General features: G+C 43.1%; 49 protein-coding genes and 1 pseudogene (1 of these 50 running past the window's edge). 25 read left to right on the forward strand and 25 right to left on the reverse strand.

Features of this window, described 5'->3' with window-relative positions:
* A pseudogene (locus WS40_RS01195) lies at positions 1-338 on the forward strand (hypothetical protein); the annotation flags it as partial.
* A gap of 54 nt (positions 339-392) precedes the next feature.
* The gene (locus WS40_RS11230) at positions 393-1,565 is read left to right on the forward strand and encodes a hypothetical protein (protein WP_276689222.1); all 1,173 of its coding nucleotides are present in this window, start codon (positions 393-395) and stop codon (positions 1,563-1,565) included.
* 164 nt (positions 1,566-1,729) lie between these two features.
* Here WS40_RS11230 and guaA read toward each other — a convergent pair whose 3' ends face one another.
* The gene (guaA, locus tag WS40_RS01205) at positions 1,730-3,265 is read right to left on the reverse strand and encodes a glutamine-hydrolyzing GMP synthase (RefSeq protein WP_046439518.1); all 1,536 of its coding nucleotides are present in this window, start codon (positions 3,263-3,265) and stop codon (positions 1,730-1,732) included.
* A gap of 236 nt (positions 3,266-3,501) precedes the next feature.
* Between guaA and WS40_RS01210 the strand changes: the two genes are divergently transcribed.
* Positions 3,502-5,565 (forward strand): LTA synthase family protein, encoded by a 2,064-nt coding sequence (locus WS40_RS01210; RefSeq protein WP_046439520.1) that lies wholly within the window; start codon positions 3,502-3,504, stop codon positions 5,563-5,565.
* A 194-nt stretch (positions 5,566-5,759) separates the two neighbouring features.
* Here the strand turns inward: WS40_RS01210 and WS40_RS01215 are convergent, their stop codons facing one another.
* The 3 genes from WS40_RS01215 to murC all read right to left on the reverse strand — a co-directional run bounded on the left by WS40_RS01215 (position 5,760) and on the right by murC (position 8,646).
* A complete protein-coding gene (locus WS40_RS01215; RefSeq protein WP_046439522.1) occupies positions 5,760-6,467 on the reverse strand; it encodes a zinc ribbon domain-containing protein in 708 nt (235 codons plus the stop codon).
* A 136-nt stretch (positions 6,468-6,603) separates the two neighbouring features.
* On the reverse strand, positions 6,604-7,191 hold the full coding sequence (gene lexA / locus WS40_RS01220; protein ID WP_022287046.1) for a transcriptional repressor LexA: 588 nt from the start codon (positions 7,189-7,191) through the stop codon (positions 6,604-6,606).
* 45 nt (positions 7,192-7,236) lie between these two features.
* Entirely contained in the window at positions 7,237-8,646 is a 1,410-nt protein-coding gene (gene murC, locus WS40_RS01225) for a UDP-N-acetylmuramate--L-alanine ligase (RefSeq protein WP_046439524.1), read from the reverse strand.
* 159 nt (positions 8,647-8,805) lie between these two features.
* Here murC and spoVG point away from each other — a divergent pair, with 159 nt between their 5' ends.
* Complete coding sequence (spoVG, locus tag WS40_RS01230) at positions 8,806-9,093, forward strand: septation regulator SpoVG (protein ID WP_038672724.1); 288 nt, start codon at positions 8,806-8,808, stop codon at positions 9,091-9,093.
* Between the two features lie 146 nt (positions 9,094-9,239).
* Here spoVG and WS40_RS01235 read toward each other — a convergent pair whose 3' ends face one another.
* Positions 9,240-10,310: a GDSL-type esterase/lipase family protein gene (locus WS40_RS01235; protein ID WP_046439526.1), complete on the reverse strand. Its 1,071-nt coding sequence runs from the start codon at positions 10,308-10,310 to the stop codon at positions 9,240-9,242.
* A gap of 150 nt (positions 10,311-10,460) precedes the next feature.
* On the opposite strand from WS40_RS01235, the gene yabP reads away from it, so the two are divergent.
* The 6 genes from yabP (at position 10,461) to WS40_RS01265 (ending at position 13,432) form a co-directional block, all read left to right on the forward strand.
* Positions 10,461-10,733 carry a sporulation protein YabP gene (yabP, locus tag WS40_RS01240; RefSeq protein WP_046439528.1) on the forward strand — a complete coding sequence of 91 codons (273 nt, stop codon included), beginning with the start codon at positions 10,461-10,463 and terminating at the stop codon, positions 10,731-10,733.
* Positions 10,734-10,903: 170 nt separating this feature from the next.
* Complete coding sequence (gene yabQ / locus WS40_RS01245; protein WP_046439530.1) at positions 10,904-11,353, forward strand: spore cortex biosynthesis protein YabQ; 450 nt, start codon at positions 10,904-10,906, stop codon at positions 11,351-11,353.
* Positions 11,354-11,466: 113 nt separating this feature from the next.
* A complete protein-coding gene (locus WS40_RS11235; protein ID WP_325208351.1) occupies positions 11,467-11,826 on the forward strand; it encodes an FtsB family cell division protein in 360 nt (119 codons plus the stop codon).
* A 66-nt stretch (positions 11,827-11,892) separates the two neighbouring features.
* Positions 11,893-12,447 carry a S1 RNA-binding domain-containing protein gene (locus tag WS40_RS01255; RefSeq protein ID WP_022287145.1) on the forward strand — a complete coding sequence of 185 codons (555 nt, stop codon included), beginning with the start codon at positions 11,893-11,895 and terminating at the stop codon, positions 12,445-12,447.
* Positions 12,448-12,479: 32 nt separating this feature from the next.
* Positions 12,480-12,743 carry a DUF4321 domain-containing protein gene (locus tag WS40_RS01260; RefSeq protein WP_022287146.1) on the forward strand — a complete coding sequence of 88 codons (264 nt, stop codon included), beginning with the start codon at positions 12,480-12,482 and terminating at the stop codon, positions 12,741-12,743.
* A gap of 17 nt (positions 12,744-12,760) precedes the next feature.
* Positions 12,761-13,432, forward strand: coding sequence for a hypothetical protein (locus tag WS40_RS01265; protein WP_046439532.1), 672 nt, complete (start codon positions 12,761-12,763; stop codon positions 13,430-13,432).
* A gap of 166 nt (positions 13,433-13,598) precedes the next feature.
* Here the strand turns inward: WS40_RS01265 and WS40_RS01270 are convergent, their stop codons facing one another.
* The 6 genes from WS40_RS01270 to WS40_RS01295 all read right to left on the reverse strand — a co-directional run bounded on the left by WS40_RS01270 (position 13,599) and on the right by WS40_RS01295 (position 22,729).
* Positions 13,599-15,365, reverse strand: coding sequence for a dynamin family protein (locus WS40_RS01270; protein WP_046439534.1), 1,767 nt, complete (start codon positions 15,363-15,365; stop codon positions 13,599-13,601).
* Positions 15,358-16,347 carry a M48 family metalloprotease gene (locus tag WS40_RS01275; protein WP_022287149.1) on the reverse strand — a complete coding sequence of 330 codons (990 nt, stop codon included), beginning with the start codon at positions 16,345-16,347 and terminating at the stop codon, positions 15,358-15,360. The genes WS40_RS01270 and WS40_RS01275 overlap by 8 nt, the downstream gene beginning before the upstream one ends.
* Positions 16,348-16,391: 44 nt before the next feature.
* Positions 16,392-18,443, reverse strand: coding sequence for a dynamin family protein (locus tag WS40_RS01280; protein WP_038673497.1), 2,052 nt, complete (start codon positions 18,441-18,443; stop codon positions 16,392-16,394).
* 386 nt (positions 18,444-18,829) lie between these two features.
* A complete protein-coding gene (araD, locus tag WS40_RS01285; RefSeq protein ID WP_022287150.1) occupies positions 18,830-19,519 on the reverse strand; it encodes an L-ribulose-5-phosphate 4-epimerase in 690 nt (229 codons plus the stop codon).
* A gap of 144 nt (positions 19,520-19,663) precedes the next feature.
* On the reverse strand, positions 19,664-21,238 hold the full coding sequence (locus WS40_RS01290; protein ID WP_046439538.1) for a xylulokinase: 1,575 nt from the start codon (positions 21,236-21,238) through the stop codon (positions 19,664-19,666).
* 21 nt (positions 21,239-21,259) lie between these two features.
* Complete coding sequence (locus tag WS40_RS01295; RefSeq protein WP_046439540.1) at positions 21,260-22,729, reverse strand: alpha-N-arabinofuranosidase; 1,470 nt, start codon at positions 22,727-22,729, stop codon at positions 21,260-21,262.
* A gap of 122 nt (positions 22,730-22,851) precedes the next feature.
* On the opposite strand from WS40_RS01295, the gene WS40_RS01300 reads away from it, so the two are divergent.
* Positions 22,852-23,637: a helix-turn-helix domain-containing protein gene (locus WS40_RS01300; protein ID WP_046439542.1), complete on the forward strand. Its 786-nt coding sequence runs from the start codon at positions 22,852-22,854 to the stop codon at positions 23,635-23,637.
* Between the two features lie 96 nt (positions 23,638-23,733).
* Here WS40_RS01300 and WS40_RS01305 read toward each other — a convergent pair whose 3' ends face one another.
* The 9 genes from WS40_RS01305 to dusB form a co-directional block, all read right to left on the reverse strand.
* Positions 23,734-24,729: a diacylglycerol/lipid kinase family protein gene (locus WS40_RS01305; RefSeq protein WP_046439544.1), complete on the reverse strand. Its 996-nt coding sequence runs from the start codon at positions 24,727-24,729 to the stop codon at positions 23,734-23,736.
* Positions 24,730-25,041: 312 nt separating this feature from the next.
* Positions 25,042-27,597 carry a DNA polymerase I gene (gene polA, locus WS40_RS01310; RefSeq protein ID WP_046439547.1) on the reverse strand — a complete coding sequence of 852 codons (2,556 nt, stop codon included), beginning with the start codon at positions 27,595-27,597 and terminating at the stop codon, positions 25,042-25,044.
* Complete coding sequence (locus tag WS40_RS01315) at positions 27,594-28,238, reverse strand: transposase (protein WP_148303600.1); 645 nt, start codon at positions 28,236-28,238, stop codon at positions 27,594-27,596. The genes polA and WS40_RS01315 overlap by 4 nt, the downstream gene beginning before the upstream one ends.
* On the reverse strand, positions 28,159-29,175 hold the full coding sequence (tsaD, locus tag WS40_RS01320) for a tRNA (adenosine(37)-N6)-threonylcarbamoyltransferase complex transferase subunit TsaD (RefSeq protein WP_046439551.1): 1,017 nt from the start codon (positions 29,173-29,175) through the stop codon (positions 28,159-28,161). The genes WS40_RS01315 and tsaD overlap by 80 nt, the downstream gene beginning before the upstream one ends.
* Positions 29,176-29,334: 159 nt before the next feature.
* Positions 29,335-30,048 (reverse strand): tRNA1(Val) (adenine(37)-N6)-methyltransferase, encoded by a 714-nt coding sequence (locus WS40_RS01325; protein WP_046439553.1) that lies wholly within the window; start codon positions 30,046-30,048, stop codon positions 29,335-29,337.
* On the reverse strand, positions 30,038-30,499 hold the full coding sequence (rimI, locus tag WS40_RS01330; RefSeq protein WP_256319752.1) for a ribosomal protein S18-alanine N-acetyltransferase: 462 nt from the start codon (positions 30,497-30,499) through the stop codon (positions 30,038-30,040). The genes WS40_RS01325 and rimI overlap by 11 nt, the downstream gene beginning before the upstream one ends.
* Before the next feature lies 1 nt (position 30,500).
* The gene (locus tag WS40_RS01335; protein ID WP_325208352.1) at positions 30,501-31,124 is read right to left on the reverse strand and encodes a class I SAM-dependent methyltransferase; all 624 of its coding nucleotides are present in this window, start codon (positions 31,122-31,124) and stop codon (positions 30,501-30,503) included.
* Positions 31,125-31,233: 109 nt separating this feature from the next.
* Positions 31,234-32,058 (reverse strand): 16S rRNA (cytidine(1402)-2'-O)-methyltransferase, encoded by an 825-nt coding sequence (rsmI, locus tag WS40_RS01340; RefSeq protein ID WP_046439555.1) that lies wholly within the window; start codon positions 32,056-32,058, stop codon positions 31,234-31,236.
* A 3-nt stretch (positions 32,059-32,061) separates the two neighbouring features.
* Positions 32,062-33,042: a tRNA dihydrouridine synthase DusB gene (gene dusB / locus WS40_RS01345; RefSeq protein WP_046439557.1), complete on the reverse strand. Its 981-nt coding sequence runs from the start codon at positions 33,040-33,042 to the stop codon at positions 32,062-32,064.
* 202 nt (positions 33,043-33,244) lie between these two features.
* Here dusB and WS40_RS01350 point away from each other — a divergent pair, with 202 nt between their 5' ends.
* From WS40_RS01350 to WS40_RS01385, 8 genes are all read left to right on the forward strand, one after another.
* Complete coding sequence (locus tag WS40_RS01350) at positions 33,245-34,630, forward strand: glycine--tRNA ligase (protein ID WP_046439559.1); 1,386 nt, start codon at positions 33,245-33,247, stop codon at positions 34,628-34,630.
* 143 nt (positions 34,631-34,773) lie between these two features.
* Entirely contained in the window at positions 34,774-35,562 is a 789-nt protein-coding gene (locus tag WS40_RS01355; protein WP_325208356.1) for a TatD family hydrolase, read from the forward strand.
* A 9-nt stretch (positions 35,563-35,571) separates the two neighbouring features.
* A complete protein-coding gene (locus WS40_RS01360; RefSeq protein WP_046439563.1) occupies positions 35,572-36,531 on the forward strand; it encodes a glycosyltransferase family 2 protein in 960 nt (319 codons plus the stop codon).
* Between the two features lie 6 nt (positions 36,532-36,537).
* Positions 36,538-37,095 (forward strand): SseB family protein, encoded by a 558-nt coding sequence (locus WS40_RS01365; RefSeq protein WP_046439565.1) that lies wholly within the window; start codon positions 36,538-36,540, stop codon positions 37,093-37,095.
* Positions 37,096-37,360: 265 nt separating this feature from the next.
* A complete protein-coding gene (locus tag WS40_RS01370) occupies positions 37,361-38,083 on the forward strand; it encodes a hypothetical protein (RefSeq protein ID WP_046439567.1) in 723 nt (240 codons plus the stop codon).
* A gap of 77 nt (positions 38,084-38,160) precedes the next feature.
* Positions 38,161-39,087 carry a DMT family transporter gene (locus tag WS40_RS01375; protein ID WP_046439569.1) on the forward strand — a complete coding sequence of 309 codons (927 nt, stop codon included), beginning with the start codon at positions 38,161-38,163 and terminating at the stop codon, positions 39,085-39,087.
* A gap of 247 nt (positions 39,088-39,334) precedes the next feature.
* Positions 39,335-41,776: a YfhO family protein gene (locus WS40_RS01380; RefSeq protein WP_325208353.1), complete on the forward strand. Its 2,442-nt coding sequence runs from the start codon at positions 39,335-39,337 to the stop codon at positions 41,774-41,776.
* A gap of 21 nt (positions 41,777-41,797) precedes the next feature.
* A complete protein-coding gene (locus WS40_RS01385) occupies positions 41,798-42,337 on the forward strand; it encodes an NUDIX domain-containing protein (protein ID WP_022287170.1) in 540 nt (179 codons plus the stop codon).
* Positions 42,338-42,497: 160 nt separating this feature from the next.
* Here WS40_RS01385 and nifJ read toward each other — a convergent pair whose 3' ends face one another.
* From nifJ to WS40_RS01400, 3 genes are all read right to left on the reverse strand, one after another.
* Positions 42,498-46,067 (reverse strand): pyruvate:ferredoxin (flavodoxin) oxidoreductase, encoded by a 3,570-nt coding sequence (gene nifJ / locus WS40_RS01390; protein ID WP_046439572.1) that lies wholly within the window; start codon positions 46,065-46,067, stop codon positions 42,498-42,500.
* A gap of 340 nt (positions 46,068-46,407) precedes the next feature.
* Positions 46,408-47,322: a ParB/RepB/Spo0J family partition protein gene (locus WS40_RS01395; RefSeq protein ID WP_046439574.1), complete on the reverse strand. Its 915-nt coding sequence runs from the start codon at positions 47,320-47,322 to the stop codon at positions 46,408-46,410.
* 46 nt (positions 47,323-47,368) lie between these two features.
* A complete protein-coding gene (locus tag WS40_RS01400; protein WP_046439576.1) occupies positions 47,369-48,160 on the reverse strand; it encodes a ParA family protein in 792 nt (263 codons plus the stop codon).
* Positions 48,161-48,445: 285 nt separating this feature from the next.
* On the opposite strand from WS40_RS01400, the gene WS40_RS01405 reads away from it, so the two are divergent.
* A complete protein-coding gene (locus WS40_RS01405; protein ID WP_022287174.1) occupies positions 48,446-49,312 on the forward strand; it encodes a ParB/RepB/Spo0J family partition protein in 867 nt (288 codons plus the stop codon).
* Between the two features lie 57 nt (positions 49,313-49,369).
* On the opposite strand, the gene WS40_RS11240 is transcribed toward WS40_RS01405, so the two are convergent.
* Together WS40_RS11240 and WS40_RS01415 are read right to left on the reverse strand one after the other, a co-directional pair.
* Complete coding sequence (locus WS40_RS11240; protein WP_022287175.1) at positions 49,370-50,719, reverse strand: CAP domain-containing protein; 1,350 nt, start codon at positions 50,717-50,719, stop codon at positions 49,370-49,372.
* A gap of 81 nt (positions 50,720-50,800) precedes the next feature.
* Positions 50,801-51,730, reverse strand: a complete 930-nt coding sequence (locus tag WS40_RS01415) for an NAD-dependent epimerase/dehydratase family protein (RefSeq protein WP_038672779.1) — start codon at positions 51,728-51,730, stop codon at positions 50,801-50,803.
* 225 nt (positions 51,731-51,955) lie between these two features.
* On the opposite strand from WS40_RS01415, the gene WS40_RS01420 reads away from it, so the two are divergent.
* The 5 genes in view from WS40_RS01420 to mnmG are tightly spaced (at most 36 nt apart) and all read left to right on the forward strand, a layout consistent with a single transcriptional unit that may run on beyond the window.
* The gene (locus WS40_RS01420; RefSeq protein ID WP_046439579.1) at positions 51,956-53,332 is read left to right on the forward strand and encodes an acyltransferase; all 1,377 of its coding nucleotides are present in this window, start codon (positions 51,956-51,958) and stop codon (positions 53,330-53,332) included.
* A 16-nt stretch (positions 53,333-53,348) separates the two neighbouring features.
* Positions 53,349-54,122 carry a hypothetical protein gene (locus tag WS40_RS01425; RefSeq protein ID WP_046439581.1) on the forward strand — a complete coding sequence of 258 codons (774 nt, stop codon included), beginning with the start codon at positions 53,349-53,351 and terminating at the stop codon, positions 54,120-54,122.
* Positions 54,115-55,068, forward strand: a complete 954-nt coding sequence (locus WS40_RS01430; RefSeq protein WP_046439582.1) for a TIGR01212 family radical SAM protein — start codon at positions 54,115-54,117, stop codon at positions 55,066-55,068. The genes WS40_RS01425 and WS40_RS01430 overlap by 8 nt, the downstream gene beginning before the upstream one ends.
* Before the next feature lie 12 nt (positions 55,069-55,080).
* Positions 55,081-56,451: a tRNA uridine-5-carboxymethylaminomethyl(34) synthesis GTPase MnmE gene (gene mnmE / locus WS40_RS01435; protein WP_046439584.1), complete on the forward strand. Its 1,371-nt coding sequence runs from the start codon at positions 55,081-55,083 to the stop codon at positions 56,449-56,451.
* 36 nt (positions 56,452-56,487) lie between these two features.
* Positions 56,488-57,671 carry the 5' portion of a tRNA uridine-5-carboxymethylaminomethyl(34) synthesis enzyme MnmG gene (gene mnmG, locus WS40_RS01440; protein ID WP_325208354.1) on the forward strand. It continues 700 nt past the right edge of the window, so 1,184 of the gene's 1,884 nt are visible here — the first part of the coding sequence; the start codon lies at positions 56,488-56,490; its stop codon lies off the right edge, out of view.

Raw genomic sequence — 57,671 nt, forward strand, 5'->3', positions numbered from 1 at the left:
ACTGCGCCACGGTAATACTCAGGCTGTCCTTTCTGCATTCCGCAGCCAAGAACGTCCCGAACATTGACAGCTACACCGGACTTATGCACACACTCTTTGCTTTAGAGGACTTATACGGCTTCAAGATTGACCGTCTGGACGGTGAAATCTGTATCCGCATCAACAGACAGAACGGCTCGACTTTTGCGAAGATGACAGGTCTGCTCAAACCCTGGGAGGAAATGGCTCAGAAGTACCGCAATGGGGAGATCAGCCGCGAGGAGTACGACCAGTGGAGATACAGGTATCCGAGGGCGGAAGCGGAGCGGAATGACGAAGAATTACGCAAGCTGAAATAATAAACATGATGAGATAGGAAATGCATAATTTTGTTATATTATTATGGAGGCATTATGACTCGTATTATATTTTATTCCTGGCAAAATGATTTGGAAGGTAAAACTCATAGATATTTTATTGAGAAATGTATAAAGAAAGCACTAAATCGCCTAGAAAAAGATGCTTCTATATATGTTGGTTATGACCGCGACACAAAAGGAAAGAATGGCAGTCCTGATATTACTACAACTATTTTTGACAAAATAGACAAAAGCGTTTTGTTCATTTGTGATATTAGTATAGTTAATTCAGACTATACCGGTCGAAAAACTCCAAATCCTAATGTATTGATTGAATTAGGTTATGCAGCAAGTAAAATTGGTTGGGACAGGATTATTTGTCTTTTTGATATAAATACTGGAATTATAGAAGAATTGCCGTTTGACTTACGGCAAAAAAGAATCACAGCATTTAATCCCTGTGAAGGAAACGAAGCAGACAGAATTAGTAAAATAATAGAAGAGAATATCAAGGATTTGTATGTTAAAGGGCAATTGTTCAATCCGCTAAACGATTATATAAAAGGGAAAATAGATCGTTCCATTTTAGCTATAGCAAAGCAAATGGCAAATTTGGTTTTTGGAACCATAAGTATGAGTTCTGGATTAGCACAAGTTCAAAATTTGTTGAACTGTTCTATTAAAGAGATAGAATTCCATGTTTGTGGTATACAATTTCCTGGATTTATTGCACTAAATGACTTTTGTGTAGAAGCTACAAATCTACAAAATATTTTGAAAGATTTATTTTCATCCGCATATTTTCCTAAAGAATGGAGTTTTACTGTATTAGAACTGCTTGATTGGATTAGAGGCTATGGTTATTTTATTTCTAAGCGAAACAAAGAATATCCATATGAAATAGTATCTTCTTCTAAATATGACAACCTTGAAGCTATAGATGCTCATTCATTAAATCCTAATAATTTAGAAAACTCATTTATTATTATAGAAACTATAGATAAAAATGGAAAAAGATATGTTGATACTGATGGCGGTAAAGTAATTAATACTACTCATTATCCAACAGATAACGCTCCATCATTATGCTATTGCTATTGTTTAAAGAAAAACGCTATTAATGCATTTGCAAGTAAAATCCAAAAGCTTATAACCATATGCAATAATTGGCTTGACTTAACAAATGGAGAATTTATATTAGATCCAGATTATTATGAAATAACATAAAAAAGAGCTATCCGATTCTTAAATTGAATCAGATAGCTCTTATCTTTTCAGACAATTATTATATCACTGTTGCCGATGATAGAAAAATGTTGCCAAAACGTTGCCATTCAGCTTAACTATGCCACGAAAAGCACGGTATTACGCCGTTTCAGCAAGTGTTTGCATTATTCCCACTCCACCGTTCCCGGTGGCTTTGAGGTTATATCGTAAACTACTCTGTTTACATGGTCTACTTCGTTTGTTATCCTGTTGGATATTCTTGCGAGAACATCATATGGTATCTTTGCCCAATCGGCTGTCATGAAGTCGTCTGTTGTTACGGCTCTGATAGCTATAAGGTGGTCATAGGTTCTGTGGTCGCCCATTACGCCTACTGTCTGGACGTTCGGGAGAACTGCAAAGAACTGGCTCAGGCTGCTCTCAATTCCGCTTTTCTTGATCTCGTCACGGAAAACGGCGTCTGCTTCCTGCAACACCTTTATCTTATCCTCTGTTATCTCACCGATTATTCTTACGCCAAGTCCTGGACCTGGGAACGGCTGACGCCATACAAGTTCCTTTGGTATGCCGAGCTTTTCGCCGACTTTTCTTACCTCGTCTTTGAAGAGGTCGCCAAGCGGCTCTATAACGCCGTCAAAGTTGATGTCCTCAGGCATTTTCACCTGATTGTGGTGAGTTTTTATTGTGGCAGCGTCGCCCTTTCCGCTTTCGATTCGGTCAGGGTAGATAGTACCCTGTGCGAAAAATCCGCCGTCTGCCTCTTCTCTTATCTTATCCCAGAATACCTTATAGAACTCTGTTCCGATAGTCTTTCTCTTTTCCTCTGGATCTGTTATGCCCTTGAGCTTTTCAAGGAACTGCTTCTGACAGTTTACTCTTACAAATCTCATATCGAAAAGTCTTGTGAAAGTTTCCTCAACAAAGTCGCCCTCGTCTTTTCTCATAAGGCCCTGATCTACGAACACGCAGGTGAGCTGTTTGCCCACTGCACGGCTGATAAGTCCTGCGGCAACTGATGAGTCAACTCCGCCTGAAAGTCCCAAAACTACTTTCTTATCGCCTATCTGCTCTTTAAGCTTTGCAACTGTGTTCTCGATAAAGTTATCCATTACCCAATCGCCTTTACAGCCGCAGACCTCGTAAAGGAAGTTTTTCAAAATGACGTTACCATACTCACTGTGAGTTACCTCAGGGTGGAACTGAACGGCATATATCTTCTTCTCTGCATTCTCCATTGACGCACATGGGCAATCATCTGAATGGGAAGTGATAACAAAGCCCTCAGGTGCTTCGCTGACATAGTCGGTATGGCTCATCCATACGATATTCTTATCAGGAACGTCCTTGAAAAGCTTGCTCTCTGCGGAGACTGTTATCTCTATCTTGCCGTACTCGCTCTTTTTACAGCTTTCTACCTTTCCACCGCTCATCCATGAAATAAGCTGACAGCCGTAGCAGATGCCGAGAACTGGTATGCCAAGGTCAAGTATAGCCTTGTCATAATGCGGGGAAGTCATATCATAAACGGAGTTTGGTCCGCCTGTGAAGATTATGCCCTTATAGCCTGCTGCTTTTATTTCTTCGATCGGAGTTTCAAAGCTTTTTATCTCTGCATAAACGTGGTGATCTCTCACACGTCTTGCAATAAGCTGATTGTACTGTCCGCCAAAGTCAAGCACCAGTATCTTCTCATGTGACATATATTTACCTCTTTTCCTTATGTTTTTTGAAATACATAAATATTATAACACGTTGCCGTCCCTTTTTCAAGAGCAATTTACACACTCTTTGAAGCATGGGGTAAATTAATTGTGAACACCTGACATCAAGCAGTAAAATATTCGTTGATTTTAGCTGTTGTAATTTGCTGATAGCTATGCTATAATGAATAGGTATTGTAAAATGCGTGTAAATCAACAGAAAAGAGTATATTGTAATGAAAGAACAACAAAACATTCAAACACAGCAGGCAAAGGAGAAAAAAGGCTTGCTGAAAAAAATAGGAGCATGGTTTGCGTCACCTGACGGAATGCAAACATTACGATTTATAAGTGCTGTAGTGGCAGTTATAGCGGTAGGAGTCATTTGTGCTTTGTTGGGCATATACATGGACAAAGACAACTTCCTGCCGAAAGAACGAAATTATGCGCTTATAGGGGCTTGCGCTGTTGAGCTGGCACTGATATTTATTATTGCGAAATTTTTCTCAATTCAAAAGAAGCTGAAAAAGAGCGAAACAAAAGGCTACATCGACCCTTTCACGGCGGCTTTTATGCTTGGACTAAATTCTTATTTTCTTCCGGACTTTGTAATGGGGTCATATTTTCCAAAGAGCAATGTGCTTTACATTCTCCTTGGAATATTGCTCTGCTGGCTTTTATATCTTATAGGTGCGGTGATATTCCCGAAGCCACACGCCTGGTTTTGCGGAGTGAACGTCATATTTGCCATATATGCTTTGGCACAGTATTATGTCACCGAGTTCAGGGGGAATCCTGTTCAGTTTGCCGACCTTGCCAACATAAAGTCAGTCAGTGAGATAAACGGAATGTACTCACTGTTTTTAGACAGCAAAGTGATGTTTGTGCTTTGTGATCTTATTCTTATTTTCGCTGTAACGGTGACGACAAAAGTAAGGAAGATAAAAATACGCAGCAGGATAATATCGGGTGTGGCTGTTATCGCAGGGTGTTTCGTATTCGTATATGGTGGCAGGTTTGCCTATGACCTTGGTATAAAGAACAGATACATCAGGCTGAACTTTTCAGGTGCGGAAAATGCAGACACATACAGGTGCGTAGGCTATGACCTTATGTTCTGCTTCGACGGAATGTTTGACCGTGTGACGAAGCCTGATGGCTACTCCACTCAAAAGGCTGAGGATATCATAACTCAGTATGAGGTACAAAAGGCTGACAAAAAGCCTACTATCATTGCTATCATGAACGAATCCTTTGCAGACTTTGAGCATATCGCTCAGTTCAAGACTAACAAAGACTATCTGCCTAACTATCACAAATTGCAGGAAGAAAGCATAAGCGGATATGTTTCCGTTTCGGCATATGGCGGTTATTCCTGCAACTCTGAGTATGAATTTCTTACTGGCAACACTCTTGGCTTTTTGCCGTCGGGAAGTGCGGTATTCACCCAATATCTCAACGACAAACAAAACGGTCTTGTAAGCTGGCTAAACGAGCTTGGCTACACAACGCAGGCAATCTCGCCTTGCTCTGAGGGACTATGGGATATAGGCAACGCCTATGAACAGCTTCAATTCAAAGACAGGATATACAATTGTCAGGACAGAATGAGCGATATCCAATATTTCAACGGAAATATCACAGATGAAACCATTTTCAGATATATTGAAGAGCAATATGAAAGACACGCAGGCTCGCCTTATTTTGTATGGACAGCGACCATGCAGAACCATGCGCCGTATGATCATCCGGAGGGTGTTATTCATGAGATAACCTTTGAGGACTACAACGACCCTGCGGCACAGGAATATCTAAATCTTATCTATCAGTCTGACAAGGCGTTGGGAGAGCTTATAAACTATTTCCGACACAAGCAGGAAGAGGTCATAATCGTAATGTTCGGCGACCATTATCCGCATATCATAGACTTCACGGAATATCTCTATGGCAAGGACGTGGCTTTACTTTCAACGGAGGATTACTCAAGACTTCGACAGACTCCTTTCCTTATTTGGAGCAACAAGGGCGTTGAAGCGGAGAAGATAGACGATATAAGCCTTAACTATCTTTCAAACGAGGTCATGGAAGCGGCTGGACTCCCAAAGTCGAGATATCAGCAGGAGCTTGACAAGATACGCTGTGACATTCCGATAATAAGCTCTTACGGCTACAAAACGGCTGACGGAGAATGGTATTCTATAAATGATGTGGCTGACAAATACAAGGACACGCTGAACGAATATGAAACTGTGCAGTATTACAGAATGTTTGATAAAAAGCGTGACAATAGTATAAATTAGGCTGTAAAAAAACACAAACAACAAAAAAAGTGGGACGTCGCATTTCTGCAATGCAGAAATTGCGCCGATCCCCTACAAAGCAATAAACGGACGAAGCTTTTTTACTTCGTCCGTTTCGTTTTATAATGCGTGTCAAAATGCGGGCGAACACTGTTCGCCACTACAAATGACTACATAATTATGCGCTTATTTTTTTATCCTGTGACCTTTTTCTCGAACATGAACATTCCCATGACATCGTTCATTATGCTGTCAGAAGCGACCTTCTTGCTGTTCTTTGTCATTTGCCTTACGACAGTCTGACCGTCATTCTTGCCGAATATCATAACATAATCGTCGCCACTTTCGGAAGTTCCCTCATAGGACACCTGATTTCTAAAGATGTTATATTTCCACTTGCCGTCTTTGAAATATGCGTCAACGGCTTCACCGTAATTTTCGCTTGCTAATTTCATTTCGGTATCAAAATCGTATGTGGAATGTCTTACGCTGAATATTCTCACAAAGGCAATCGCAAAATATATCACCAATATTACCACTGCGATCTTAAGCAAGGTCTTTAGTATCTTTTTGCCCTTACCATAATTCTCTTTGCCGCTGCTTGAATGTTCAGTTGGGGTGCGCCTATAGTCTGCCGCACTCATTTCTCTGTTTCGCTCTGTCTCTCTTACACGCTTTACCCTGCGAGCTTCCTGCTCTCGGCGCATTCTTTCCTCTGCTTCGGCTCTTTTCGGGTGTTCATAAACACGCTTCGGTATGCCCTGTATCCTTGAACGGTCTATAAACTCCTGCTCGCCACGTCTTTGGGTCGATGAGGCGATAGGTACCATTTTTCCGCAGTTGGTGCATATCTTAGCTCCGTCCTCCAGCTTAGAACCGCAGAATGTACAATGTCTGCTCATTATTACCAATCCTTTACACACTTAGAACTGTTTTGTTTGTCGAAGTTTTTTCTATATCTATGTTGGACTATCCGCCCGTTTTCTTTAATGACACGGGCGAACGCTGTTCGCCCCTACAAATCTTCTTTATCTATATTTACAGATATCTTACAACGCCCACAACCTTGCCAAGTATGCTTACTTCGTCTACTATGATAGGATCCATGGTGTCATTTTCAGGCTGCAGTCTGTAATGGCCGTCCTCTTTATAGAAAGTCTTTATGGTAGCTGACTCGTTGTCAACAAGCGCGCAGACTATATCGCCGTTTTCTGCATATGGGGTCTGCTCTATAACTACCATATCTCCGTCAAGGATAGCGGCGTTTATCATGGACTCTCCCCTTACCTTTAGGGCAAAAAGCGGATTGCTGTAATGCCTTGCAGGCTGGAAGCTTATATAGTCTGTTATCTCCTCAATGGCAGTGATAGGGATACCTGCGGTGACAGTTCCCACAAGGGGGATCTTCATGCCGTTGCCGCCTGTGAGCCTTATGGCTCTGTTCTGGTTATTTCCCTTTTCAAGAAGGCCTTTTGCGGTGAGATTATTTATATATCTATGGGCTGTTGAGGTAGACTTAAAGCCAAACTCCGCACAAATCTCCCTAACTGTCGGCGGATATCCCTCTTCTATGCGATCCTTTATGAACTCGAATACCATTTTCTCGTTCTCGGTTACTTTTCTCATAGCTCCGTCCTTTCTGTTATATCAATAAATCTTTATCTTCTAAACCTAAAGCTCTTTTGCAAGCCTTTTTGCAAGCTTATAGACATCTCCGCAGCCAAGAGTTATAACAAGGTCGCCCTCCTTGCAGTTTTTCTTTATATAGTCGATACACTGTGAGAAGTTATATTCCTTCTGCTGTGCAGTCTGCTTATCAACAAGCTCATGGTCGGTCTTGAACCAAACTGCATTTGGTATCTTCTCTGCAAGCTGTTCAGCATAAACACCGTCGGTATTTTTCTCACGGCTTCCCATGATATCCGTTACAACGGCAATATCTGCAATAGAAAGTGCTTTCACAAAATCGTTCATGAGTATCTTTGTTCTTGAATAGGTGAAAGGCTGGAAAACTGCCCACACTCTGTTGAAATCAAGACCCTTTGCGGCTTTCAGTGTACACTCGATCTCCTTTGGGTGGTGAGCGTAATCGTCAACGATAGTAACGCCCTTGACCTCGGCTATCTTCTCGAAACGTCTTATTGCGCCAAAGAAAGTATCAAGTCCCTTTTCGATACCCTCCCATGAAACGCCTGAATATCTTGCGGCAGCGATAGCTGCAAGGGCGTTCATGACGTTATGGTCGCCAGGAACATGGATAGTAAGCTCTCTGACAAACTCGCCCTTATAATAAAGCTCAAAGCGTGTCTGCAAGCCTTTTTTAGACTTTATAACGGCAGAATAATCGTTTTTCTTATCCCAGCCGAAAGATATCATTTCCTTGTTGACACCCTCAACGGCTTTCAGAGTATTTGCGTCGTCGCCATTATAGATAACGGCTTTTGAAGCCATGGTTGCGAACTTATGGAAAGACTTTATGATATTTTCAATATTCTTGAAATACTCAAGGTGGTCTGCGTCAACGTTAAGGATAATTGAAACGTCAGGGAAAAGTCTGAGAAAATGATCCTCGAACTCACAGGATTCACAGACCATAGTCTGTGATGAGCCTGCCTTGCCTGAGCCGCCTATGCTTGGGAGCTTTCCGCCTATAACGCAGGAAAGGTCAGTACCCTCCTGAACGAATATCTGTGTGAGCATGGAAGAAGTTGTGGTCTTTCCGTGAGTGCCTGAAACGCAAAGAGCGTTCGTATACCAGCTTGTGACAAGTCCAAGTATCTCGGCTCTTTCACAGCAGATCGCACCGCTTGCTTTTGCGGCGATAAGCTCAGGGTTATCTGACATTATTGCGGCGGTATAGATTATAAGGTCTGCACCCTTGATATTCTCGGCTCTCTGACCGAGAAAGACTTCTATGCCAAGCTTTCTTACGGCTTCAAGAGTTTCGGTTTCGTTATTGTCTGAGCCTGTGATGAAATATCCCTTTGAATGGAATATCTGCACCAGAGGGTACATACCAGAGCCGCCTATACCGATAAAATGAACGTGCTTTATATTTTTCAAGATCTCATTTGTTATCATCTTTGTAATACTCCTTAGAATAATAGATAATTCAGAATGTATGTTTATTTTATTATATAACATTTCTAAAAAAAAATAAACCCCTTTTTTGATTATTTTTCAAAAAAAGAGGCAAAAATATTACTACAGGCATTACATCACAAGAAAGGACGCATGAAAATGACTATAACAGAGGTAAAATTCAGAAGATTTATAAACGAGGGCAAGCTCAGAGCCGTTGTGAGCCTGACCTTTGACGGCAGTTTTGCGGTACATGATATCAAGATAGTGCAAGGGGAGGAGCGACTTTTTGTGGCTATGCCCAGCCGCCGTGATGACAACGGGGTTTTCCGTGATATTGTTCACCCCATCGACAGCGAGCTTCGCAATGAGATAGAGGGAGAGATACTTTCTGCTTACCGCATGGAGCTTGACAGGCAGTCGGCAGAACAGCAGGATTTAAGCTGACTATAGCAGGATAATAAGTGCAATAATGATGCATAGAAACGATAAGTTTGCGTAAAAAACGGGCGAACAGTGTTCGCCCCTACAGATGCTTTTAAAGTCTGTGTAGGGGGAGTGCTGTTCGCCCTATTATTTCTATCTTTTAGCTTTTAGCCCCAGATCTTATCGCCCATGTTTGAGAGATAAGCTGTAAGCTCCTCCGCCATTTCATACTGCTCAGGAAATCTTGGGTGACCGGGGGTCGCCTTGCCTGTTCTTGTGAACATAAAATGTGTTATCTTCTCGTCATTAAGCTCGTTTGCTATCTCGTCAACGGCTTTATCCCACTCCTCACCGTGGCAGAGAACTGTCAGCAGAAGCACGAATGTTGCGTTTGGATATTTGCTTCTAAGGTCAAGGATAATGCTCTTGTAGGCATTTTTCCACTTTGCTCTGTAATCGGGGTCTGCGATATCGAAATCCTCGTGACCCTCATTATGCGGGTCGTTCTGACCCACTGCAAAAAGCACAACGTCAGGGGTATAATTCTCAAAATCCCAAGGGGTCACACCCTTTGCTCCCTCTGGGAAATAGCAAAGCTTATTGTATACAGACTCCATGCCGATATAATTCGGGGCATGATAATAGCCAGTGTTGTCGAAAATTGCGATACCGCCCTGTGCGATATTATGGATCTGTGCGCCAAGATTTCTTGCTGTTATCATTGCATAGCTATGCCATGCGTTATCATAAACTCCCTGATGATCCTCAGGGTCACAGCTTGCAACAAAGTCAACTGCCTCGCACACTGCGCCTGCGGAAACAGAGTCGCCATAGCACTCTATTTTCCTTGCAGGGAGAGGAGGATTTTCGAAAACTTCTCCGTCGGGGTCTATTTTAAAGCCCACGAACTCAAAGTAATGGGAAGCGTCCTGCCTTTTAAAAAGGGTGACGGTATGAGTGCCTTTTTCAAGGTCACAAGCGATATCAAGGGTGATATCCTCGTCATTTTTATCAAAAGTCACCTTGCCCTCTTTGCCGTCCATAACAAAGCCAAGCTCCTGAATGTTGAAATACTTATGGTTTTTTATCACGGCGGATACGCTTGTGCCTGTGAAAGTCATTTTTACATTTGAGCCTGCGTAATAAAACTCAGGGCGTGTTTTATCGGAAAAGTCTATTCTGCCCATATAAGTAAGAAAGCTGTTGTCTGCTGTTATAAGCTTTTTATTCTCTGCCATTTTTTCATATCCTTTCGATACTATGTTTTTTTGCATATGTTTATTTTAGCTTTTCAAGGCGTTTTTGTCAAGGATATAAAACGTTTTCACAGAAATATTTTTACACGGAGCGAATATACATAGATAAGAAAAATATCAGGGGGTGCTTTTATGAATGATACTCAGGGCAGGCACAATGCCATTCTTGAAAACAGACAGCGTTTACAGCTTTCGGACGTGACGGACGTTGACAGCTTTGACGAGGATGAGATAAGGCTTTTCACACAGCTTGGAGAGCTGACGATAAAAGGCAAAGACCTGCACATAAACGAAATAAGCGTTGAATCGGGAGATGTTTCCGTGGAGGGAGATATCTGGGCTTTGATTTATGGAGAAAAGGACAGAAAGAAAAAGCTCTCGGCGATAGGGAAGATATTCAGATAACATATGTAGGGGCTGAGGTCGCCCGCCTGTTTGCGGAGCTTTCGGCAAAATACGGATAGGCAGATAACAAATAGCGGTCAGCCAACGGGCGAACGCTGTTCGCCCCTACAAGTGGGGAATTGCATATTCAAGCGGTTTTTAAGCAAAAGGTTTGAGAAAGGGGAAAGAAAATGGAAGAAATGCAACTGGGGCTAGAGCTTGAAAGGGAGCTTTTTCTGCTGTCTGTGGTTCTGGGCTGCGGGCTGGGACTTTTATATGATATTTTCAGGGTATTCAGGGCGGCTTTGCCACATGGGAAGATACTCACCTTTTTTGAGGATATCATTTACACATTTCTTTACGGCTTTGCACTTTTCACATTTTGCACCGGGCTGACGGGGGCTATAAGAGGGTTTGTTTTAGTCGGTATGCTAACAGGCTCCGTGATAGAACATCTTACTGTAGGAAACGCTGTTGTATCCGTGATGAGGAGCCTTTTTTCGATCATCAGAAAACTATTTGCTAAAACGTTTTCGCCTGTGGTTAAATTTATTACCAAAAGAGCAGACGGTTTCAGGGACTGTTTTGTGAAAAAGTGCAAAATTTCCTCTCTGCGAAAAAAAACTTCTAAAAGCACTTGAAAACTCTCTTTTGATTAGTGTATAATAGAAAAGAGTATAGGTAACGCCTCATGACAGTTATTGGGGTATTGCTTATGGAAAGGTCGGTTTTGTAATCAAAAAAGGAGTACGCAATGCTAGGTTTTAAAAATAAAACGTCCGAAACGGCTGACGCTGAAAAGGACGCTGCTAAAAAAAATCCAAAGCCGAAAAGATCAAGATTTGTTAAGCTTATGACTATTTTTGCTGTTGCCGCTCTTGTTGTTTATTCAGGGGTGACTATCATCTCACAGCAGGCGCAGATAGCACAGCTCAGAAAAGAGTCAGACGCTATAAATAAAAAGATAACCGCCGCCAAGCAGCTCAATGATGAATACACAAGGCTGCTCAGTTCTGACGATGAGGCGGAGTATATGGAGAAGATAGCTATTGAAAAGCTGGGCTATGCTTATCCTAATGAGCGCAGATTTTATATTGTAAACAACAGCGACTAAGGCAAACACGGTCTTTTGACCGTTCATATAGCAGAATTTTTATTGCAGAGAGGACACAAAGATCAAATGCAGCTTGAAGTAGGAAAAATTTATGAAGGAAAAGTAACAGGTATCACAAAATTCGGAGCATTTGTGGAGCTTGACAAGGATACGACAGGAATGGTCCACATCTCGGAGGTTGCGAACACATTCGTAAACGAGATAAAGGATCATCTTACCGAGGGTCAGACCGTCAAGGTAAAGGTGCTTAATTTAGGCGACGACGGAAAGATATCGCTTTCTATCAAGAAGGCTCAGCCTGCGCCACAGAGAAAGCCAAGAGAGAACGGTCACCAGGGTGGCAGAGAGGGCAGACCTAACGGTGGTCAGAGAAATTTCAACCGTCAGGGAGGCAATTCTCAGGGCAGACCTAGAAACGACTATAACAGGGATCACAACAGAGACAGAGCGCCACAGGATTTTGCTAAAAATCCGCCTCCGGTATACAATGCTGACAGCAATTCAGGAAACGCTGATTTTGAGGATATGCTCAGCAAGTTCAAGGCGTCAAGCGAGGAGAGATTTTCTGATCTGAAAAAAGTCATTGACAACAAGAGAAAATCTCCGTCAAGAAGAAAATAGATACCGATACATAAAACAGAGGATATTCAGTCATGAAAAATTTCAAAAAGACTTTCGCGTTTATATTTTTCATGCTGGCAGGAATAATACTTGGTGCGTTCATAGCTTACGTCTGTGAGGGCAAGGATTATGTGGGCTGGCTTGCATGGGGAAAAAATGTAGGCATTGAAAGCTTTGCTATAGACCTTTATGTGATAAAATTCAATATAGGTCTTATGGTCCATGCAACTATCTCGCAGATATTCACTATTGCTGCGGCGCTTATAGTGTTCTCAAAGACCTGCAAGGGGCTTTAAGGAGAGTAAATTTTAAAATGAGATTTCTAAAAACAGCAGCAGTAGCTTTAACAGTGGCTGTCTGCCTTTTATGCACTTCCTGCGGTACGCCTGAGCTAAAGCATGACACATTGGTATATCAGGCAAGGGAGGACTATGCGACGCTTGACTCCGCAAAAGTCGTTATAACCAACGAGGACACTGGTGATATAGAGCAGGAGTTCACTTTCAAGTATGACGAAAAGGATGTGCTGACCTATTCTTACTACGGCAAGAACGGTGGAAAGGAATACGCTCAGTATAACAACGGAATCGAGAGCTACACCTATGATAACGGAGAATACTCACATTTGGTAAAGGGCGACAAGGACTTTTCAAAGTACACAAGAAAGGCAAAGCACCCACAAGCTGACGAGGGTATGCTGATGTTTGCTCCGAAAGCTGTTGAGTCTGTTTCTGACATTATCGGTGATGACGGCTCTGTTACTGTGACGTATGTTTATGACGTTTCAAAGCTAGGAAAGGACGCTGAGGAGATAGGCACAAAGGGCTTTTCCACAACCTATTTTTTCGATAAAGACGGTGAACTTGAATACTTCACTGAAAACACTGTCACAAAGAACGCTCAGTACAACTATCGTGTTGACATAACAGAAAGAAACTCTGTTGACAAGATAGAAAACAAAGTTGAGCAATACAAAGACAAATAATTTACTGCATACAAAATGTAGCGGCGACCTGAGGTCGCCCGTTGATCTGATACTTTTTAGATATTCTTAACAGGCTGCAAAAACAGCCTGTTTTATTTTTGTCAAAAAGCATATTTACGCCATTATCAAAAAAACGCCCCAACTTAATGGGACGTTTTTATTTTTGTTATAATTTGCTCTCTGCCAGTATTCTCTGTGGCTCGGCAAGCATTTGCTTTGCTTCCACAAGGGTCTGCCTTATCTCGTCATTATCATAAACCATCATGAGCTGCTGAGCCTGATTGAGGGCTTCTCTGCCCATTTCCACCTGATACTGATAAAGGCTGTCGAGCCTTGCGGCTGCCTTTGTTTCAAGATCCTGATAAACTGTCTTTATATCCTTGACGATATTATTTCTGATATCGTCATAGTTTTCAAGAGCGATATCAATTATATCGGTCTGCTTTTTCTTTTTAAGGATAAGACTGAAAACTGACATTGTGGCAGGAGGAAAGGTTTCGCTTGTGCCGAAAAGCTGAACGCCCATAACAGAACGTGTTACATTCTTGTTCAGGGAGGTCATTATCATTTCCACTGACGGAGCCTTTGCCGCCTTTGAAAGATCGTCTATGCCAAGGGCGGAGGCAAGCTCTCTGCCTGTGCCTTCCACTATCTCGGCTATCCTATCTCTATGGCTCTCGATACAATTTCGATATGCTTCGCCCACCTTTTCCATAAGGAACGAATAGAAATGCTTTTCTATATCCTCAGAGCTGTAAAGGTCGTTTCCGTCTGCGTCTTTTCCACGGCAATCCAAAACGCTTGCTCTCAGCTTTGAGAAGAACTCATACATCCAAGCTTCGGCTTCCTGCTGCATTTCGATAATAGAAAGGTGCAAAGCAGGCTTTTTCTCCTCCAGAGCCTTTGAAAGCTTTTCACACTGCTCCTCAAACTCTTTTGCTCTGTCGGCAAGCTTCTGCTTGTCAAGCTCTGCCATATCGCTTATAAGTCTAAGCTTTGCGGCTGTTTCGTCGCACATCTGCGAAAGCATTGTAAGAACACGCTTTGAACGTATAACGTCCTTCTGCATGATTATATCACGCTGCAAAGACAGCTCGAACTGGAAAAACTGAGTTTCGTAAAACTCTCTTGTACCCTTGTCCAGCGGTCTTTCTCTGCCAAGCTTTCGGCTAAGCTCGTCTGCACCGCTTATGCCGTATACGATAGCGTTAGGCACTATCCTCTCGGATATGTTTCTCACACGCTTTAGTATTTTATCAGCATCCTTCTGAGAGTTCATTGCGTCTATCATATTCACGAGGATATAGAGCATACCAAATCGCTGAGGCTGGACATGGCTTGCAAGAAACAACTGCTCGCTTTCAGAAAAAGGCAGCAGGCATGATGCCGCATACATGATAGCGTCGGCATTGACAATATAATCCATTACCTGCTTATCAAGGCTCTCCAAGTCAGAAAGACCCGGGGTATCCACTATCCTTATCTCTTTGAGTATAGGGGCATTGTCCTTTATTTGAACATAGCTTATTTTTGCAGGAAAAAGCTTCATTCTCTGCTCAAGCTTTTCTCTTGTAATATCCTCCAACGACAGCGGCACTCTCATGCCGTTTTCAAGGATAGCTTCCACATACTGCGTATGACCGAAAGATATCTCATTTATGGTATAAGTTTCAGGTGTAACGTTTATAGGTGCAAGCTCCTTGCCCAGCAGGGCGTTTATAATGGTGCTTTTTCCCCTTTTGAACTCGCCAAGTATGACCAGCGTGAAAGGCTCTTCGCTTTTTTTCTCGATAAGAGCTTCCCAATCGTTCATTTCGCTGACAAAATCCTTGCCGAGCATTTTCGCTATCTTTTCATTTTCAACAAAGGCTTTAAGAGCGGTCTTTACCTGTGCAATATTCTGCTCCGCTGTATTGATATTAGCACTATCCACCTATCACGCCTCCGTTTCCGATTATAATACTGCTGCGCACATCACATATCTGACCTGAAACAAGGTGTCTGTCAGAATCCTCTGCGTCGCCACGCCATTCATAAAGAACTGAGCAATACAGAAACTCAGTAGCTGCGACAACAAGCTTTTCAAGCTCGCTCATAGTATTATCTGTTTTCAGATTTCTTGAAGAAACTGCATGGACGCTCTCAGCCTTTTTGATAAGTCCGTCGGTATCCATATTCTTCTGCTGTCTGCCATAAAAGTCGATATAGCCCTTGTTATAAAGCCCTGTTATGACGCTTATGAACATTCCCGGCTTATCGAGGCAGATAATGCCTGCTCTATTTGCAGTTATATCAGCATACTTCACCCACTGAACAAGCGCTGTATAAAGCTGATTGTTCACAGTCTGCTTATATGACCTTTCAACTGGTCTGTAAGTATACTTATTGTAATTGAGATATGTAAATGCCATATTATAGGCACAATGATTGTTCTGTATTCTTCCACACTCGCAGCCTATAAGGAACATAAGCTCCTCCTTGCTGCACATTTCCACTACCTGCTTTGAAAGCACGATACAAGGCTCGATGATATCACTTGCCACAGAGTAGACCTGTGCTTTATCCATATCCCCTCTGACAAAGACGATAGGCACAACAAGCTCTAGCCGCTCGGCACACTTCTTCACAATGTCATAGATATCAGGATATTTCAGCGGGCCAACCTGCTCGCACTTAAGAAACAGGTGCTTTGCTTCGGCAGAAACGTCCTGCGAGCCTGCCGCCTTGACGAGCTTTCCCCAGCCCCCAAGTCCCATTATCTTCTGCCTTACGGCAAAGTCGGACTCAAAAGCATAGTCAAGCACGCCGTCAACTATATGGTTCTGATAGCTTCTTGTATAAGCGTTCAAATATGTGCGGAAGCTTGTGTCAATCTGTAGCAGCGGATTTTCCCTTTCCGTTGTATTTGTACTCATGACCTGTCCTCCCTTGATCCTAAAATAATATTTTTATATGACCGTCAGCTTTCCATAGCTTCGGTAAGCACACGTCTTACCTGATATGCTTCCTGAACTATAGCGCTTGCGCTCTCGGCAATATCATGGAGACGCTCCATTTCCTTCTGAGAAATGTTGCTCTTTTCTGTTTTAAGATCATTAAGATTATCAAGTGTTTCCTGAGTATCACGGAGGATTATCTCTGTTTCGCTCTCGATCTTGCCCTTCAGACCCTCAAAAGCTGAGAATACCTGACGGCGGACAGTTTCAGTGAAGTCATTATTGAGCTTCATTTCATGGAACTGCTTTCTCACCTGAGTTTTGAAGTTTGACTTATACTTATCTATTCTTTCCTTAACAAGTATCTTATCAACGGCAAAGTTTGAAGTAAAAGTACCTGCAATGCCTGCAAGAGCCATAAGGCAGAGGGTCACTGGCAGGGTAGCGGTGATGCCAAAGAAGCCTGCAAAGAATATAGCGGTATAATAAGTAGCATAAAATCCTGCAAAGCCTGTTGCTCCGCCTAAAAGTGCGCCCTTTACGCCAGACTCTCTGAAGCCCAGGAACAATCCTCCGACGCCGTAAGAGCCGATAGCAACGCCGATTATCTTATCCATTACGCCGCCGTTCTTTGAAACTCTGTCAGAGATAGTGAACATCTGCTGTATCTTTGTAACGGACTCGAAGAACTCGTCCTCAAATTCCTGAAGTCTTTCAGCCTCGCAGGAAACAGCGAAGTTTATGCTGTTCTGTATCTGCTCGCAGATTATCTGCGCTCTTGCCTCTATGCTCTCCTTTATTTTCTCGGTGAGCTTTGCGGTAACGAGCTTGAGCTGGTCTTTCTTGAAATCGTCAGAGGACATCTGGAAGTTGTCTATAACCTCCATAGCTGTCTGCTCGATGTTTGTCCAATAGCTGTCCAGAACTGGCTGCAGGTCATTGAACACCTGATTTGCGGCATCATTGATCTTGACAAATTCCTGTCTTTTCTTATTTCTTATCTCGCCTATCTCTTTGATAGCCTCGTCATACTTTTCCATGAACTCATCGTTAGCCATCATGAGTGCGTTTTCCTGCATAACAACGCTTCTGAGTATCTCAGTACCCGAATTTGTTATCTTATTTGCAAGGATCTGCAATGCGATAACGCCACGCTCTTTTGTGAGCATGGTTTCAAGAGCCTTTTCAAACTCAGGGAAGTTACTCTTTTCAAGGGCTTCCTTATCCCCTGTTTCCTTGGCATTAAGAGCCTGCTTTGCATAAACGCCGATAACTCTCGGAGTTCCTATCTTTCTTTTATAGACCGCAAACTCACGGGAATCCTCGCCCATGACCTTTTTAGCCTTTTCCATAACGTATTTTCCGATACGTCCTCTTACAGTTTCGACTATCTTGTTCTCGTCTGCCTGTGAGAAAGTACCGAAGCAATTTACAACGAAAATAATCCTTCCCACATCGGAAGTGAGCATTTTCTTTTCCAAAAACTCTTTCTCAAACTGTGAAAAAGGGGAGTTTGCACTGATAACGAAAACGGCTGCGTCTATTTTCGGCAGGATAGACAGAGTAACGTTGGTCATCTGGTCGTCGTCGTTAAGACCCGGAGTGTCTATGATATCCACGTTGTTCTTACAGAACTCGGTATCATAATAAACAGTGGCTTCCTTAACAGTTTCGGCTCTTTCCTCCGACTCTGCTGTAAGCTTTGTTACATAGTCCTCCAGCTTGTTTATATCCACCCTTTCACTTTTGCCGTTTTTGTATTCCACCTGCACATACGGCTCTTCGCTATAAGTAACTCTGTTAAGGGTAGCCGTTGCAGGCAGCACGTCAGCAGGAAGTACCTCCTGACCCAGCATTGCGTTGATAAGGGTACTTTTACCTCTCTTGAACTCGCCCACTATAGCGACCTCAAAATGCTCCTCGGCAGTTTTCTCCAATGTTTCCCGAATAGATTCCGCAGTATTGACAAGAGCGATCTCCTCGCTCAATCCAAGCAGCGATTTCAGGTTCTCTGTAAGACCCTTTACCGTTTCCTTATAGGACGCATAGCTGCCGTAATCAATTTGCTTTTTCATTACAAGCCTCCGTTCCTCGTTTCTAAGGCAAACCTTGCATGGCATTGCCTTGAGGTAATATCTATACTATATTCCATTCATTTCCGCTGTGACACAATAAATATTACCGTGACATTATTTTAATTATAACATATTATTAAAACATAAGTCAAGAATTTACTTATAACAAGTACAAAAAACTACCCTTTTGTACAAATCAGCGTACACATAATATACATTTTGCACAATATGTGAGCAAAGGCACAAAAAAACGCCCAGAAAATCGGGGCGCTATTTTATCGAGGATGTGCTAAACAAATCTTTTATATGTAGGGGCGAACAGTGTTCGCCCGTTATTTGACTCATTTTTTCAACGGACTTATATCATGCTTTTTGAGGCATTGACATCAATTCTGTCCGTAATATGCGTTCTTTCCGTGCTTTCTAAGGAAGTGCTTGTCAAGAAGCTCCTGCTGCATATGACCTATCTCGGGGTTCAGCATCATTGCGTGGAAATTCATGAACGCAGCTTCTTCGAGAACGACTGCATTATGAACGGCTTCTGCAGCGTCCTTTCCCCATGTGAACGGACCATGGCTTTTTACCAGAACGGCAGGTATCTGAGTTGCATCAAGACCTTTGAAAGCCTCGATTATAACAGTACCTGTTTCCTTTTCATACTCACCTGTTATCTCCTCAGGGGTCATTGCTCTTGTGCATGGTATCTCGCCGTAAAAATAATCTGCGTGAGTTGTTCCCATTGGTATTATGCCCTTTCCTGCCTGAGCAAAAGATGTTGCCCAGCGACTGTGGGTATGTACTATTCCGCCGATATCAAAGGCTTTGTAAAGCTCCAAATGTGTTGGAGTATCGCTGGAAGGCTTATATTTTCCCTCTACAACCTTACCGCTTTCAAGATCAACTACCACCATATCATCGGCTGTCATGCCCTCATAAGGCACGCCTGAGGGCTTTATGACTACAAGGCCCTTTTCTCTGTCGATAGCAGAAACATTTCCCCATGTGAATGTGACAAGTCCATATTTCGGCAGAAGCAGATTTGCTTCGCACACCTGCTGTTTTAATTCTTCAAGCATAAGATTCTCCTTTCTCTGATTTGGTAAATGCACCTTTTGTCTGCTCATTTTCCGTCCAAGTGAATAGCTCACCGACAGTTTGAGTGGGTAGGTGGGCGACCTCAGGTCGCCACTACGATTTATATATGAATTTCTATGATTTTTTCAGAACTGTGCGTTTTTTTCTGCCGCCAATCCCTTTTTATATCTTTTTAAGAATGTTTTATAACCCTCTGAGCCTGTCTGCTCAGGCTGAGAAGTTGTCACTTCCATATCTGCGAACACCTTTTTGTCAAGGAAGTCTGCAAGCTTTTCGCCATTTGAAAGCTCCATATATGCCGCAAGGATAGCCATGCCCCATGCACCGCCCTCTCCTGCTGTTTTCATTACTGAAACAGGGGTAGAAAGTGCGTCTGCCATAAGCTGTGAAGCCACTCCGCTGACCTTGAAAAGTCCACCGTGACCTGTTATCTTTTCAGCTTTTACCTGCTCTTTGTCAAAGAGGATATCCATGCCTATTTTCAGTGCGGTGAAAGAAGAATAAAGCTGTGCTCTGAAAAAGCTGCCCAAGGTCAAAGTGCTGTCGGGAGTGCGGAAATACATCGGTCTGCCCTCGTCAAGCTTTATAACAGGTTCGCCCGAAAGACAGTTATAGGCTGTCACGCCACCGCATGAGCTGTCGGCTGTCATGGCGTTTTTATAGAGAGTTTCATAAAGCCTGCTCTTGTCTATCTCACTGCCTGTGAGCTTTGCGAACTCACCGAACATATTCACCCATGCGTCAAGCTCTGAACAGCAGTTATTGCAATGCACCATTGCCACAGGCGAGCCGTCAGGGGTGGTAACAACGTCTATCTCCTCGTAAACACCGTTAAGTGGCTTTTCAAGGACGAGCATTGCAAATATGGAAGTGCCTGCGGAGATGTTTCCGGTCTTTTTCAGCACGCTGTCCGTTGCCACCATGCCTGTGCCTGCGTCACCCTCAGGCGGGCAGACCGGCACGCCTGCTTTGAGGCGTCCCTCCGGGTCAAGGAACTTTGCGCCCTCCTCTGTAAGAACTGCGCCCTTTTCTCCTGCATTTCTCACCGCTGGGAGGATATCTTTCAGCTTATGGTCAAAGCCTTTTTCTGCAAGGCTTTTTTCTGTAAGCTCCAAATACTCTTTTTGGTATCCTATGCTCTCCACAGGGAAGATACCTGAAGCTTCGCCAACGCCAACTTCAAAGCGGTCTGTGAGCCTTTTATGCACATAGCCTGCAAGGGTATTGATATAAGCGATATAAGGAACATGGGCTTCTTTGTTAAGCACCGCCTGATAAAGATGAGCGATGCTCCAACGCTGCGGGATATTGAAGCCCAGCAATTTTGTAAGCTCTCCTGCCGCCTGAGCTGTCATGGTATTGCGCCATGTTCTGAAAGGCACAAGAAGCTTGTCATTCTTATCAAAAGCCATATAGCCGTGCATCATAGCAGAAATACCCATTGCACCGTATGTTTCAGGATAAATGCCATACTGTGCCTTTACGTTTTCTGCAAGGTCTTTATAGCAGGCTTGTATGCCCCCGTGGATATCATCAAGAGAATATGTCCAACAGCCGTTCTCAAAGCGGTTTTCCCACTGCTTCGACCCTGATGCGATAACAGAAAAGCTATCGTCTATAAGAACAGCCTTTATTCTTGTTGAGCCAAGTTCTATGCCAAGATATGTTCTTCCCTGCAAAATTTTATCTTTTACTGTCATTTTTGACTCTCCTTATAGTCCTTATCTCATTGTCACAACTACAACGGAGCATTTTGGCAGGTCTATCTCAAAGCCCTTTTCTGTCATTTTCGCACTGTACTCTTTTGGTGCGACCTTATCACAATTATCAAAATCGTTATAGTCCCTTACATCATTGTCAAGTATCCTGCACTCAATGTTCTGATAGTTTGAACCTGCGATGTCGCAGCAGATATGTGCGTCATCGTCTATAGAGCAGTTTGCTATCGTGACAGTGAGAACGCCGTCCTTTACTGAGGCAGACTGTGATATCATCGGAATCTTGCCGCCTGCCTGACAGTTGTCGGCATGGCTATAGCAAAGCTCGCCGCCCTGATGAGTTTTGAAAAGGTCAAAGACGTGATATGTAGGCGTTTTTACCATTTTCTCGCCCTCTGTGAGGATAAGAGCCTGCAAAACGTTCACTGCCTGCGCAAGGTTTGCCATTACTACCTTGTCGCTGTGGTTATTGAAGATGTTCAAATTGCAAGCCGCCACGATAGCGTCACGCATTGTGTTCTGCTGATAGAGGAAACCAGGGTTCGTGCCCTCCTCAACGTCATACCAACAGCCCCACTCGTCAACTATAAGACCTATCTTACCCTCTGGATCACGGCGTGACATTATCTCGCTGTGACGTTTTATAAGCTCGTCCATATATAGAGTTTTTGATATGGTTTCGTAATACTCCTCGTCTGAAAACTCAGTTGCACTGCCCTTTTTGTTCCAATCTCCTGTAGGAACGGTGTAATAGTGCAAAGAGATAGCCTTTGTGTGCCACTCCCCAAGGTTTGACATTACAACGTCCGTCCAGTTATAATCGTTGGAATTTGGTCCACAGGCAACTTTGTAAAGCTCATTGCCGCTGAAATTCTTGCAGAAGCTCTGATATCTTCTGTATTCATCGCAGTAATACTCAGGGCGCATCGAGCCGCCGCAGCCCCAGTTTTCGTTGCCTATACCAAGATATTTAAGCTTCCAAGGCTTTTCTCTGCCGTTTTTTCTTCTCAGGTCAGCCATAGGCGAAACACCGTCAAAGGTGATATATTCTATCCACTCGGAAAGCTCCTGAACAGTGCCGCTTCCGAGATTTCCTGCAAGATACGGTTCACAGCCTATCTCCTCGCAGAGGTCGAAAAACTCGTGAGTGCCGAAAGAGTTATCCTCTGTCACGCCACCCCAGTTGGTGTTTATCATTTTCTTTCTCTGGGATTTTTCGCCGATACCGTCTTTCCAATGATACTCGTCAGCAAAGCAGCCTCCCGGCCAGCGGAGAACAGGCATTTTTATCTCCTTGAAAGCTTCGATAACGTCTTTTCTTACGCCGTTTATGTTCGGTATCTCAGAATTTTCGCCAACGTACATTCCGTTATAGATACATCTGCCAAGATGTTCGGAGAAGTGTCCGTATATCTCCGGGTTGATGTGGGAACGTTTGTCTGCGGTATTGATAAGCATTGAAATCTCTTTCATTGTGACCTCCTTGATGTATATGATTTTAGTTTCAATTATATTTTATCACTTGACAAAAAAACAACAATGATATATCCTATTATTATACTGATACATCATACGAAATTAGAAAGGAAAAACCTATGGAACTTCACGCTTTGGGACTAAACTACAGCCATGACGGGTCTTTTGATATACGCCGTCCAAACGGTTCGGGGGATAATCTTCTGCTTATATTCAAATCCTCTGCGGTGGTGCGTTTGCACGGCAGGGAATACTCAGTTTCCCCTGACAGCGCAATACTATACAAAAAAGGCACTGAGCAGATATATCGTGCCTGCAAGGGTTTTTACATAAACCACTGGCTTCATTTTGATTGCGACGATACGCTCACCCGTGACTATTCACTCCCATATGATACGATTTTTATGTTATCAGACGCAGAGAAAACTGAGGATATCTTATCCACCATAAGCAGACTCAGCTTATCTGAAAGCGGCAGGCGTGAGGATTATATCGAGCTTATGCTCAGAATGCTGCTCATAAGGCTCGGAGAGGAATATTCTCTCAGCAAGAGCGGTCAGCCGCCAAGAAAGCGCAGTCACTACGCTGACGCACTTGAGCGGCTCAGGGCTGACATCTACAGCTCCCCCTCCGGGAGCAGGAACATTGCCGATATGGCGAAAACTCTCAGCGTAAGCCCCTCCCACTTTCAGTATCTTTACACCTCACGCTTCGGTGTGAGCTGTTATGAGGATATACTCTGTGCAAGAATGAAAAACGCTGAATACTATCTTCTCAGCACTGACATGACAGTGAAAAACATTGCCGCCGTATGCGGATACGAAAATGACGTGCATTTCATGCGGCAGTTCAAACGCAGATACAACATGACACCCTCCCAGTTTCGGCAGAAAAACAAAAAATAGGCATATGCAAAAAGCGGACGAAAAAACTCGTCCGCTTTTGTTCTGTCAAAATTCTGTTAAAAGGTATGCGACCAAAGGTCGCCCCTACAAAACAGCTTAATCTTCGATCTCCGACTGATCCTCAATGACAACAGGGTGACCGTCCTCGGTCATTATCATATCCCCTGCACTGCACTGAACAGCCGTTTGCTCTGCGGTTATATCATTGGGTTTGAGTTTGAATCTTATCGCCTGCTTGCAGTTTTCTATCTCAACATATGTATGCTTTCCGCCCGACTCTCCGTCCAGCGTCCAAGGCACTTCGTTCACGCTTGTGAATGTGACCTTTGACGTCTTGAAAGTCACAAAATGCTTATCGTTGAGTTTATTAAGCACTGCTTCATTTATGGTGTTGCTCAGCTCAATAGCGTTCTTAGGGGTTTTTACCAAGACCACTTCAAACAGTCCGTCATCAAAACACACCCCGGAAGCGATAAGCTTTTTCATTCCGCCCACTGAGATAGTGTTTGAGATAAGACCGAGTATAAAGCTTCCTTCTATTACCTCGCCGTCATGCTCCACTCTCATTTGCTGACCTGTTATCTTTGAAAGCCTTTTTATCCCCTCAGCCACATATGCGGCATGACCAAACTTGTTTTTCAGCGTTTGTGAGGTTTCATAAGAAATGTCAGTGAAAGCGCCAAAGCCTGCTACATACACAAAATACTGACCGTTGAACTTACCAACGTCATAATCAAAATACACGCCGTCAACTATCTCCCTTGCGGCGTCAAGCATTTTTTTCGGTATGCTCAAAGACTGAGCACAATCATTTGTTGAACCGGCAGGAATATATCCAAGCGGTATTTTCTTATCAAATGTCATCATTGCCTTGACAGCCTCAGACAATGTTCCGTCACCGCCTGATATGACTATCATATCATAATCCTGACCGCACTTGCAAAGCTTGTTATAGCCGTCAAGCTTAGCCTGCGTAGGGTAGGTGACTACCTCATAGCCGCCCTTTGTAAAAATATCCACAATGTCGCAAAGGTTATCTTTTATCTGTCCCTTGCCAGCATGGGGGTTGAACACAAAAAGCAATTTTTTCATTTTCCCAGCCCCTTTTCGTTTTTCAAATTCCTATTATTCTACTTTTTATCTATCTTTCTTACACACTTTTTACATAGAGAATTATACCACAAATTTCACAAAAGTCAAGTATTATTGCGACAGCCGTCAAAAAGTCGTCAACAATCACAAACAAATTGTCAGCCAAACCACGAAGGTGACAAAGATAATAAGGGCAAAACATATAAAATAAGCAATATGGATAAACAGGTGATCGCTGTTCGCCCCTACATATAGAAATCAAGATCATCGCCGCAGGCGATACCTTAATTCCTCATTCCTCACTAAAATAAATCAATCTTTCGCCTCATACCAACTTCTGCCGCTGTTTACGTCCACTGTCATTGGCACAGCAAGCTTTACAGCGTTTTCCATTTCATCTTTGAGTATCTTTTCGGCTCTGTCCTTGTCTTTTTCAGCCGCTTCTATAATAAGCTCGTCATGCACCTGCAAAATAAGTCTTGCGTCAAGATCTTCTTCTCTGAGCTTTTTGTATACTCTTACCATTGCTATCTTGATGATATCAGCCGCCGCACCTTGGATAGGTGCGTTCATTGCCGCCCTCTTTCCAAAAGCCTGCAAGACCTTGTTTGAAGCAGAAAGCTCAGGGATATATCTTCTTCTGCCGAAAAGGGTGGTGACATAGCCGTTTTTTATGCCGTCATCAACTGTCTTATCCATAAATTCAGATACTTTCGGGAAGTTGTCAAGATAATTCTTGATGTATCTTTTTGCTTCCGCAACGGTCACGCCGATATCTTTCGACAAAGAAAATGCTCCTATGCCATAGATTATACCAAAGTTTACAGCCTTTGCTGCACTTCTCATTTCAGGTGTGACAAAATCCTCGGGGATATCAAAGACCTGTGCCGCAGTTGATGTATGGATATCTCTGCCCTCTGAGAAAGCTTCCTGCATATTTTTATCACCGCACACGGAAGCAAGCACTCTAAGTTCGATCTGGCTGTAGTCAGCGTCAAGAAGAGTATAGCCGTCCTCGGCAACAAAGAATTTACGCATATTCCTGCCTATCTCTTTTCTCACGGGGATATTTTGCATATTAGGCTCGGTGGAAGATATCCTGCCTGTTCTTGTTTCGGTCTGCTTGAAAACAGAATGAACTCTGCCGTCAGGGTGGATAAGCTTCAAAAGTCCGTCAACATAGGTGGAATTGAGCTTTGTGAGTGTGCGGTATTCAACGATAAGAGGCACGATAGGGTGCTTGTCCATAAGGCTTTCAAGAACATCCGCATTAGTGGAATAGCCCGACTTTGTTTTCTTCTTTGCAGGCAGACCTAAGTCCTCGAAAAGCACATCCCCAAGCTGTTTTGTGGAAGCTATATTGAACTCCTTGCCTGCATACATATATATCTGCGAGGTAAGCTCGTCTATCTTTATTTTCAAGTCCTCACCGAAAGCCTTTATGCCCTCTGCGTCAGCCTTTACACCGTAAAACTCCATTGATGCAAGCACTTCGCAAAGTGGCATTTCGATATCGTCGAATAGCTTTGTCATTTCTGTCATTTCAAGCTGTTTTTTCAGATTTTCACTAAGAGCAGGCAGACTTGAAAGGTCTGCATATTCCCCCATATCAGAGCGGTAAAGGCACTTATATGAAAGACAAAGATTTTCCGCTGTATACTCGCTTGACTGTGAATTGAGAAGATATCCTGCAAGGTCGCAGCAGAAAGTTAGGTTTTCAAGGTGAGTGCCATTTGAGAACGCAAACTTATGGGCAGTTTTGCCCTCAAAGGTTATTTTTTCGCAGGCTGTTCCCATGAAAGCTGTGATAATTGCATTGTCCTCGGTGGTGTAGATAACATCGTTACAGAGGATAGAAAGCTTATTGTCGGCAAAGATAAAATACGCTGTTTTGTCCTTGTCGAGAACAGATATAACGCTCTCATCAAGTGGCTTGACCTCAAACTTAGGCAGGTCGGAAAGCTTTAGCTTGCTTTCCTGCACTGCGCTGTCAGCGCTTTCCACAGCTTTTCCGCTAAGACCCAATCTGTCTATAAGCCTCATCATTTCAAGGTCGGCAAGGAGAGCCTTTGTTTTCTCGGTATCAACCTCGCCCAGCTTATAAAACTCTGTTGCTTTATCAACAGGGGCTTCAAGACATATTTCGGCAAGGAAGCGGCTGTCTATAGCGTCCTGATGACCATTTTCAAGCTTTGTGCGCACAGACGGGGTAAGCTTGATATCTGCGAGGTGTTCATAAAGGGTCTTGACATCGCCCTCCTGCTTGATAAGGGAAAGGGCGGTCTTTTCGCCAATGCCCTTTACGCCTGAGATATTGTCTGAGGTATCGCCCATAAGAGCCTTTACCTCGATCATCTGACGAGGGGTAACGCCGTATTCTTCCATTATCCTGTCAGGGGTATATATCTTTGTTTCCTTTGTGGTGGCAAGGCGTACTGTCACACGGTCGGAAACGAGCTGGAAGCTGTCCCTGTCACCAGTGAGAATATAGCACTCGTTGCCTGAATCTGCGGCGGCTTTTGAGAGCGTACCAAGAATATCGTCTGCTTCATAGCCCTCGCACTGTACTATCTTTATACCAAGGTCGCCCAAAAGCTCTTTTATAACAGGCATTTGCTGAGCAAGCTCCTCAGGCATACCCTTTCGGTTGGCTTTGTATGCGGCATTCGCCTTATGTCTGAAAGTAGGGGCTTTAAGGTCGAAAGCCACTGCCACGCAGTCAGGCTTTACCTCGCCTATCTCCTTGAGGTAAATATTCATAAACCCCATAAGGGCATTCGTGAACTGTCCCTTTGAATTTGACAGCAGCTTTATTCCGTAAAAAGCCCTGTTCATTATGCTGTTTCCGTCTATGGCTAGTAGTTTCATTCTAGTCCAAGCACCTCCGCTTTATTGTTCTCTTTTCTTGGATTATACTCGTCAACGTCCCACTTGATAGGGTTATTATGTATGTATTTTGAAATTGCTATATATTCTTTTTGGTTTCTGATGATATGGTCATAATATGAACGCTGAAAAATATTAAAACCAATATCCTTATTTATAAATCTTTTCAACATTGACACATACTGTGGAACTATCTCGTTTGTAGGGGACGGCGCCCTCGACGTCCCGCTGACTCCCGCACCGATTTTCAGTATAAAATGGATATGATTTGGCATTATGACATATTGCAATATCTTTTTGTCATCATAGACACTGTTTGCTCTGTGGATATTATCTCTGATAATTTTACCAAAGCTTGAAAGATAGACCTTTCCGACAGCGTGTGCGCAACATAACGGGACGTCGGGGGCGCCGTCCCCTACATCTGTTGCCCACAACAACTCGTTTTTTTGGACAGTACATATGGTAATAAAATAAAGTCCATTTTTTGAATAATCATAATTGTCAAGTCTTATGATTTTCCTTACAGGCTTATCCATAAGATTATTCCGAAATCTTATCCAGCGACAGCGTTGCAATGCCGTTAAGGCTTTCATCTGCTCGTCTGCCTGCAAGATAGTCAAAATATCCCTGACAAGCTATCATTGCACCGTTATCTCCGCAGTATTTAAACTCAGGCATATAAAGCTTATAGCCACGCTTGTCACAGGCTTTCTGAAGCTTCTCTCTTACCCCTGAGTTTGCCGAAACGCCGCCTGCAAGCCCTATGGTAATGTACCCAAGATCTTTTGCGGCAAGCATTGCTTTGTCTACAAGAATGTCGGATATTGTGTTCTGGAACGAAGCCGCCATATCGTTCACATTGACAGTTTCGCCCTTTTGTGCGGCATTATGCACAAGGTTTATAACGGCAGTTTTTAGTCCGCTGAAAGAGAAGTCATATTCACTGCCCTGCACCTTTGGGTGAGGGAGCTTATAGGCATTAGGATCACCTGACTTTGCGGCATTGTCGATAAACTTTCCACCCGGGTATTCAAAGCCCAATGTTCTTGCTACCTTGTCAAAACACTCGCCTGCGGCATCATCTCTTGTTCTGCCTATAACATGATATCTTGAATAATCAAGCACCTCTACAATATGTGAATGTCCTCCCGACACGACCAAGCAAAGATAAGGCGGTTTAAGCTCAGGGTGGGAGATATAATTTGCGGCAATGTGACCTGCAATATGGTGAACAGGCACAAGAGGCTTATTTGCACTCATTGCAAGTCCCTTTGCAAAGCTCACTCCCACGAGAAGTGCTCCGATAAGTCCCGGAGCGTAGGTCACTGCAACAGCGTCGATATCCTCCATTGTGCAGTTTGCTTCTTCAAGAGCGGCTTTTGTCACCCATGTTATGTTCTCCGCATGGCGGCGTGAGGCTATCTCAGGCACAACTCCACCATAAAGCCTGTGTTCGTCTATCTGACTTGCAACTATATTTGAAAGCACCGTTTTTCCGTCTTCAACAACAGAGCAGGCTGTTTCATCGCAGGAGCTTTCTATTCCTAAAATCTTCATTTTATTACCCTCTTTTTATTTCGTAAATATAAGCATATCATATACATTTAATAAGCAGACAAATTGGAGCAAGCGGGCGACCAAAGGTCGCCCCTACGAAAAAATAATCATCGCCGCAGGCGATACCTTAATTTCTCATTCCTCACTCCTCATTCCTCACTATTCCAGTCCGTATATCCGCTTCATTTCAGCCGAGTTTCCACCGTCTGCCGAACGCACATACAAAGGCTTTTCTATCTGTACAAAAGGCTTTCCACCCTTTTTGCCCTCAACGAGAATGAGCCATGGGGGACACTCTGGGTTTTTGTGAACTGTCCGCAAACGCTTCGGCTCGATGCCGCTGGCTCTCATTGCCGTCATTATATCGCATAGGCGCTCGGGGCGGTTGCATATGCAAAGCCTGCCACCGAATTTCAGATTTTTCTTTGCACATCTGCACACGTCATCAATAGTGCAGAGCATTTCATGCCGTGCGATAGAAACCGCTTCGCTGTCATTCTTCGCACCTGTGTTGTTTATCTTGTAGGGCGGATTGCAGGTGATAAGGTCAAGCTCTTTTTCGCTTCGCCAATCATTCAAGTCACCCAAAACAGGCTGGATAGTATCTATTTTCGACCTCTCAAGAGATACTTTAAGCTGTTCGTGAGCCTTTTCCTGTATCTCAACAGCATATATCTTCTGTGGCTTGTAAAATTTGTGCAGAAGAAGCGCTACTATGCCGCTCCCTGTGCAAAGGTCTGCGCAGATATCCTTGTGCCGTCCTGATGAAAAATCCGCAAGCAGAAAGGCGTCAGTACCAAAGCGGTGTTCGTCAGATATACATATCTCAATGCCCTCGCCCAAGGACTCAAATGTAAAATCGTTATATGTCATTTATTTCTCCATTTTCAGTGGGTTGAAGTGCCATTAAAACAGCATTTTCAGTGGGGGCGGTGTAGAAATTTTTTCTCATGCCTACCCTCTCAAAGCCCAATTTTTCGTAAAAGCTTATAGCCCCAAGGTTTGACTCCCGCACTTCAAGATACCATTTTTCAGCCTTTGCGGCATTGTATGCGCTGTCAAAAAGGGCTTTTGCAATGCCCATTCTGCGGAACTTCTCCAAAACGCCTATATTGTTTATCTCAGCTTCTCCGCAGACGCACCACACGCTTATAAAGCCTGCGGCTTTGCCATTACAAAGGGCAAGAAACGATATATCGTCAGGGTTTGAAAGCTGTTTTTGGTAGGTTTCAAAACTCCAGGCTTCGGGCAGAATTTTCGCCGCAGTTTGTGAAAAAAGCTGTACGTTTTCCTCTGAAAGAGGCACAATGGTCACATCTGCCACCTTATTCGCCCTCTATTTTCGTGCCAACAAGGCAATACGCTTTGCAGTCGCTCAGAATTTTGACTTTTACATCATGGAAACCACGCTCTCTAGCCATTGAACGCACCTGCTGAGGAGTGAACTTGTCAAAACCTGTGTCGCAGTACGGGAGTTTATCAAGGTAGCCCTTTGTATAGAATGTGCAGATAAAATTGCCGCCGTCTTTGAGAACTCGCCTTACCTCGTCAAGAACTTTTGCAGTGTCCTCCCAGAAATAAATGGTGTTCACAGTGTAAACAGTGTCAAAAAAATCGTCATTATAAGGAAGCTCCTCAGCTTTTCCCTGCTGTAAGATCACCTTGTTGGTATTCACTCCGTCACGGTTTTCTCGCTTGGCTTTTTCCACCATATCCGCAGAAATATCGACGCCATAGAACTTAGCGTTTATATTCTTGCTAAGCTTTTTGATAGTCACACCGTTTCCAAAGCCTATATCCAATATCCTTGCACCGTCAAGCTTGCAGACAAATTTTTTCACCGCTCTGTAGTGCTCTGCATTGAAAAAATTCATGAATTTTGCACAGGCTAATCCGCCCAGTCCCTCTGGATTAGCACACTGTCCGCCTATGTATTCTTTTATGCTCATAAAATCACCTCAAAAAATCTAAATTTATATATAATACAAATGCGAAAAAACAAGAAATAAACATCGCCGCAGGCGATACCTTAATTCCTCATTCCTCACTCCTCATTCCTCATTTAAACAAGAGTCCGTAAAGCTCCCCCTTAGAAAATCCCGTCGCCTTTGCTATCTCACGGCAAGCGTCAGCTCCACGCATACCCTTTTCCACAAGGGCTTTTACTTGTTCAAGCGCTTCCTCTATATTCTCCGCAGGGCAAAGCTCGTCCTCTTTTGCACCCTCGATAACAAGCACAAATTCGCCCTTTGGCTTGTTGGCTTCATAATACTCCACAGCCTGCGCAAGGGTGGTGCGGAAAACTTCTTCGTGTATCTTTGTAAGCTCCCTGCAAAGAGATATTCTTCTGTCACCGAAATATTCCAGCATATCCTTCAAAGTGTAGATGAGCTTGTGGGGCGCTTCATAGAAAATAAGAGTGTTCGTGCAGTTTTTTACCGAGGCAAGATGATTTAATCTTTGCTTCTTGGTGGTTGACAAAAAGCCCTCGAACTGAAATCTTGCGGTGTCAAGTCCGCTTATGGCAAGTGCTGATACCACCGCTGACGGACCTGGTACTACCTCCACTTTCACACCGTTTTCAGCGCACAGCTTCACAAGAAGCTCCCCAGGGTCTGAAATGCAGGGCATACCGGCGTCTGTGACGATAGCGGCGTTCTCGCCTGCCATTATCCTGTTCACAATGCTCTCGCCCACCTGCTTCGCATTGTGTTCGTGATAGCTCACAAGTGGCGTTTTTATGTCAAAATAATTGAGAAGCTTTGCGGTAACTCTTGTGTCCTCGGCACAGATAAAATCAGCCTTTTCCAGGGTCTCAACTGCACGGTATGTCATATCTCCAAGGTTGCCTATAGGCGTTCCTACTACGGATAAAATTCCCATTGTTTATTCTCCTAACTCGTTTGCAAGTATGTGGTCTATCATCTCATAAAGGTCAGAAATGGTATTAAGCCCACCGCACTGCGCTCTTAGCCTTGCAGAGCCTTTCAGCCCTTTAACATACCATGCGCAGTTTTTTCTGGCTTCTTTCATGCCCTGACGTTCGCCCTTGTATTTGCATATAAGCTCGCAGTGCTTTTTCATCACCGCCATTTTTTCTTCTATGCTCACCTCAGGAAGCTTTTCCCCTGTTTCAAGATAATGCTTCACGTCACGGAAAACCCATGGTCTGCCATAGCTTCCTCTGCCTATCATCACAAGGTCACAGCCAGTCTGCTCATACATTGCCTTTGCGCTTTCTCCGTCAACAACGTCACCGTTTCCGATAACAGGTATCTTCACAGCCCCTTTTACCTGCTTTATTATATCCCAATCGGCTTTACCTGAATAAAACTGCGTTCTCGTCCTGCCGTGACAGGTGACGGCGCTTGCCCCTGCCTGCTCGATGAGCTTTGCAAACTCCACTGCATTTATGCTGTTTTCGTCCCAGCCTGCACGAAATTTCACTGTAACAGGGCAGTTTGCGTTTTTTACCACCTCTCTGCATATCTCTGCCGCAGTGTCGGGAAGCCTCATAAGTGCAGAGCCGCTGCCGTTGCCTACTATCTTAGGCACAGGACAGCCCATGTTTATATCAATGATATCAGGGGAATAATCGTTGAGCTTATAAGCCGCTTTTCCCATATAATAAGGGTCTTCCCCGAAAAGCTGCAAAGCATAGGGGCGTTCCTCTTTCTCAATCTCGCAAAGACGTGCAGTCTTTTTGTCGCCAAAGCACAGACCCTTCGAGGATATCATCTCGCTCACAAGATATGACGCACCATACTCTTTGCACATAAGGCGATATGATTTATCTGCCACCGATGCCATGGGTGCTAATGCGGCGGTCTTTTCTATTTCAACGTTTCCGATAAAAAAACTGTTCATCAAGTCAAATTCTCCTAATATGTTCCAATACATGAATAGTCATAGCGATACTATTTTATTATAGCACAATGCGTGATTTTTTGCAACGATAAAAAGCCATATAACTACACAAAGTAATAAATCGCTGAAACGCCTTGACATTTGCGGAATTTTGCTATAAAATATAATGGTAGTATTATATTTTGTATAAGGAGAATGTTTCATGAATAATTCTGAAAAAACCATGGATAAGATCGTGGCTCTCTGTAAAAACAGAGGCTTTGTATACCCTGGAAGCGAGATCTACGGCGGTCTTGCAAACACTTGGGACTACGGTCCGCTTGGCGTTGAGCTGAAAACTAACATCAAGAACGCTTGGAGAAAGAAGTTCATTCAGGAGAACAAGTACAACGTTGGTCTTGACTCCGCTATCCTTATGAATCCGCAGACTTGGGTGGCTTCAGGTCACATCGGCGGATTCTCTGACCCTCTTATGGACTGCAAGGACTGTAAGACACGTCACAGAGCGGACAACCTTATCGAAGATTTCGACGGCACTAACGTTGCAGGCTGGACAAACGAGCAGATGATGGACTACATCAAGGAAAAGCAGATCCCATGCCCAGATTGCGGCAGCCACAACTTCACTGATATCCGTCAGTTCAACCTTATGTTCAAGACATTTCAGGGTGTAACTGAGGACTCAAAGTCTGAGCTTTATCTGCGTCCTGAAACTGCACAGGGTATCTTTGTAAACTTTGCAAATATCCAGAGAACAACAAGAAAGAAAGTACCTTTCGGTGTTGCACAGGTAGGTAAGTCATTCAGAAACGAGATCACTCCGGGTAACTTTATTTTCCGTGTTCGTGAGTTTGAGCAGATGGAGCTTGAGTTCTTCTGCAAGCCGGGCACAGACCTTGAGTGGTTCAACTACTGGAGAGGCTTCTGCAAGGATTGGCTCCTTAGCCTTAACATCAAGGAAGAAAACCTTCGTCTGAGAGATCATTCACCTGAGGAGCTTTGCTTCTATTCAAAGGCTACAACTGACTTTGAGTATCTCTTCCCATTTGGCTGGGGCGAGCTTTGGGGCGTTGCCGACAGAACTGATTATGACCTTAATCAGCACATCAAGACAAGCGGTAAGAGCCTTGATTACTTTGACCCTGAAACAAACGAGAGATATGTTCCATACGTTATCGAGCCTTCCCTTGGCGTTGAGAGATTGTTCCTGACAGTTGTCTGCGAAGCATATGACGAGGAGAACATCGGCACAGAGGAGAAGCCTGACGTTAGAACTGTTATGCGTTTCCACCCTGCACTTGCTCCTTTCAAGGCTTGCGTTCTTCCGCTTTCCAAGAAGCTCAGCGAGCAGGCAGGCGAGCTTTATGCAGAGCTTTCAAAGCACTTCCTTGTTGACTATGACGAGGCTGGCTCTATAGGTAAGAGATATCGCCGTCAGGACGAGATCGGTACACCATTCTGCATCACATATGACTTTGATTCTGTTGAGGACGGCTGTGTAACAGTAAGAGACAGAGATACAATGGAGCAGGAGCGTATCAAGATCGACGAGCTGGTAGCTTATATCGAAAAGAAGATAGCTTTCTAGTAAAATAAAGATCTTTGCGGGCGAACGGTTTGTTCGCCCGTTTTTTATGCCCGTTTTTACAATAAAAAGCTTTACAAAATTGGCGAGTTGTGATATAATATGTTTGTATATTTTTACGAAAGGACGTCCTTGCCATAAAAAATATATTTGACTCACATTGTCACTATGACGATCACGCTTTCGATGAGGACAGATACGAAGTCCTTGACAGGCTTCTTTGCGACCCTGACTCTCCTGTAGACAAGGTCTGCCACGCCGCAACGGACGAAAGATCGTCTTTGTTCGGAATCGAAACTGCGAAAAAATATGAGAATTTCTATACCTCTGTTGGCTTTCACCCTGAGTGTATGGATACTCTTCCTGAAAATTATATGCAGGTGCTTGACGAGCTTTATTTGAAAGCCTGCTCTACTCACAAGCTTGTTGCGGTTGGTGAGATAGGGCTTGACTATCATTATGAGGGATATGACAAAGAAAAACAGATAAAGCTTTTTGACAAGCAGGTGGAATATGCTGTGAAGAAAAGTCTGCCTGTTATAGTTCACTGCCGTGAAGCCACTCAGGACTGCCTTGACGTGCTGAACAAATATGCGCCGTCAGGTGTAGTTCACTGCTTTTCAGGCTCGGCGGAGACCGCAGAGATAGTGCTTGGGCTTGGTATGTACATCGGGTTTACAGGTGCGCTTGCTTTTAAAAATGCTAAAAAAGCCAAACGTGCTCTTGAAGTTGTCCCAATGGACAGGCTTCTTCTTGAAACGGACTGCCCTTACATGGCGCCCCCTCCTTACAGAGGACAGAGGTGCGAAAGCCCTATGATAGAAGAAGTGGCAAAGGTCGTGGCTGAGATAAAAAAACTCGATCCGCAGGAAGTGCTTGACATTACAAATAGAAACGCTTGCCGCCTGTTCGGGATCGAATATGAGAAAGGATAAGAGAACAAAATGAAAGAAACTATGTATGTAGTGATACCATGCTACAATGAAGAACAAATGTTGCCTATCACAGCGGAAGCGCTTATAAAAAAGCTCGACGAGCTGAAGGCAGAAGGTCGTATCGCACAGAACAGCAAGGTCATGTTCGTTGACGACGGCTCAAAGGACAAAACGTGGGAGATAATACAGAAACTCCACGAAGCAAGCCCTGTTTTCACAGGTCTTAAGCTCTCAAGAAACAAAGGTCATCAGAACGCACTGCTGGCTGGTCTTATGACGGCGAGAAACTATGCTGATATCGTTGTTTCCATGGACGCTGACTTGCAGGACGATATAAACGCTATTGACGGCTTCCTTGATAAGAGGGCAGAGGGCTGTGATATTGTTTACGGCGTTCGTTCATCGAGAGAAAAGGATACCGCTTTCAAGCGTGGAACTGCTCAGGCATATTACAAGCTTTTGGAGCATATGGGCGTTGAGATAACATATAATCACGCTGATTACAGACTTATGAGCAAAAGGGCTATAGACGCTCTGGCAGAGTTTAAGGAAGTAAATCTGTTTCTGAGAGGTCTTGTGCCAATGGTTGGCTTCAAGAGCGACATCGTTAAGTATGTAAGAAACGAGCGTGTGGCGGGCGAATCTAAATATCCGCTGAAAAAAATGCTTTCCTTTGCAGTTGAGGGAATAACCTCACTTTCTGTAAAGCCTATAAGATTTATCACCACTATCGGTATAATAGTATTTTTAGTATCACTTATAATGCTTATATATTTCCTTATAACATGGGCAGTGGGACACACTGTTCAGGGCTGGGCTTCAACTATCACGTCTATATGGGCGATAGGCGGACTTCAGCTTTTGGCTATAGGCATTATCGGAGAATATATAGGCAAGATCTATTTGGAAACAAAGGCTAGACCTAAATTTATAATCGAAACAAATCTTGAAGAAACAGACAAGGAGTAATTAAAAATGGCAGAACTCAAGGCTAACAATCAGAAACCAAATTTCGACAACAACCCTAAGCTTATAGAAGCTATCGCAGAAATGAGAAAGAATTTCTGTGCCGAAACTCAAAACAAGGTAATAAACACAGCACTTGCCTGCACATTTCTCGTGCCTGCAATGGTAGAAAAGACAACAGAGCTTGTTGCCGACGCTGAAAACCATGTTAATTTTGAGGACAAGAGCAAGGCTAAGTTCATTCTTCTCAACAACAACAAAACAAACGGCACATTTTTCCCTGTTTTCACTTCCCCAGAGGAAGCTAAAAAACTCCAGTATGACAAACCATTCCAGAGCTTTGCAATGAGATTTCAGGATATAGCTGCTCTCACTGAGCAGACGCCAAAGGTACAGGGCTTTGTTGTAAACCCATTTGGCGAGAACCTTCCTTTCACTCAGGAAATGCTGGAGTCTATCAAGCAGACTCTCATAAGGGTAGCAAAGGAGCGCAAGGCGGCTAAAGAAGCTGCTGAAAAGGGCGAAGCTCCTGACATTGCTGTTACAAACAACGAAACAGCAGAGTAAAATACTTAAGCATATCGGAGGACGGACGGACTGTGTTCGTCCTCTTTTTTACCTGTCTATAAAAATCTAATTACAGAAGTCCGTGTCTTATTTTTACGAAAACTATGCTTAATATAGTTGACAAAGATCATGCCGTGTGTTATAATTGTAGTAATATGGTGGGAAATAAAGCGTGTTATTTGTGCAGTGTTCACTATCACGCACCACGCAAAAGACTAAAAGGTTCTGCTTTTAGAAATTTTTTTCGTGATCTGAGGGAGTATATATGGCTAACGAAACTGAGCTTGAAAAAATTGACCGTGCTGCCGAATACTTTGAAAGATATTTTGAGTTTGAGGACGCTGTAACGGTCAGCAAGGAAAACAAGGAATATCTCAAAACCTATATCCATGACAACGACTATGTTGTCAAAAACTTCAATATAAAAAATAAGATCGTTAAGGCTGTGGGCATAAGTGCGGCTATTGGCGTGGCGGCTTTCCTGCTGCTGTGGCTGCTCCTTGGCACAAAGCTTATTATAGTGGGCATTATTGCAGGTGCACTTATTTTTATCGGTGTAGGCGTTTTCGGTATCGCTCTCAACAAATATAGACTTACTGCTGCTGAACAGAAGCAGGTTGAAGTGAACGAGGGCATAAACGAACAGATAATAATGCTTGATGACAGAATAAAGCAGGTAGAACGTCAGAGAGATGATTACTACAAGGCTCTTGAAAAGAGAGTGCCTTTCATGTCACTTGACTATATGAAGAACGTTCAGCAGATAAAACAGTTTCTTGTGGACGGCAAGGCTGACACCTGCGAGGAAGCTGTGGATATGTTCGAGGAGTCGATGCTTTTACAGCAAATGACGGATATCATGACAAAGAGCGAAACTATCGAGCCTGTCAAGGACGATAAGGAACGTTTCGGCGACCCTTTGAAGATAATAAAGGAAAACAAGAAGAAACGCAAAAAGGAAAAGAAAGCAAAAAAAGACAAAAAGTAACTTTCGACCGCAGCAGCATTTTACGCCGTTGCGGTCTTTCTGTGAAGATCCACAATTTGCTATAGATAGGATAATGTATGAACGAGAAAAAAGATATTCTGACAAAAACATGGGTAGTGGCTGTCCTTGCGTCCATATGCTGTATGCTGTGGGGAAGTGCATTTTCCTGCGTTAAAATAGGCTACAGCCTTATGAACATAACCACCAATGACAGCGGCTCTCAGCTTGTGTTTGGGGGCATAAGATTTTTTGTGGCAGGGCTAATGGCTCTTGCCATGGGAAGCGGAGCGGAGAGAAAAATTCTCCTGCCAACAAAGACTTCCATACCAAAGATCATGATAATAAGCCTTTTTCAGACAATTTTGCAGTATTTTTTCTACTACATAGGTCTTGCCCACACAACGGGGGTAAAGGCAGCGATAATAGTTGGGGCGAACGTTTTTATTGCGATACTTGTGTCATCGCTTTTATACAAGCTTGAAAAGCTCACCGCTGTGAAAATAGCAGGCTGTATATTTGGTTTTTCGGGGATAATCATTATAAATCTCGGGGGACTTTCGGGGGTAAGCTTCAATTTTCTCGGGGACGGATTTATTTTTCTTTGCACCTGTGCATACGCTTTTTCATCGGTGTATATGAAGCGCTATTCCGAAACAGAAGACCCTGTTATGCTTAGCGGCTGGCAGTTCGTTTTCGGTGGAGCAGTTCTCACTGTCATAGGCTTTTTAATGGGCGGCAGGCTTGGTCACATGAGCGCAAAGGCTTTTTTGATGCTTTTGTATCTTGCCTTTGTATCAGCGGCGGCATATTCTCTGTGGGCAGTGCTTTTGAAGCACAACCCTGTTTCAAAGGTGGCAATTTTCGGCTTTATGAACCCTGTGTGCGGAGTGCTGCTTTCAACTATCCTGCTTGGTGAAAAAGGAATTTTTGGCGTTCAGGGGATAGCCGCACTTATCCTTGTATGCTCGGGTATCTTCATTGTTCAGAGAAAAGGGAATAAATAATATTGTAACTATGCTCATATGCTTTTGCATATTCACGTTGTTTGTATGTAGGGGCGAACAGTGTTCGCCCATTGATTTGACATTTTTGCAACAGACTGGCTCATGTGCTTATTGCATATGAGCTTTTTTATTCAAAATCGTTCTAAAGACTGTTTAAAATGTTGATTTTTATATGTAGCTGTGTTATAATGAATTGTGTATGGTTTTTTACCAATATATTATCAGTAAAGAAAAAGAGGACAAGACAATGTTTAAGAAAAACGGACTTCTAAAAAGCCCTGACAGCAAGCCAAAAGAAAAGTATCTGCTGCTGTTTGCGGTGGCTTTTATCGGCATGATGATCTCGTTCATTCCGTCTATGATAGTGAACAAGGGCATCTTTCTCTACTATGGCGACTTCAACTCACAGCAGATGATGTTCTATCAGCACTGTCATGACGCTGTTCGCAGCGGAAACATGGGCTGGGATTGGGGAACGGACTTAGGCTCGAGCTTTGTTGGCTCATATGCTTTCTATCTCCTTGGCTCGCCATTTTTCTGGCTCACTACACTTTTCCCGTCAGGTGCAGTGCCTTATCTGATACCATGGCTCCTTGCGCTGAAAACGGCTATCGCCGCAATAACAGCCTACGCTTACATCAGATTTTTTGTTGACAATACAAGCGCCTGCTTTATAGGCGGTCTGCTTTACGCTTTCTCAGGCTTCCAGACCTACAACGTTTTCTTCAACCACTTCCACGACGCAACGGCGTTCTTCCCTCTCATGCTTTTAGGATTTGAACTGTTGGTTCAAAAGAACAAGAAGGGTCCGTTTGCGGTAGCGGTAGCTATATGTGCGACCATAAGCTATTTCTTCTTTGCCTGCGAGGTCGTATTCGTTATTATCTACTTCTTCCTGAGATGCCTAGACAAGGACTTTGAAATTGACATGAAGAAGTTCGGTCTGCTTATCCTTGAGGCTGTTATCGGTGTGATGATATCCGCTGTTATCTTCCTGCCGTCAGCGCTGAGCGTAATGGGCAACTACCGTGTAAACGAAAGACTTTATGGACTTGACCTTGTTATATACGGTGAAAATGTAAGAATACCAAGAATTATCCAATCGTTCTTTATGCTTTCCGATATGCCTGCAAGAATAAATATCCTTAACTCAGACAAGGCAAGATGGGCTTCAATGGCAGGCTATCTGCCTATGTTCTCAATGGCAGGCGTTATAGCGTTTATGAGAACGAGAAAAAAAGGCAAAGACAGTTGGCTTACAAAGGCTATTATCGTGTTCGGCATAATGGCTTGCGTGCCTATATTGAACTCCTCTTTCGTCCTTTTCAATGCGTCATATTATGCAAGATGGTATTATATGCCTATACTGCTTATGTGCCTTATGACAGCAAAGGTCATCGCAGAAAACAAGGACGATCTGAAAAAGGGATTTGTGCCTGTTTGTGTAGTATGTGCGATATTTATTGGCATCGGTCTGCTTCCGACAAGCGAAAACGGCGTTGTATCCTATGGCAAAGTCCCTGAATATATTGAACTCTACTACATTCAGGCTATCGTTACCATAGTAATGATAATAATGCTTGGCACGCTTATATATGTGGTCGCAGAGAAGAAGCTCGACTACATGAAGATCGCTTCTGCAATGACGGCGGTTGCGGTGGTCATCTGCATGACTTCTTCTATCGTATACGGCGTAAGCCAGGGTACTGACAACACCGACTACATCAACAGAGCAATAAACGGTGGCGACAACATCAACATGGATAAGCTGGAGTCTGGATCAGAGAACTACAATGCTGACAACAATTTTTACAGAATAGATACCTCAGAAAATGTCGACAACTGGTGTATGTTCTGGAAGCTTTCATCAATGAGATGCTTCCACAGCGTTGTTTCAACATCTATCATGGATTTCTACAGCTCTATCGGACAAACGAGAGATGTTGCATCAAGAATGGAAACTAAGGTCTATCCACTAAGAAGCCTGTTTTCCGTAAAATACTATTTCAATGAACTTACTGAAAGTGAGAGAAAAGGTATCACAGAGGTATCGAAGCCTGAAACTCTTGCAAATCTCTACGGCTTTGAATATGTTGATACTCAGAACGGTTTCAACATTTACGAAAACAAATATTATGTACCAATGGGCTTCACATATGATTACTACTGCCTTGACAGCGACATTCAGAAGGCTTCAGAGGTAGACAAGACCTCAATGCTCATGAAAGCCCTTGTGCTTACCCCTGAGCAGGCTGCAAAATACAATAATATTCTCAGCTACTACAGCTTTAAGGGTACTGACTACTCAACAGATCAGTATTATCAGAACTGCCTTGACAGACGTGCAAACAGTTGTTCATCATTCAGTTATGATTCTTACGGCTTCAACGCCAAGATCGACCTTGACAAGGATAACCTTGTGTTCTTCTCAGTTCCATATGATGACGGCTGGAGCGCAAAGGTGAATGGTCAGGACGTGGAAATAGAAAAGGTGGATTACGGCTTTATGGCTGTGCTTTGTCCTGCGGGTTCAAACGACATCCAGTTCACATATGAAACAAAGGGACTTTTCTGGGGCAAGGTAATAACAGCCGTTGGCTTCGGCTCGCTTATCGTTTACCTTGGCGCAGTGAGATTTACAGGCAGAAAGAAAAAAGAAGAAGCTCAGCCTGTTGAAAAGAACGCATAAACCTGAAAGGGAGGATATAAAATGTATCAGAACGAAAAAACTATCAGTGAAAAAGAGATATACAAGGGCAGGGTCGTTCACCTGACTTGTGATGAAGTGGAGCTTGAAAACGGCTACAAGACGCTTAGAGAGGTCATTCATCACCCCGGCGGAGTTTGCATCGTTGCTCTTGACGAGGACGAGAATGTTTATTTTGTGAAGCAGTTCCGCTATCCTTTTAAGACCGCACTTATGGAGATACCTGCAGGAAAGCTTGAATACGGTGAAGATCATTTGGAGTGCGGAAGGCGTGAGCTTAAAGAGGAGATAGGTGCAACGGCAGAAAAAATGACTTATCTTGGCTGTATTTATCCTACAGTGGCTTATGATACCGAGATAATCCATATGTATATGGCAGAGGGACTTGATTTCGGTGAGCAGCACCTTGACGAGGGCGAGTTCCTTGACGTAACAAAAATGCCTCTTGAAGAAGCTTACAAAATGGTCATGGAAAACAAGCTCCCTGACGCAAAGACAACTGCGGCTATACTGAAAACTTATCTTATCAAAAAGGATATGTAGTCCATAATATTTTAACCATGCGATAAAAGAAACGGTCGAACGCTATTCGCCACTGCATATATAAAGGGTACTGTCAACGTGGCAGTACCCTTTTTTTGTGGTAAAAAAAAGAGCGCCCACGCACCGAAGTGCATGAGCGTCTTTTTTATAGTAATTTAGATTACTTTTCCTCAGTATTGTAAAGCTTAGCGTATCTGAGCAGATAATCATATCTGTCCTTAGCGTTCTGAACAGCCTTACCAAAGAGCTTCTCAGCTCTCTCAGGATTCTGTCTAGCAAGTGCGTTGTAACGTACCTCGCCCATGATGAAGTCCTTATAGTCAGCTGTTGGAGCCTTAGAATCAAGGATAAATGGATTCTTGCCCTCTGCCTTAAGACGTGGGTCGAATCTGTACAGATGCCAGTAACCAGCCTGAACAGCCTTCTTCTCCTCTGTCTGAGCGATTGACATACCACCCTTGATACCATGGTTGATACATGGAGCATAACCGATGATGATTGAAGGACCGTGATAAGACTCTGCCTCGTGGATAGCCTTGATGCACTGATTGTAATCAGCACCCATTGCAACGTGAGCTACATATACATAGCCGTAAGACATTGCGATACCTGCGAGATCCTTCTTCTTAACTTCCTTACCAGCTGCTGCGAACTGAGCGATAGCACCTGTTGGAGTTGACTTAGATGACTGTCCGCCTGTATTTGAGTAAACCTCAGTATCGAATACGAAGATGTTTACGTCCTGACCCTGAGCGATAACGTGGTCAACGCCTGAGAATCCGATATCGTAAGCCCAGCCGTCGCCGCCGAAGATCCACATTGACTTCTTTCTCAGATAGTCAGCGTCCTTAAGGATCTCCTCAGTAGCCTTGTTCTTTGTCTTCTTAAGAGCAGCAATAAGGTTATCTGTAGCTGGTGAGTTCTTCTCGCCGTCGTCTACTGTTTCAAGATACTCTTCGCAAGCCTTCTTGAGAGCTGCTGCCTTAGTTGTCTTAGACAGTTCAAGAACCTTAGCGATAGTTCTGTTTCTGATAGTTGACTGTGCAAGGTACATACCGTAACCATACTCAGCGTTATCCTCGAACAGTGAGTTAGCCCAAGCTGGACCCTTGCCGTCCTTGTTTACTGTGTATGGAGTTGAAGGAGCAGAACCACCCCAAATTGATGAGCAGCCTGTTGCGTTAGCAATGTACATTCTGTCACCAAAGAGCTGTGTGATGAGCTTAGCATAAGGTGTTTCACCGCAGCCTGCGCAAGCGCCTGAGAATTCAAGCAGTGGCTGCTTGAACTGTGAGCCCTTAACTGTTGTTGCCTTGAACTTCTCGAATACTTCTGGCTTTTCAGCAAGTGTAAGACCATAGTTGAATACTTCCTGCTCAGCGAGCTGAGTTTCAAGTGGCATCATGCTGAGAGCCTTGTTGCCCTTCTTACCAGGACAAACATTTACGCAAGAACCGCAGCCTGTGCAGTCCAGAGCAGACATTGTCATTACGAAGTTGTAACCAGGCATACCTGTCATAGCTACTGCCTTCTCCTGAGCAAGCTTAGGAGCCTTCTTCAGCTCAGCGTCTGTCATTACAACAGGTCTGATAACTGCGTGTGGACATACATATGAACAGAAGTTACACTGGATACAGTTGTCACCATTCCATGCAGGAACGTCAACAGCGATACCTCTCTTCTCAAATGCAGCAGAACCCTGTGGGAATGTGCCATCTGCCATACCTGTGAATGTTGAAACAGGGAGCTTGTCGCCCTCCTGAGCGTTGCAAGGGATCTGAATGTTGTTTACGAAGTCCTGAAGTGTCTTATCTGCGCACTTAGCGGCAGGCATACCCATTGGAGTATCCTTGCACTTCTTCCAAGATGCAGGAACCTTAACTTCGTGAACCTGCTGACATCCAGCGTCGATAGCGTCATGGTTCATCTTAACGATAGCGTCGCCCTTCTTAGAATAAGAAGCTGTAGCAGCGTCCTTCATGTACTTGATAGCGTCGTCGATAGGAATGATGTTAGCAAGCTTGAAGAATGCAGACTGAAGAACAGTGTTTATTCTGTTGCCCAGACCGATCTCCTTACCGATCTTAACGCCGTTGATAGTATAGAACTTGATATTGTTCTCAGCGATATATCTCTTTACCTGACCTGGGAGGTGCTTATCCAGCTCTTCATGCTCCCACTGGCAGTTCAGAAGGAATGTTCCGCCTGGCTTGATATCCTGTACCATGTTGTACTTAGTGATATAAGACTCGTTATGACAAGCAACAAAGTCAGCCTGATTGATAAGGTATGTTGACTTGATAGGTGTCTTACCGAATCTCAGGTGAGAAACTGTTACACCGCCTGACTTCTTAGAGTCATATGCAAAGTATGCCTGAGCATACAGATCTGTATGGTCACCAATGATCTTGATAGAGTTCTTGTTTGCACCAACAGTACCGTCAGCGCCAAGACCCCAGAACTTACAAGCAGTTGTGCCTGCTGGAGCAGAGTCAAGCTTGCCCTCAGTTTCGAGAGAGAGGTTTGTAACGTCGTCTTCGATACCGATAGTAAATCTTGGCTTATATGTATCCTTCCAGCTTGCATTCCAGTAAACAGCCTTGATCTGTGCAGGAGTTGTATCCTTAGAACCAAGACCATATCTGCCTGAAGCGATAGCTACATCATGAAACTGTGTACCCTTAAGAGCAGCAACAACGTCAAGATAAAGAGGCTCGCCCTCAGAACCTGGCTCCTTAGTTCTGTCAAGAACTGAGATCTGCTCACAAGTTGAAGGGATAGCTTCAACGAGCTTGTCAGCACGGAAAGGTCTGTAAAGTCTAACCTTAACAAGACCGAGCTTTGTGCCTTCCTTCTCGTTGAGGTAATCAATTGTTTCTTCGATAGTGTCACAAACAGAACCCATAGCTACGATAACGTGTGTAGCGTCTGGTGCGCCGTAGTAGTTGAACAGCTTGTAGTTTGTGCCGATCTTTTCGTTTACCTTGTTCATGTAATCCTCTACGATACCAGGGATAGCGTCATAGTATGGGTTACAAGCTTCTCTTGCCTGGAAGAAGATATCAGGGTTCTGAGCTGTACCTCTAAGTACAGGATGCTCAGGGTTAAGAGCTCTCTTTCTGAACTCCTCCACCTTCTCGAAGTCAACCATATCTCTTACGTCTTCCATATCCCATGTCTCGATCTTCTGGATCTCGTGAGATGTTCTGAATCCGTCAAAGAAGTGGATGAATGGTACTCTGCCCTCGATAGTTGAGAGGTGAGCAACTGTACCCAGGTCCATTACCTCCTGTACATTTGAAGAACAAAGCATAGCAAAACCTGTCTGACGGCAAGCATAGATGTCAGAATGGTCGCCGAAAATATTAAGTGCGTGTGAAGCTACACATCTTGCAGATACATGGATAACGCAAGGGAGAAGCTCACCTGCGATCTTATACAGGTTAGGGATCATAAGAAGAAGTCCCTGTGATGCTGTATATGTTGTTGTGAGCGCACCGGCTGCAAGTGAGCCGTGTACTGTACCTGAAGCACCTGCCTCAGACTGCATTTCTGCAAGCTTTACAGGAGTGCCAAACAGGTTTTCCTTACCCTTGGCAGCCCACTGGTCTGTTACTTCTGCCATAACAGATGATGGTGTGATTGGATAGATAGCAGCAACTTCTGTAAATGGGTATGACGCCCAAGCAGCAGCGTTGTTTCCGTCCATGGTTTTCATTTTTCTTGCCATTTTAGAATCATTCCTTTCTCGATATTTCAAGCAAAAGCTCAAAACTCAAATTTCCTTTTTAGCGTACTTTTTCAAGCACGTCTGTTTAAGGACAGCAGATATTTTCTTCAAAAGTAAGCTGTAACAAACTTTCTCAGGATACATCTGTTTTAACTCTTATAGTATACCACTTATTTTTCAATTTGTAAAGACCTTTTACCACATTTTTTCTTGATTTATACGCTGTAAACCCCCTATTTTCGGTTAGTTATGACTTCCTCATATTTCAGACGTGCTGTATTACATAGATAAAAAAAATGCCTGCCGAAACAGACATTTTTCATATATATAAAGTATAAAACTAGCAGTTCATAAGAAGTTCGGCGAGGGCATTGAGTATCTTATCCACATCAACATCAGAGCTGAATTTTACATCAAGCTTTGAGCCGCCTTTTTTATCCTCGCTTAAACTTACACGAAGCTTATCGGTAGCTTGATTTACTCTTATCTCAAACTCAGTATACATAGGATTTGTAATAGTACGCTTTATTTTCTTTTCAGCTTTTTTATTTGTTTCCAAAACGGCGATAGCTTTTTCAAGCTCTCTTACCGTCCAGCCATTTTCTATACACTCTGCGGCAAGCTTCTCCTGAGTATCCTTATCCGCAACGCCTGCAAGCACCTTTGCGTGACCCTCGGTGAGCTTTTTGTCACGGAGCATTTCCTGCACATTTTCGCTAAGGGAAAGAAGTCTGATAGAGTTTGCCACAGCGGAACGTGAACGTCCAACAGCTTCTGCCACCTGTTGCTGAGTAAGACCATAGGTTTCCATAAGAGTCTGATAAGCTGCAGCCTCCTCAAGAGGTGTAAGGTCTTTACGCTGGATATTTTCAATAAGGGATATCTCAGCGGCTTCAAGATCTGTAAGCTCCTTTATATAAACAGGTATCTCATCAAGTCCAGCCAGACGTGCCGCACGCCACCTGCGCTCGCCTGCAACTATCTTATATCCTCCATTGTCAAGAGGTCTTACAAGTATAGGCTGCAAAACGCCATGCTGTCTGATATTTTCCGCAAGCTCATTAAGAGCGTCCTCGTCGAACTCAGAACGCGGCTGATTTTTGTCAGGCTCAATAAGAGATATCCTTACTGTGGAAATGCCATTTTCGCCATCATCATTTTTTACCGATTCACTATCAGATCGTGCGATCTCATCTATAGAATTATCAAAGAACAGGCTATCCAAGCCTCTGTCCATTTTGCTTTTTTTAGCCATTGTATTTTCCTTTCACATTATAAGATACAATGTTCCATGTGGAACATTATTTTTCTTTATTCTTTGCCGCTTTTTTCTTTTCTCTTTTAGCTATTTCTTTTGCAAGATTTTCATATGCCTTTGAGCCTTTTGCCTTCTTATCATAATAAATAGCCGGCTCACCAAAGCTTGGTGCTTCCGACAAGGCAACGTTTCTCGGTATGGTAGTTTCAAAGACTTCCTTTGCAAAGTGCTTTTTGACCTCGCTTATTATCTGACCTGTTATCTTGTATCTTTCAACGCACATTGTAAACAAAATGCCCTCAATATCAAGGTCAGGATTGAAAGAAACTTTTACTCTGTTGATAGTATTGTGAAGCTCAACAAGACCCTCCAAAGAAAGAAACTCACATTGGAGAGGGATAAGTACAGAATCAGCCGCCGCAAGTGCATTTATTGTGAGCATATCGAGAGTTGGGGGACAATCTATAAATATGTAGTCATAAAATTCTTTTGCAGGCATAAGAGCGTTGCGAAGCTTCATTGCTCTGTCTTTTTCATTCACAAGTGACACAGATGCACCTGAAAGGTCCTGAGTTGTCGGCACAACTGAAACTCCACGGCAGGAAGTTGGCACGACAGCTTCAAATATCGAACATTCTTCAAATATTACATCAAACACTGTATTTCTGATACTTTTTTTCTTTATACCAAAGCTTGTGGTAGTATTGCCCTGTGGGTCAAAGTCAACGATCAGGACTTTTTTGCCCTTTAGTCCAAAAACCGCTGCAAGATTTACAACAGTAGTAGATTTTCCAACGCCGCCTTTCTGATTTGAAACGGCAATTATTTTTCCCATATTCTTGACCTCTTTTCTTAGTAGAATTATATCATATTTATTATACTACAATTTTTCACTTTTGAAAAGACCCTTTTACAAATTTTCTTGAAAATGTTCCACATGGAACAAATCAGATTTTTACTTTATCCGACAAAGTCCATGACAATTTAGAAAATAATACAAAGAATAAAGTATCAATATCAAAATCAAGGTCATAAAGAGCAGAAAAGTTTTCTGAATAAAATATAGCATTGAAGATCGTGAAGTGTTATGATTATTTTAAAACGAAACGGAGGTATAAAAATGAGCATTTTCCCAAAAACATTAACAAAAGCTTTCAGCGAAGAAACTGACGAATCACAAAGGGCTTCACCATATCAGACGTTAGGCAAAATAATCGACATTTCCATAGGAGAGATAAGGCCGAACCCTGTTCAGCCAAGACGATATTTCTCACCTGCCGAACTAACAAGCCTTGCAAAAAGCATTTCTCAGGACGGGATCATACAACCTCTCACAGTGCGGCGTGTAAAAGGCACTTTTGAGCTTGTGTCAGGTGAGCGACGTTTGCGTGCGGCAAAGCTTGCAGGACTAAGGTCAGTGCCGTGTATACTTATCAATGCCACAGAGGAACGTTCGCAGGTCATTGCACTTATAGAGAATATCCAACGTTGTGACCTGAACTTTTTTGAAGAAGCCGAAGCGATCTCTCAGCTCATCACAAAATATGGCATGACTCAGGAATCTGCGGCTATTCGTCTGGGACTTGCTCAATCCACAGTTGCAAACAAACTTCGTATTCTGAAACTTAACACTGAGGAACGCAAAATAATTCTCGATAACAATATGTCAGAACGTCACGCAAGGGCTTTGCTAAAGATCACAGATAGTGACCGCAGGCTCGCTGTGTTGAACAAAGCGGCTGAAAGTGGGTGGACAGTTGACACATTGGAAAAATATATTGCCAAGCTTCTGAAAGATGATGAAAAGCGTGCAAGCTATCACAAAAGAGCGGCTATGTTAAAAGATGTTAGATTGTTTTTCAACAGTGTCAATAAGGCGATAGATGTTATGAGAATGGCAGGAGTGAACGCTGACGCAAAACGTATTGACCACGAGGATTATATCGAATATATTATAAAGATACCATCGGAGAAGCAGGCAGAATAAAATGTTCCACATGGAACAAAAAAATTGGACAGGCTCAAAAGTCTGTCCAAATTTTTTTTATATATCGCTGTAAAAAAGCTGTTCCCAATAGGTGTATTCCCCGTTTTCTGACTTTGTGGCTTTTGCACACGCCATGTAATGCACATCAGGGTTGAGGATATTTTCTCTATGAGGCGGCGAGTCCATCCATGCGTCAAAGGCTTCTTTTACTGTGGTCATGCTGTTCATACCATATGCGATATTTTCAGCCGCCGCACGCCATTCAGGAAGGTCAGTTTCTTCTATAGCTGTGATGTATGAATTGCCGTCAGGTCTGTCATGAGAATAATTTTCCAGAAGTTCGTTCGCTCGCACATCTGCCGCAGAGTCGAGAAGTTCAAGTCCCTCAAGCTCTCTTAAACCATACTGTTTTCTGACTTCATTTACATAGCCAAGCATTTCAGATGTTTCAGCAGAAAGATTTCTATTTGACATATTCGTGCTTGAATCAGGTTCAGTAGGCTCGGCAGGCTGAGGAGCAGAGGGCTGTTCTTCCTGCACAGGCTCGGTAACAGTTTCAGTTTGCGTTTCTGTTTTCTTTTCAGTTTTCTTTGAAGTCGTTGTGGTAGTAGTAGCCGTTGTCGTTGTTGTAGTAACAGTTGTAGTCACAGCTTTTATATCTGCACTGTGAGGTGGCCGCATGGTCTTTCCGTTTATGATAACCTTATCCCCTGACACGCTTATGTAGTTATTGCCTACCACTATGGATTCCATAAGCTCATTATCAGTGTTCGTTATCTCCATGCCCTTATCCATGGCTTCAAGCACATACTTTGAGCCGTTCACATCTTTTACAGTAGCTTTCTTTACTGTCTTGCCGTCTTTTACAATCTCAAACTTATTCTCTGCGATACACCTTATAGTCACCTTGTCAGTTACGTTAAAGTTGCTGAAGCTTTCGTCAATATATGTCACCTTTGTGTTTGCATAGTAGACCTCGTTGGCTGATATTATTATCCTTGTGCCTTTATAACTGAACGAGTTGACCTTTTTTCCGTTTTTAGTGACAGTGACAGTATTTCCGTCACAGGTCAGTACAAGCTTATCACCGTTATCATCGGTTATCTCAAAAGAGTTCACTATCTCATTTGAACTGTTTATAAGAGTATATCCCCCCTGCACATTTGCAAAAAGGGTATAGCCGCCATCGAAAACTATCTTTGTACAAGTCGCTGCTGTTTGTATAGTAGTCACTGAACCCGTGATAGTTTCGGCAGACTTTTTATTTGTGGTCACAGTTGTGGTGACTCCTGTGCTGACGCTTGAAAGCTTTTTGGGCTTTTCTTCCCCTGTGTTTCCGCAAGAGGAAAGACAACAGCCTGCCGCACAGACAACACATAATATTTTAACTAACCTATTGCTTTCCATGATATCTTAGTTCTCCTGTTTTATCAAATGTTCCACATGGAACAATACAAAAAAGGCAGCCCTAGGACTGCCTTTGTGAGTTTATTTTGTGTTTGAAAGTGTCCATCTGAAAGGTGCTATTCTCTTTGCCCTTGTATTGTCTATGTTCCAGTTGTTGAATGTGATAGATGGGTCAAAATAGCGATAATCAGTTTTCATCTTACCTTTGTTGATGCTTAGTCCCATTCCAGGTGATTTCTGGATAACTGCACCTATGCGGTGATGTTCCTTTTCATAATCAATTATCTCTTTTGCCGTTATCAGCCTTGAATCAGCAAGATTGTAGATTCCCTCATATCTTCCTGACGGTACATTGATAATACCATTTATAAAGTCGATAAGATTGAATACACAACAGAATGAAAAACCGTATTCTCCATCATTGAATATGTATGCAACATTTTCCTTTGCGTCAAATACTCTGTCCCTCAGATTTTGTGTATACTCAGCATCATAAATAGGAGCTACTCTGGCAATAACAGGTATAGTTTCAGACTTTTTAAATTCCTTCTGCATTATCTTCTCAGATGTCATCTTAAGATCCGCATAGTTTGAATTTCCCTTTTCAGGAGCAGTTTCCCTTATTGGTTCTCTGCCTTTCTGTACACCATATATTGCTGTTGTGCTGAGCAGGATAAAGCTCCTTACCTCAGCCTTGTTTGCAGCCGCATATATGAACTTATCACATATCTTGCTCTTTTTCATCTCAGCGTCTGTTACATATGGATCTATATCGTTATCTACAGAATTTGCCAGATGCACGACAACGTCGATCTTGTTACTATCGATTACATTTGTAATAGCGTCCTTATCTGTAATATCACACTGGATAAAAGTATAGTTTGGATCAGTTCCAATAAACTCATTTTTGCGTGTATCTATACCGAATACACGATGCTTTTTGTGCAGTAAGCTGGATGTAAGGTACAAGCCTATCATTCCGCTTGCTCCTGTAACTAAAATTGAAGCCAACTCTGCCACTCCTTCCCCAAGTAGAATTGCACATTTCTTTACTATAATTATACCACAGTTTTTATTAATTGCAAATACTTTTTGAAGAAAACTGAAAAATTTAGATTTTCTTTATAATTTTGCTTGCTATATTTAGTGAATTGTGATAAAATTATAGGTATAAATCATAAGCAAAAGAAATATAAAAATATCTTAACATATAGAAATATTAAGGAGCAATTTATTTTGGTTTATTCCGATCTTATATTTATACTGGGAATGTTCCCGATAATGACCATTATTTCGCTTTTCGACAGAAGTGCAGAATATAAAAACCTCATTCTGATAGTTTGTTCCCTGCTGTTTTTCAGTTGGGGCAGACCTTTTGTGTTCTGTCTTATTTTCCTGTCAGTTATCCTCGATTGGATATTTGGTCTTATTATTTCAAAAAACCGTGAGAACAAAGCCCTTTGCAGGATATTTTTAGTGCTGGATATTATAATGAACGTATCTCTTATGCTAATATTCGGTCAGAATATCCTTTATAATAAGGTAAAGAAGCTCAGTTTTGACGCCGCCATACTTCCACTTGGTATGGGTTATTATATGCTCAGAGGAATTTCTTATGTCTATGACGTTTTCAAGGGCAACTGCAAAGCAGAAAAAAACGTTTTCTGCCTTTTGACTTATATGGTGTCACTGCATTTCATGCTTGTGGGACCTCTTGTGAGATACGGTGATATTGAGCCACAGATAAGGCATCGTGAGATCACAGGAGCAAAGCTCAACCAGGGACTTAATAAGATAGTTTTTGGTTTTGGCAAGGTGGTGCTTCTTGCAGGCGTTTTTGAACAGATAAAGCTTGCAGGACTTAACGGCAAAGAGATAACTACCCTTGGCTGTTGGCTTGGTATGCTGTCATTCTTGGCTCAGTATTATTTTCTTTTCACAGGACTTTCGGATATGGCAAAGGGTCTTGGTCTTACAAACGGCTTTGTTTATCCTGACAACTACACAAACATTGAGGCTGACGGACTTTTCACTGGTATGATAAAAAGCTTCAATACAACTGTTGTTGACTTTTTCAGCGAGGTTTTCTGCTGCAAAAAAAACATGAACAAGGTCTTTACTTTTGTGTGCTATATACTTTGCGGTCTGGCTCTTTCTATATGGTATCAGGCAAAGGTGAATTTCATTATCGTCGGACTTTGTACGGCAGTGCTTTGTATCCTTGAAAAGCTGTTTCTTGAAAAACCGCTTTCAAAGCTGCCTGACCTTGTGAAGTATATCTATCTTGTGCTGACAGCTCTCGTTATTTTTGGCGGACTTTATTTTGACAGCTTCTATGGCTACAAAAAATGGCTCTTTGCACTTGCAGGAGTAAATGTGAAATACACCTTGAGCGTGTCTGTAAAAAGTGCAGTGCTGAAAAATATCACCCTTATAGTAATATCGTTCTTTATTGTCTGCCCACCTGCAAAAAGGGCTTTCTACAAGATTTTTAAAAAGCTTTCACAGAAGTCTCAGGCGGCTTATGGCAGAGTTATGATAACAAAGACCATTATGACAGTGCTTGTTTTTGCAGTGAGCGTTATAACACTTGCGGCGGAATATGCGGCATAAAAAGAGGAAAATACTAATGGATAAGAAAACTACACGATTCAATATCGTTCACGGTGACAATGAATATGAGATACCGGAGGAATGTGAGGCTGCGGAGGAAGCGGCTGAAGAGCTTGCCAAAACGAATTTGGAGGAGCATTACAGCTTTATAAATCTTCTTTCCATAGCGGTCATAATGCTATTTGCCTGCATATTCTTTATTTCAGTTTCAGGAAGCGACATTGTGGAGGACAACAGTCTGTCTTTAACATTCAAGACTTTCTTTTCAGGGGATTACACTCAGGCATTGGAGGACTCTTATAATAATAGTATACCTTTTCCTGACGTCATGAAAGCTATTGAGGAGCGTATCTCTCTTATTTATGGTATCGGCAATAAGGTCACTGACCCTATAAAGGAAACGCCTGACAATACTGATTCTAACCACAACAGCTTCGATCATCCGACTAATAATGACAGTGATGATCCTGACGAAAATGTTATCACCACCACTGCAAAACCGCAGGACGGTGAAGTAACTACCACAAAGAAAAAAGAGGACAAGAAAAAAACAACAACTACCACTGCTATTGACAGACCAGAGGAAACTAAAAGCACCACAACGACTTCAACGGCTTCCACTACCACAAATAATGACAAGCCTTACTATACTGTCACCGAAACTGAGCCTATAGTACAGCCTGGTCCTACTACTACCACGACCACAACAAAGGCACCGGAGACCACAACTCAGCCGACAGAAACTGCAGAACCTACCACTGAGCAAACTGAGGGACCGTCAGATGAATAGCAGATTTGATAACCCTTTTCCCTATTCTGATGACAATAAAAGATATCAAACCTACAATTATTATCTAAGGCACAAGTTCGGCACTAAGGTTTTCAAGATACCGCTTAATATTGATCTTGGCTGTCCGAACAGAGACGGCACAAAAGGTGTGGGGGGCTGTGTGTTCTGCTCGGCAAAAATGAGCGGAGATTTTGCAGGCGACCCTCATGAGGATATCCTTACTCAGTACAGAGAGATAAGGGAGAAAATGAGCAAGAAGTGGAGCAAGGGGCTGTGCATACCGTATTTTCAGGCAGGCTCAAACACCTATGCTGACGTTGAAACGCTGAGAAAAATGTTTTATACAGCCCTGTCATTTGAAAATACGGCAGGGCTTTCTATCGCAACAAGGGCAGATTGCATCAACGAAGAAAAAGCCGACCTGCTCGGTGAGCTTGCGGAAAAGACTTTTCTTACAGTGGAGCTTGGCTTACAGACTATCCATGATGAAACGGCTTTGAAAATGAACCGCTGTCATACTTTTGCGGATTTTCTCAAAGGCTATGAAATGCTGAGAAAACGAGATGTGAATGTGTGCGTGCATATCATCGACGGGCTTCCCGGTGAGAATAGGGATATGATGCTTGAAACGGCTAAAACTCTCGGTCAGCTTGATATACAAAGCATTAAGATACATCTTCTGCACGTTTTAAAAGGCACTGTGCTTGCGCAGATGTATGAGCGTGGAGAATTTCGGGCTTTGGATATGGACGAGTATGTTAATATCGTCTGCGACCAGTTGGAGCTTCTGCCTGCTGAGATAGTAATACAGCGTGTGACAGGGGACGGTGCAAAGGACGACCTTGTTGCACCTTTGTGGAGTTTGAAAAAATTCTGCGTTATGAACGAAATAGACAAGGAAATGGGAAGAAGAAATTCATGGCAGGGAAAGGCTCTGTCGGAGTAAAAAGAGGTAAAAATGAAAGATATATGTGCAGTTTCGACACCACTCGCTGAGGGCGGTATATCAGTCATAAGAATAAGCGGAGAAAACGCCATAAGCATAGGTGCAAAGGTTTTTAAACCTTTGTCATGCAAAAGTGTTGAAAACATGGCAGGCTATTCGTGTGCATACGGAAAAATAGTTGACAAAAACGGCAGAGAAGTTGATGACGGTGTTCTGACGGTTTTCCGTGCGCCTAGGTCATACACCGGTGAAAACGTCTGCGAGATATCATGCCATGGCGGAATATATGTTACAAAAAAAGTTCTCAGACTTTGCATTGAACAGGGTGCAGAGCTTGCTCAGAGGGGCGAGTTCACAAAGAGGGCTTTTCTTAACGGAAAGCTTTCACTTACTCAGGCTGAGGGCGTAATGGAAACTATCTCCGCTCAGGGAGAATATGCACTTAATTCTGCAAATCTTACAAAAGAGGGCAGGCTTTTCAGGCTGATTTCTGATATGTCAAGAAAGTTTGTCACAATACTAGGTGAGCTTGCGGCATGGGTGGATTATCCAGAGGAGGACTTGCCTGAGATATCTGAGGATAATCTCAGAGAGAGCCTTAAAAACGCTTTGGCAGGGCTTGATAAAATAATAGCAGATCATGACAGCGGTATGATACTGAAAAACGGTGTTGACACTGTTATCGCAGGCAAGCCGAATGTTGGAAAATCGACCCTCATGAATATGCTGTTGGGATATGACCGCTCCATAGTCACAAATGTGGCAGGCACTACACGAGATGTTATCGAAGAAAGTGCAAAGCTTGGCGAGCTTATTTTGAAGCTTTCCGACACTGCAGGTATACATGAAACTGATGATGAAGTTGAAAAAATAGGCGTTGATATCGCAAAGAAAAAGCTTAAAAACGCTATGCTTGTAATAGAAGTTTTCGACATTTCAAGAGAGCTTGACGAGGAAGACTTGGAGCTTCTTGAATATGTGAAAAAGCTTGGAAAGAAAGTTATCATAGTTCTCAACAAGTCTGACCTTGAAAATGTTGTTGAAAGGTCTCAGCTTGAAAAATATTCAGACTATGTGATAGAGATTTCTGCGAAGCTTGACGAGGGCAGAGAAGAACTTCAAAAAGCCGCAGAGAAGCTTTTAGGCATTGGCGGATATGACGCTGACAGCACGATTTTTGCAAATGAGCGTCAAATAGCCTGTGCAGAACGTGCAAGAAAATATCTTGCCATGGCTCTTGAAAGCCTTGATATGGGAGAGACTTTGGACGCTGTTACTGTGATGATAGACAATGGCGCAAATGCACTTTTGGAGCTGACAGGAGAAAAAGCTACAGAAGCGGTGGTAGACGAGGTATTTTCAAAATTCTGCGTAGGAAAGTAATTTATATGGTCTTATTTTCAGACAGGTGGTTTTATTATGCAAAAGGAATATTTTGATATTATTGTGGTAGGTGCAGGTCACGCAGGCTGTGAAGCGGCTTTGGCGGCGGCACGCCTTGGACTAAAGACGGCACTTTTTACCATAACACTTGACGGTGTTGCCAATATGCCATGCAATCCCTCTATAGGAGGAACTGCAAAGGGACATCTTGTTCGTGAGATAGACGCTTTGGGCGGAGAAATGGGCAAGGCGGCGGATAAAACTTTTCTGCAAAGCAGGATACTCAACCGTGGAAAAGGTCCTGCCGTTCATAGTCTGAGGGCGCAGATAGACCGTGTTGAATATCATAAGCTTATGAAAAAGACTATCGAAGATACTGACGGGCTTTATCTGAAGCAGGCTGAGATAACTGATATTTTATTTGAGGAGGACGGCAAAACTGTCCGTGGTGTGCGTACAAAGCTTGGCACTGAGTATGACTGCAAGGCTGTTGTGATCTCAACGGGAACTTACCTTGGCGGCACTGTCCATGTAGGTGCAGTATCATATTCAAGCGGCCCTGACGCAACTTTGCCTGCACTTGGTCTGACAGAGTGTCTTAAAAAGGCAGGCATGACCATAAGACGTTTCAAAACAGGCACTCCTGCCCGTGTACACAAGCGTTCCATAGATTTTGACAAGCTTGAAGTTCAGTGCGGTGACGATGATATAACGCCATTTTCTTTTGATAATCATGAAAAACTTGAAAATAAAGTCAAATGCTATGTTGCTTATACAAATGAAGAAACACACAAGGTAATAAGAGATAACATACATCTTTCACCTATATATTCGGGTAGGATACACGCTATTGGTCCAAGATACTGTCCGTCTATTGAGGACAAGATAATGAGATTTTCGGATAAGCCAAGGCATCAGCTTTTTATTGAGCCAATGGGTCTTGACACTGACGAATATTATCTGCAAGGTATGTCGTCATCACTGCCTGAGTTCGTTCAGCTTCAATTTTTGCACACTATAAAAGGACTTGAACACGTTGAGATAATGAGAAACGCCTATGCCATAGAATATGATTGCTGCGACCCTACAGAGCTTTCTGCTACGCTGGAGTTCAAGGCTTTTGACGGTCTTTACGGCGCAGGTCAGTTCAACGGCACTTCGGGATATGAAGAAGCCGCCGCACAAGGTCTTATCGCAGGCATAAATGCCGCACTGAAAAT

Origin of the sequence: Ruminococcus sp. N15.MGS-57 (genome assembly GCF_000980385.1) — a bacterium.
GTDB classification, from domain to species: domain Bacteria; phylum Bacillota; class Clostridia; order Oscillospirales; family Ruminococcaceae; genus Hominimerdicola; species Hominimerdicola aceti.

Excerpts from the sequence above, each read along its gene's own strand:
- WS40_RS11230 (WP_276689222.1), top strand. The coding sequence starts at position 393 with ATGACTCGTATTATATTTTATTCCTGGCAAAATGATTTGGAAGGTAAA.
- guaA (WP_046439518.1), bottom strand. The coding sequence starts at position 3,265 with ATGTCACATGAGAAGATACTGGTGCTTGACTTTGGCGGACAGTACAAT.
- WS40_RS01210 (WP_046439520.1), top strand. The coding sequence starts at position 3,502 with ATGAAAGAACAACAAAACATTCAAACACAGCAGGCAAAGGAGAAAAAA.
- WS40_RS01215 (WP_046439522.1), bottom strand. The coding sequence starts at position 6,467 with ATGAGCAGACATTGTACATTCTGCGGTTCTAAGCTGGAGGACGGAGCT.
- lexA (WP_022287046.1), bottom strand. The coding sequence starts at position 7,191 with ATGAGAAAAGTAACCGAGAACGAGAAAATGGTATTCGAGTTCATAAAG.
- murC (WP_046439524.1), bottom strand. The coding sequence starts at position 8,646 with ATGATAACAAATGAGATCTTGAAAAATATAAAGCACGTTCATTTTATC.
- spoVG (WP_038672724.1), top strand. The coding sequence starts at position 8,806 with ATGACTATAACAGAGGTAAAATTCAGAAGATTTATAAACGAGGGCAAG.
- WS40_RS01235 (WP_046439526.1), bottom strand. The coding sequence starts at position 10,310 with ATGGCAGAGAATAAAAAGCTTATAACAGCAGACAACAGCTTTCTTACT.
- yabP (WP_046439528.1), top strand. The coding sequence starts at position 10,461 with ATGAATGATACTCAGGGCAGGCACAATGCCATTCTTGAAAACAGACAG.
- yabQ (WP_046439530.1), top strand. The coding sequence starts at position 10,904 with ATGGAAGAAATGCAACTGGGGCTAGAGCTTGAAAGGGAGCTTTTTCTG.
- WS40_RS11235 (WP_325208351.1), top strand. The coding sequence starts at position 11,467 with ATGCTAGGTTTTAAAAATAAAACGTCCGAAACGGCTGACGCTGAAAAG.
- WS40_RS01255 (WP_022287145.1), top strand. The coding sequence starts at position 11,893 with ATGCAGCTTGAAGTAGGAAAAATTTATGAAGGAAAAGTAACAGGTATC.
- WS40_RS01260 (WP_022287146.1), top strand. The coding sequence starts at position 12,480 with ATGAAAAATTTCAAAAAGACTTTCGCGTTTATATTTTTCATGCTGGCA.
- WS40_RS01265 (WP_046439532.1), top strand. The coding sequence starts at position 12,761 with ATGAGATTTCTAAAAACAGCAGCAGTAGCTTTAACAGTGGCTGTCTGC.
- WS40_RS01275 (WP_022287149.1), bottom strand. The coding sequence starts at position 16,347 with ATGAGTACAAATACAACGGAAAGGGAAAATCCGCTGCTACAGATTGAC.
- WS40_RS01280 (WP_038673497.1), bottom strand. The coding sequence starts at position 18,443 with ATGAAAAAGCAAATTGATTACGGCAGCTATGCGTCCTATAAGGAAACG.
- araD (WP_022287150.1), bottom strand. The coding sequence starts at position 19,519 with ATGCTTGAAGAATTAAAACAGCAGGTGTGCGAAGCAAATCTGCTTCTG.
- WS40_RS01290 (WP_046439538.1), bottom strand. The coding sequence starts at position 21,238 with ATGACAGTAAAAGATAAAATTTTGCAGGGAAGAACATATCTTGGCATA.
- WS40_RS01295 (WP_046439540.1), bottom strand. The coding sequence starts at position 22,729 with ATGAAAGAGATTTCAATGCTTATCAATACCGCAGACAAACGTTCCCAC.
- WS40_RS01300 (WP_046439542.1), top strand. The coding sequence starts at position 22,852 with ATGGAACTTCACGCTTTGGGACTAAACTACAGCCATGACGGGTCTTTT.
- WS40_RS01305 (WP_046439544.1), bottom strand. The coding sequence starts at position 24,729 with ATGAAAAAATTGCTTTTTGTGTTCAACCCCCATGCTGGCAAGGGACAG.
- polA (WP_046439547.1), bottom strand. The coding sequence starts at position 27,597 with ATGAAACTACTAGCCATAGACGGAAACAGCATAATGAACAGGGCTTTT.
- tsaD (WP_046439551.1), bottom strand. The coding sequence starts at position 29,175 with ATGAAGATTTTAGGAATAGAAAGCTCCTGCGATGAAACAGCCTGCTCT.
- WS40_RS01325 (WP_046439553.1), bottom strand. The coding sequence starts at position 30,048 with ATGACATATAACGATTTTACATTTGAGTCCTTGGGCGAGGGCATTGAG.
- WS40_RS01335 (WP_325208352.1), bottom strand. The coding sequence starts at position 31,124 with ATGAGCATAAAAGAATACATAGGCGGACAGTGTGCTAATCCAGAGGGA.
- rsmI (WP_046439555.1), bottom strand. The coding sequence starts at position 32,058 with ATGGGAATTTTATCCGTAGTAGGAACGCCTATAGGCAACCTTGGAGAT.
- dusB (WP_046439557.1), bottom strand. The coding sequence starts at position 33,042 with ATGAACAGTTTTTTTATCGGAAACGTTGAAATAGAAAAGACCGCCGCA.
- WS40_RS01350 (WP_046439559.1), top strand. The coding sequence starts at position 33,245 with ATGAATAATTCTGAAAAAACCATGGATAAGATCGTGGCTCTCTGTAAA.
- WS40_RS01360 (WP_046439563.1), top strand. The coding sequence starts at position 35,572 with ATGAAAGAAACTATGTATGTAGTGATACCATGCTACAATGAAGAACAA.
- WS40_RS01365 (WP_046439565.1), top strand. The coding sequence starts at position 36,538 with ATGGCAGAACTCAAGGCTAACAATCAGAAACCAAATTTCGACAACAAC.
- WS40_RS01370 (WP_046439567.1), top strand. The coding sequence starts at position 37,361 with ATGGCTAACGAAACTGAGCTTGAAAAAATTGACCGTGCTGCCGAATAC.
- WS40_RS01375 (WP_046439569.1), top strand. The coding sequence starts at position 38,161 with ATGAACGAGAAAAAAGATATTCTGACAAAAACATGGGTAGTGGCTGTC.
- WS40_RS01380 (WP_325208353.1), top strand. The coding sequence starts at position 39,335 with ATGTTTAAGAAAAACGGACTTCTAAAAAGCCCTGACAGCAAGCCAAAA.
- WS40_RS01385 (WP_022287170.1), top strand. The coding sequence starts at position 41,798 with ATGTATCAGAACGAAAAAACTATCAGTGAAAAAGAGATATACAAGGGC.
- nifJ (WP_046439572.1), bottom strand. The coding sequence starts at position 46,067 with ATGGCAAGAAAAATGAAAACCATGGACGGAAACAACGCTGCTGCTTGG.
- WS40_RS01395 (WP_046439574.1), bottom strand. The coding sequence starts at position 47,322 with ATGGCTAAAAAAAGCAAAATGGACAGAGGCTTGGATAGCCTGTTCTTT.
- WS40_RS01400 (WP_046439576.1), bottom strand. The coding sequence starts at position 48,160 with ATGGGAAAAATAATTGCCGTTTCAAATCAGAAAGGCGGCGTTGGAAAA.
- WS40_RS01405 (WP_022287174.1), top strand. The coding sequence starts at position 48,446 with ATGAGCATTTTCCCAAAAACATTAACAAAAGCTTTCAGCGAAGAAACT.
- WS40_RS11240 (WP_022287175.1), bottom strand. The coding sequence starts at position 50,719 with ATGGAAAGCAATAGGTTAGTTAAAATATTATGTGTTGTCTGTGCGGCA.
- WS40_RS01425 (WP_046439581.1), top strand. The coding sequence starts at position 53,349 with ATGGATAAGAAAACTACACGATTCAATATCGTTCACGGTGACAATGAA.
- WS40_RS01430 (WP_046439582.1), top strand. The coding sequence starts at position 54,115 with ATGAATAGCAGATTTGATAACCCTTTTCCCTATTCTGATGACAATAAA.
- mnmE (WP_046439584.1), top strand. The coding sequence starts at position 55,081 with ATGAAAGATATATGTGCAGTTTCGACACCACTCGCTGAGGGCGGTATA.